Below are 55,839 nucleotides of genomic sequence, written 5' to 3'. Positions count from 1 at the left end.
GCTGGACTGGAGCGATCTGGTCCTCGACGACGCGACCATGCGGCAGATCGACTCCGTCCAGATGTGGATGCGGCACGGCGCCACGTTGATGGAGAAATGGGGACTGAACCGGCGGCTGAAGCCCGGTTACCGCTGCCTGTTCTATGGTCCGCCGGGTACGGGCAAGACGCTGACCGCCGCGCTGCTCGGCAAGCAGCACGACCGGCCGGTCTACCGCATAGACCTGTCCCAACTGATTTCCAAATGGATCGGCGAGACGGAAAAGAACCTCGCCGCCCTGTTCGATCAGGCGGAAGGGCGCGACTGGATCCTGTTCTTCGACGAGGCCGACGTGCTGTTCGGCAAGCGGACGGAGGCCGATTCCGCCAACGACCGTGCCGCCAACCAGCAGGTCGCCTATCTGTTGCAGCGGCTGGAGGGCTATGCCGGGCTGGCCATCGTCGCGACCAACCTGCACACCCACATCGACCCGGCCTTCGCCCGGCGTTTCCAGGCGGCGATCCGCTTTCCGTTGCCCGATGCCGACTCCCGGCTGCGGATTTGGCGTGACTGCTTCACCGGGCAGGGATTTACACTGGCTCCCGATGTCGATTTCGGCGCCCTTGCCGAACGGTTCGAACTGGCCGGCGGCGCCATCATCAACGTGCTGCGCCATGCCTGCCTGAAGGCGGTGCGCCGACAGCCGCCGGTGATCGAGCAATTCGATCTGCTGGAGGGCATAAAACTCGAACTGTACAAGGATGGCCGCTCCTTCGGCGGCTGACGGCGGATCGGGAAGGAGAAAAGACGACCATGTCCACGCCTCAGGTAACGTCGGGCGCCACGCTGAAATGCAGTTTCGGCGCCGCGCCCTCGTCCTTCGTCGTGTTGCCGACCAACCGCGTGACCGCCGGCGCCCTGCCGGCCGCGACCATCATGGACCACACGCCGCTGCTGAACGTGCTGCCGTTCGGCCTTTGCACCAGCGACGCCAATCCGGAGGTGATCGCCGCGACGGCGGCGGCGTTCGGCACGCCGACCCCCGCCCCCTGCATCCCCGCCACCGCCACGCCCTGGACTCCCGGCGCGAAGACCGTCACCGTGGGCGGCCTGCTGGCGCTGGACTGCGGTTGCAAGCTTCTGTGCAACTGGCTGGGCGAGATCACCGTGGTGGAACCGGCCCAGATGACGGTGACGGTGCCCTGAGGTGATGTGGCGGACGGCCCTTCCACCTTGCGGGATCGGTGGCAAGCCGATGCCGCCGAAGCGGTACGGCACCTTTGATCTTGCCCCGGTTGGGTGGACTGAGAAGGTCCCCGTTTCGCGGATAGTTCGCTAAGCTTGGTTCGCCCAGGAAGAAGGACGGACCCGATGACGGGAAAACGGAAGCGGTATTCGGCGGAGTTCAAGGCGAAGGTGGCGCTGGAGGCGATCGGAGGCGGCAGCTGATCCAGCCGGAGCATCCGCGCCTGTCGGTCGCCCGGCAATGCGAGCTGTCTGGCCGTACCTGCTGCGCGACGTGACCATCGACCGACCCAACCAGGTCTGGTGCGCTGACATCACCTACATTCCGATGCGGCGGGGCTTCCTGTCCTTGGTGGCGGTGATGGACTGGGCGACGCGCAAGGTCCTGAGCTGGCGGCTGTCGAACACCATGGACGTCGAGTTCTGCATCGAGGCCGTGGAGGAGGCGATGGCGCGGCGCGGCCGGTGGATCGATTACTACAACATCGACCGGCCGCATTCCGCGCTCGGCGACAGAACCCCGGAGGAGGCCTGCCAGGGTACACCGGAACCCATCAGATTGGCGGCATGACACGGACCTGAACCAAGCTTAGAAAAGCCGCAAATCTGTCCGCGAAACGGGGACCATCTCAGGCGGTCCGGCGGCTGCGACGGCATTCTCAGCGAATGCCACCGCTCTCGTGCGCCCGCGATCATCCGGCACGCGATCTGGCTCTATCTCAACCTTGAATCATCTCCGGGTCGCACATCATGCGGTCGCATTCACGAGATGGTCCGATACGGTCGAGATGAACGCACGAAGACGCTGAAGACGCCGTAGATCCCGGTGATATCCCATCCAGATGTCTCGTGCCGGCGGCGGTGTCGGCAGGTCCAGTCTGCGGATACCCGGGATCTGATTGCCGACCACGCGGGGCAGGACGGCGATTCCGACGCCTTGCCTGCACATGCGCCCCTGGACATTCCGGTTGTTCGATCTCAGGACTGGCCTCGCGTTGGGGAAACTCTCGATGAGCCATGCAATGTCAGGGAAATGGCCGGTGGACGTGTCGTGGGTGATCAGCCGGAAACCGGTCCCATCGCCATATTTCGGCTCCTGCGCCTCTTCCGCGATGTAAACGCCATACTCAAGGCGGAAGAGCCGTCGCTGAACAACGTCAGCAGTGTCGAACGGAACAATACGGAAAGCGACGTCGGCCTCCCGCTGGGCGAGATTGAACAGGCGCGTTCCGGTCAGGATCTCGACGTCGACATTGGGGTAGGCTTTCGAGAAATCCGCCAGGATGGGTGGCAGGACATAGGCCCCGAACCAGTCCGCGGATGAAATGCGCAGATTGCCCTTGAGGTTCTGCTCCTGCCCAGCAAGCCGGCGCTCCATCGCCAGCGCGCTTTCCTCCATCTGCTCCGCCAGCGCGATGATCCCGTGGCCCTCTTCGGTCAGAACAAGACCGTCCGCGGTGCGCTGGAAGAGGGTGTGACCGATCGCCTGCTCAAGTGCGCGAAGGCGCCGGCCGACGGTCGGATGGCTTGTCTGAAGCGAACGCGCGGCGCCGCCGAGCGTGCCGGATCGCGCAATCGCGAGAAAGACTCTGACGTCACTCCATTCCATCACAACCACCCACACAAAACTGAACGCGGAGAGTACAGTTATGTCACTTACCGAACAAATCTAAATGCCTAGATTGCCGTCATGGTCTGGGGCAGCGCGTCCTTCTGTGGATCCGCCAGCCCCATGCGGGCCGCCGCTTGGGCGACGCAACCGTGACCCTGGCTGGGGAGCCCAAGGGGGCGCTCGTCCGGACTGAACAGAGAGGATTTTCCTGAGGGGTCGTGGAACGCGGCGGCCCGCCTCAATGCTCGCAAATGAGGACTTCGACGATGATCACGATGCTGGTGACCTATGAGGGCGATGCGGAAACGCCGTTCGACCGCGACCATTGGATCAACGTGCACTTCCCGCTCGTGCGGGAAAGCTGGGGACGTTATGGGCTGGTAAGCGCCGGCGGGTTCTTCCCGCAAGGTGATGGTGCCGGGCTGATCGCGGTTGGGGTCGTCAACTTCCGCGACGAGGCCGCCATGGAAACGGCGCTCAATTCGCCGGAGACCGCCCAGGTCATGGCTGACGTCGACATCGTCACCGCCGTCAAACCGCAGCGCAGCATCGTGAAGCCGCTCTGAGCGGCACAGCGGTTCCTTTTCGATTGCGGGGGCCGCTGAATTCTCCAGTTCTGTGCCCCGGCCAGCGTCACCGTGACCGGCGGTGTCTTCCATGCGCTCAGCGGGGCGTGCGCCGATGCCGGCCAACTTGCCCACGCCTTCGTTGTGGCTCTCCTCCGCATCGCCACCAGCCAATCTGTCGGCGACGGTCTCGGCCTAATGATCGCCCGGCAGCCTGCGTCCGATCCCGCGCACAGCTCTCGTCCGAACAACAGGAGATGGAACATGCAGATCGGGTTTATCGGTCTCGGCAATATGGGTTCGGCAATGGCCCTGAACCTCGTCAAGGCAGGCCATGACGTGCGGGCCTGGAACCGTAGCAAGGTCGCTCAGGAAAGCGTTCCCGGGGTAACGCTGGTCAAGCTCGCGGCGGATGCATTCCAGGCTGACGCAGTCTTCACGATGCTATCCGACGACCCTGCCATTCGGGAGGTGATCCTCGATGCCGGCCTGCTGGCAAGCGCGCGACCAGGGCTGACCCATGTTGTCTCATCGACGATCTCGGTCGCCTTCGCGCGGGAACTGGAGCTGCTGCACGAAGAGGCAGGCCTTGGCTATGTGTCCGCACCGGTCCTCGGGCGACCGAACGTAGCGGCGAGCGGCCAACTCAACATCCTGGCGGCCGGGAAGGCCGATGCAGTCGCCGCGGTCGAACCGCTGCTCGCTGCTCTCAGCAAAAAGGTCTGGAAGTTGGGGGAGAACCCCGCCCGGGCGAATGCGGCGAAGCTAGCCTGCAACATGATGATCGCCATGGCTATCGAGGCGATGGCCGAGGGTGTCGTGCTGACCGAGAGCGTCGGCCTCGACCGTGCGGATTTCTTTGAACTCATCCTGGGCACCCTTTTTCGGGTCGCGCCTATGTGAGCTACAGCGCGCAGATCACGGAACGGTCATTCGAGCCGGGTTTCAAAGTCGAACTCGCGCTCAAGGACATGCGTCTCGCGACTGAGGCCGGCAACGAGATCGGACGCACGCTCCCGATGCTCGACGCTGTCCGCGAGGGGCTCAGCAAAGCTGTCTCGGCGGGCTTCGGGAAGAAGGATTGGTCGATCATGGCCGACATGACGGTTCGCGGCGGCGACAGCCTGGCGCCGTCCGAAAGCAACTCGGGGAAAAGATAATGAAGACCTGGCTCATCACCGGCTGCTCAAGCGGCTTCGGACAGCGCCTTGCGCTCGCTTCGGCACAGCGTGGCGATCAGGTCATCGCGACGGCCCGCGATGTCAAGGCGATTGAGGAAATGGCCGGGCCTTTCGGCGGCCGCATGATCGCCTTGCCGCTGGACGTGACGGATGCGGCGGCAGCCAAGGCAGCGGTCGCAAAGGCGGTCGAGACCTTCGGTGGGTTCGACGTGCTCGTGAACAACGCCGGCTATGGACTGTTCGGCGCAATCGAGGAAGGCGCGCCCGAAGAATATCGCCCGATGTTCGAGGTGAACGTCTTCGGCCTGATCGAAACCACCAGAGCCGCCCTGCCCATCCTGCGACGTTCAGGCGGAACCATCGTCAACATGTCGTCGGGCGCCGGCATCGCGGGCAGCGGCGGCGGAGGTTATTACAACGCCGCCAAGTTCGCCTTGGAAGGGATTTCCGAAGCGCTCGCCGGCGAACTGGAGCCGTTCGGCATCCGCGTGCTGATCGTCGAGCCTGGGCCGTTTCGCACTGATTTCCTCGGCCGTTCGATCAGGATGGCGGCCAACGAGATGCCGGAATATGCCGCGAGCTCGCGCAGGCACTATCGCGAAACCAACAACGGCAATCAGGCGGGCGATCCCGACAAGGCGATCACGGTGATCCTGCAGGCGGTCGACGCCGACGACGCCCCGCTTCATCTGCCACTCGGCCCCGTCGCCCACGCGATCGCCGAGCGGAAGCTGGCTGCGTTCCGCAGCGATATCGACGCTTGGCGCGATATCTCGATCGCCACCGATTTCGATCAGCCCCGGGCGCCGGCCGCAAGCTCTGTTTGAACGTCAACATCGACTGGAAAGCGATCATGATCGCAACCTTGAAGGGGTTTACCCAGCAGCTGGTGCCGGTGAATGGCATCAAGATCAACGCTGTCACAGGTGGCTCGGGCCCGCCGATCCTTCTGCTCCACGGCTGGCCGGAAACATGGTGGGAATGGCACAATGTGATGCCGCTGCTGGCCGGGCATTTCAGCGTGGTGGCCATCGATCTGCGCGGCGCGGGCTTTTCCGACTGCCCGCTCGACGGCTATGACAAGGCGACGATGGCGCGCGACGCGCACGAGGTCATGGTTGCCCTTGGGCATGACCGCTACGCCGTGTGCGGACATGACATCGGCGGAATGGTCGCCTTGCCGCAGGCCGCCATCCATCGGGAGGCTGTCACCCACCTGGCCGTCCTCGACGTTCCGCTTCCCGGCTGGACCGGATGGGAAGCGGCGACCGCGAGGCTCTGGCACTTCAGTTTCCATATGAACCGGGATCTGCCCGAGCGCCTGATCCATGGCCGTGAATATGACTATGTTTCGACCTTCATGGCGGAGCGCTTCTACGATCACGGCACCTTCAATCCGGCGGACATCGAGATCTACGCGAAGGCGATGGCCCTTCCCGGCCGCACGCGCGGCGGCATGGAATGGTATCGCACCCTCGCCGCCGATCATGCGGCGGCTCTCGAGTACAAGAAGCACCCCCTCGGGATACCGGTGCTTGGCCTGGGCGGGGACCAGCGGTTCGGCGCGCAAATGGTGCCGATGCTCAAAGAGTTTGCCAGTAACGTGACAGGCGGTCCGATCGCGCGGTGCAGCCACTATGTCGCGGATGAACGGCCCAACGAAGTCGCGGCCGCTCTGATCGATTTCCTCAAGGCCAGCTGAAACTAAGGCCAGTTGAAACTCTGCGCCCGCGCCGTCGCGGGCCGGGCGGATCGCGACGCTGCGGGCGAACTGGGCCCGAAGCGGGCGCGATGGATCGACAAAATCAAGGAGACTGTCATGACCACACCCGTCATTCGCGGCGTCAATCATATCGGCATCACGGTGCCCGACATCGAAGCGGCAAAATCGTTCCTGGTGGAAGCCTTTGGCGGCCAGGTGATCTACCAATCCTTCGGACCGCAGGATCCGCCGCGGCAGGGACCCGAATTCGAGCGGGCCGTCGGCGCTTTCCCCGGAACGGTCGTGCGTGCGCAGGCGATGGTCAAGATCGGAACCGGTCCCGATATCGAACTCTTCGAAATGCACGGCCCCGAGCAAGCCCAGCCGATCCGGGCGAGCGACTTCGGCATCACACACTTCGCTCTCTACACCGACGACATCGACGCATCGGTCGAGCGCTTCGAGAAGGCTGGAGGCACTCCCCTCACCGCGCCGCGCGCAATTCCCTATGCAACCGAGAAAGGTCCCGGAAACAAGGTCTGCTACTGCCGCATGCCCTGGGGCACGACGATGGAATTCATCACCACGCCGGACCGTATGCCCTATCATGACCAGACTGATCTGCGCAGGTGGCAGGACGAGGACTGAGCAGGGCAGGATCGGCCAGTACAGCTTCGTGCGGCATCAGGGAATTCGGCGCCGAGTTGCCTGACCCGCGCGCCGCCCCGTCCCGTCATCGCAACAACCTCTGCAGGACATTACGTCGGCCTCCTACTTCGCGGCCGCCCTACCCTGCCTTGCCAAGTGGAGGAGCTGGACGGTCAGGCCGACCACCAGGATAACCGCCAAGCCACCCTGGGCGCCAAGGAGCAGCGGGGACTTCAGGTCGGTCACCAAAGGGTGGCCGTCCGGAACACGGCGCAGGATTTCGCTGACGGTCGGCACCATCAGAAGAAACGCGCTCACGCTCAGACAAACGATCTCGATGTATCCGGCCGAGCGCCCCGCCCCAAGAACTCCCTTGACCCCATAACCCGCAAGAAGGAGGAGGATCGTCACGGCGCCGATGACGTTGCTGACCGGCTGATGTGCCACGAGGAAGACCGTCGAAGCGCCGATCAGCATGGATACGAGATAGACGGCGCCCGCCTTTGACCGGGGAACGATCCGGCCGTGGCGGGCAAACATATAGAAGGCCACGGGAATGGCCGGCAGGCTGCCAAGCGTATGGACCCAGCCAAGCGGAGAGATTCCGAACATGAGGGATTTCCTTCCTTATCCAGTGGGGCAGAGCGGCAAAGCAGGCAATGCCGTCGTGAGCCGCCACATCTACCTATTAGTCGATAGGCAACACGGGCATGCGTTCATTCTGCCGGCGAAGTGCCGGCTTCAAGCGACGATTCGTTGCAGCAAAGGACGGGCTATCGCTCCGAAGGTCGTGGCGTCGCCATAGGCGCGGGCGGATAGCATCGCGCCATGCACGCCGGCCATGAACAGTTCGGCATCGCTCCTGGCCGTTCCGACCAGCCGGAGACGGCCTTGTGCGGCGCCTCGCTCAAAGACGGAGGTGAGCCAGTCTGCAAGCTTGCGGAAATGCGCCCGCACTTCGAGAGCGACCGCTTCGGGAAGCACCGGACTCTCGCCTGCCAGCAGCGCGCAGACGCAGAACGGATCGGTCTTGTCGGCGAAGCACCCCTCCCAGTAGCCGAGATAGGCGCGAAGCTGTTCGAGCGGATCGGCGACGTTCCGCTCCAGCTCGGCAAGCCCGGTCTCAACCTCCTGCCGGTATTGCGCAACCAGCACGCGGACCAGATCCGCCTTGCCGGGGAAATGGTGGTGGATGCTCGCGGTGCGGATGCCCACGACCTTGGAGATATCGGCGTAGCTGAAGCTGTTGTAGCCGCCCCTAGCGATCAGGGAGCGCGCACAGCTTAGGATGTCGTCGGCTCTGGTCGATGTGTTACTCATGCTTCTACCTACCAACTAGTAGGGAGCCAGTCAAGCCCTTCTCGATGACCGGCAGCCCGGCTCCCAGCGTGCCTACCATCTGACGGGTCCGGCGGCGGTGAGCATGCCGGAGATCGCCGGCATGCTGTCCCGGCTCGCCGGGCATGCCGTGACCTACCGGCACCGTCCCCCCGCCGAGCATCGCAAGCGGCTCATCGCGTCCGGGCTCAGCGAGATGGTCGCCGATCTGCTGCTCGGTCTCGACCGCATCTTCCGGGAGCCGGTGCTTGCCGAGACGACGAACACGGTCAGGAACCTGACCGGCCGCGAACCGCGGTCGGTCGAAGACTGGTTGGGCGACAACATCGCAGCCTTCCGCAAGCGGCCCGGCACCGCTACGGCGTGAAGAACGCCTGCCGGCTTTCCCCGGCTGTCCTCCGGAAACGCGCAACTCCGCAATCCCGAATTCAAAGGACGTGATCATGACCGACTCGCTCCAGGCTCCGAGCCTCCGTTGGGAACTCTTCATCAGGAAGCGTGCCAGCGCGACACAAGGCGTCCCGCCGGGCAAGGAAAGCCTCAGTTGGGTGGCGAACACCGTGACGCTGTTTTGGGGGCAGCGCGACGCCGTTCTCGTCGATACCTTTCTCAGCGACGCGCACAGCGCCGAACTCGCCGACTGGATCGAGACGAAGGGCCGGACGCTGCGGACCATTTACCTGACGCATGCCCATCCCGACCTTTTCTTCGGGCTGACCCTGCTGCTGAAGCGCTTTCCCGAGGCACGGGCGGTCGCCATGCCGAACGTCGTCGAGGCGATGCGGGTCCAGTCGTCGGACGAGGTGCTCGAGCCCAACTGGAAGCGGCGTTTCCCCGGACAGGTGCCGGAGCAACTCACCGTCGCCGGGTCCCTCGAAGCCGGACGGTTCGAATTGGAAGGGCATGAATTCCGCGTGATCGACCTGGGCCATACGGACACCGACGATACAACGGGCCCCTATGTTCCCTCGCTCGACCTCGTGATCGCAGGGGACGCGGTCTACAACGGAACGCATCCGTTCCTGGTGGAAACCGACCGCACCGGGCGCCGGGCATTGCTCGCGGCTCTCGACCGGATCCAGGCGCTCGAACCGGACAGCGTGATCGTCGGCTCCGAGATCATGGCGATGGTTCGCAAAGGGCAGGTCGCCGCCATTCCCGCCAACGACATGACTGTCCAGGCGACCTTCAACGCAAAGCTCGATGGCCGCCTATGCGACGATCAAGGGCTTTGTGGTGAAGTGGACGCTCCGCAAATGCCAAGCCTCCAGCTTCAACATCACCCGCGACATTCGGGGCGAGGCGCACCTCGTCGAGCGCGCCTTCAACGTCGGTCTTGGCGTGCTCGCCGAGGTCGTGCAGGTCATCACCCAGCAGTTCGAACTTCAGGCCACATGGCATCGGCAGTGATGCCGGTTACCATCATCACACGCCTAGAGGAAGAGTTTGCAACAGAGCCCCAAATGTTCAGATCCGGAACCGGAGCTCAACCGCCGCAGGCCTTTGTCAATTCATCCCCGGCCGCTTTCAGGTCCGACCGGATTTTTCCGGCATAGTCCGCGGTCAACCGGGTGATCGGGCCGGACAGCGCGAGGGCGCCAAGGAGGCCGCCTCCCGGCCCGAACACCGGCGTGGCCAGTGACGCGGCATGTGGATCGGTAACGCCACTGGTATAGATCGGTACATCGATCTTCGGCGCGACGCGACCGACGTCAAAATGGCGGAGCACCTGGGCGATGGCGGACTTGTCCATCGGACGGAGGTCGCCGGACTGCACATGCATGCGGATTGGGCTGGCGCTCTCGACGCGGAACAGGCAGAGCCGCTGTTCGCCGCGCCGCGTGTAGAAGGACGCGGTCTCTCCGGTCGAGCGCGCCAGCCGCTCCAGCACCGGCGTCACATGATCGGCCAGACCGAAGGCATGCTGATAGCAGGCGGCGAGCCGCATCACCTCCGCATCGAGACGGTAGCCGCCATCGTCTACGCGCTTGATCAACCCGAAGCTCTCCAGCGACAGGGCCATGCGCATGACCGTCGTCTTGACCAGGCCGGTGCGCTTGGTGAGTTCAGCCAAGCTCACCACACCATCGCCGCGTTGAAAGGCGGTCAGCACGGTCAGGGCGCGCTCGACGGCTGAAACGCCCTGCAATCCGCCCTTCAATTCGGACGATGCTTCGGTCTTGGCGGATTTCTTGGGCTTGGTCTGGTCGGTCGTCACATGCGGCTTCCTGAAGAGGCCGCCCATTGAGCGGCCAATTCAGAAGGATATACAGGCAACCGGCAGGAATTTCACCCGCCGGATCGCTCATCCTCAGCCCATATACTCGACGCCGCGCTTCGTCAGTTCGGCATCGACCCAGGAGCGATCGTTGCGTCCCGCCCGGATCGCGTCCATCTGGGCGGTTTCGGCGTCATGCTTCTTCTTGGTCGCGGCGTAGATCGCCTCGGCATCCGCGAGCGGGACGCAGACGAGGCCGTCATCGTCGCCAAGCATCAGGTCGCCGGGAGTGATGATCATGCCGTCGATGGAAATGGGCACGTTGATCTCGCCGGGGCCGTCCTTGTAGGGGCCGCGATGGGTGACGCCGGCGGCGAAGATCGGGAAGCGGCCCTCCCGCAACGTCGCCGCATCGCGGATCGCGCCGTTGATGACGATGCCGCCGACGCCACGCTGCTCGGCATGCGCCACCATCAACTCGCCGATCAGCGCATTGGTCAGATCGCCGCCGGCATCGAGGACGATGACGTCGCCCGGCTCCGCCATGTCGATAGCCTTGTGCAGCATGAGATTGTCGCCGGGACGCGTCTTCACGGTGATGGCCGGACCGGCCAGCACGCCGCCGCCATGCATCGGGCGCAGCCGCGGGCCGGCCGCCGCCATGCGGGACATGCTGTCGCTGACATTGGCGACCGGGAGCTTGCGGAAGCGCTCCACGAGGTCCGGCGAAGCCTTCTGTTTCGGGTTCGGATAGATGCGGAAACCGACGGTCATCTGAGCGCTCCTGCCTGTTTGATGTTGGTTTTGCGGCCGGATCATCCGACGCACGGTTGACAATCCGAGCAGCCGATGCAATAGCTACCAAAAAATGAAACGCCGTTGCAATTTCAAAATTCAACGGTTGGGATAGACCACCGACCCGCCATGGCCCTGGCCGGCAGCGTGCACCGTCACGCGCCGGCAGCGGCAGGCGCTTGCTTGAAATCAGAAAGGGACGGGCATGTCCTATACGATCCTGGTCACCGGCCCGGCACTGACGCCGGAAGCCGTCGAACTTGCGGAACGGCGCGGCGCGCGCCTCGTTTCGATCGGCGCCGCCTATGCGAGCCCCGAGGAACTCGCCGCGGTCGCCGCGAAGGAAGAGATCGACGGCATCATCGTGCGGCAGGGCAAGGTCACGGAACCGGTGATCGCCGCGTCTCCCAGGCTCCGGGCGATCGCCAAGCACGGCGTCGGCTACGACAACATCGATACCGAGGCCGCAGCCCGCTACGGCATTCCGGTCCTCGTCGCCCGTGGCGCCAACTCGCAGTCGGTGGCCGAGCTTGCCTTCGCACTGATGTTCGGCGTCGCGCGCGATCTCGCCCATCTCGATGCGCGGATGAAGGCCGGTTTCTGGGACAAGGCGACCACGTCCGGCCTGCAGCTTCGCGGACGCAGCCTCGGAATCGTCGGTTTCGGGGAGATCGGCCGCATTCTCGTCGGGCTGGTGCAGCCCCTGCACATGACCGTGCGTGTCTTCGATCCCTACATGCCCACCGACGTCCGGATCGAGGGGGCGGAGCGTGTGGCGAGCCTGGACGAGCTGCTCGCCACCAGCGACGTCATCAGCCTGCACTGTCCCCTGACCCCGCAGACCCGCAACATGATCGGCCGCGAGCAGATCGCCGCCATGCGGCCGGGCAGCATCCTGATCAACACGGCGCGCGGCGGGCTGATCGACGAGGACGCCCTGTTCGAGGCCTTGCGCGGCGGCCGGATCGGCGGCGCCGGTCTCGACACCTTCGCGGTGGAACCGGTGAACCCGGCCAATCCGCTGCTGACGCTCCCCAACCTGATCGCCACCCCGCATGTGGGCGCCAGCACCCAGACCGCCCGCGACGCCATGGGCGTCATCGCCCTCGACCACGTCATGAACGTGCTCGAAGGCAAGGGAGCCGATCCGCGCGCCATGGTCAACGCGCCGCAGCTCCGCGTCGCCTGAACGCCCCACCAGCCGATACAGCTCCGGGAGGAAACGATGTCACCAAGCAACGAAGCGTCCAACACGCTCGAACAGAGGACCATGCGCCGCGTGACGTGGCGCATCATGCCGTTCATGATGATCTGCTACCTGTTCGCGATCCTCGATCGCGGCAACGTCGGCATGGCCTCGTTGCAGATGGTGCAGGATCTCGGCATGTCGAAGGCGGTGTTCGGCTTCGGCGCCAGCCTGTTCTTCTTCTCCTACTTCCTGATGGAGGTGCCGAGCAACCTGGCTCTCCAGCGCTTCGGCGCGCGGCGCTGGATCGCCCGCATCATGATCACCTGGGGCCTGATTTCGGCCGGCATGGCGTTCGTCCAGGGGCAGAACTCCTTTTACGTCATGCGGTTCATCCTCGGCGCCGCCGAAGCCGGCTTCTTCCCCGGGGTCCTGCTCTACCTGACCTACTGGCTGCCGGCCGGCTATCGCGGCCGCCTGATCGCCCTGTTCGGCATCTCGATCCCGGCGGCGACCTTCATCGGCTCCCCGCTGGGCGGCATCCTGCTCGGCCTCGACGGCATGCTCGGCCTGCGCGGATGGCAATGGCTGTTCATTCTGGAAGGCGTCCCGACCGTCCTGCTCGGCATCGTCTGCTTCTTCTTCCTGACCGACCGGCCCGAACAGGCGCACTGGCTGCGCGACGACGAGCGTGCCTGGCTCTGCGCCGAACTCGACCGTGAGAAAGCCAGTCGGCCGGCTGCCGCGCAGAAGACCGGCTGGGGATCCTTCGCGGAGTTGCTGCGCAACCCTTATGTCTGGGCGATGGCGCTGGCCTGCTCCGGCGCGTCGGCTGCGGGTTCGGTGCTCGGCGTCTGGCAGCCGCAGCTCTTGAAATCCTTCGGCCTGACGAATTTCGAGACCGGCCTGATCAATTCGGTTCCCTATGGCGTCGCCTGCGTGCTGATGGTGCTGTGGGGCCGTCATTCCGACAAGACGAAGGAGCGGCGCTGGCACACCGCGCTGACGCTGCTGCTGATCTCCACCGGCTTCCTGGGCGCCTTCGTCGTACAGTCGCTGGCGGGAACCGTGGTCCTGCTCAGCATGGTGCTCGTCGGCGCCTACGCCTTCAAGGGGCCGTTCTGGGCGCTGTCGTCCGGGTGGCTCGGCGCCGGATCGGTCGCGGCCGGCTTGGCCATGATCAACGCCGTGTCGAACCTGATCGGCGGCGGTCTGATGGTCAATGTCTATGGCAGCATTCTGCAGGCGACCGGCAACTACGCGCTGGCGCTTCTGCCGATCGCCCTGGTCGCCGCGACCGGCGCCGGGCTGGTCCTGGCGATCAGCCGGCAGAAGCGCGACGCGGCGGTGACCACAGCCGCTGCGAAGGGGCGTGACATGCCGCGACAGGATGCGATGACGCGCCGCGCCCTGCTGGCGGGAGCGGCGGCTGCCGCTGCGCTCCCGCCATTGGCAACGGCTTGGGCGGAAGGGCGCGGTGAAGAGGCGGTCCGCTGGTCCGCCGGCACCGCAAGGCCGGCGGCGAAGGCGCCGGCCAACGCGACCGACTGCCATTTCCACACCTACGACTCCCGCTATCCCACCGCTCCCGGCGCAACGCTCATCCCGCCCGATGCGTTGCCGGAGGATTACCGGGCGCTGCAACGGCGCCTCGGCACGACGCGCGGCGTTCTGGTGACGCCGTCGACCTACGGGACCGACAACAGCCTGCAACTTGCGTCGATGCAGGCACTCGGACCCGATAGTTTCCGCATGGTGGCGGTTGTCCCGGAGGATGTTGCGGATGCGGAGCTGAAACGGCTCGACGCGCTGGGGGTGTGCGGCGTGCGGTTCAACCTGCCCTTCCCCGGCCCGCTGTCGGTGTCCTCGCTCGAAAAGCTCTCGCCCCGGCTCGCCGCGCTGGGGTGGCACTGCGAGATCAACATGCGACCGCAACAATTGGCCGAGACGCAGGATCTGCTGATGGCCCTGCCCTCGCGCATCGTGATCGACCATCTGGGCGCGCTGCCGGCGGAGGGGCTTGAAAGCGGTTCCTATGCGATCATTCGCAGGCTGCTCGATAAGGGCAAAACCTGGGTCAAGCTCTCCGGCGCCTATCTCACCGGCAGGCCACCCTACAGCCAAAGCGGGGCGATCACCGCGGCCTATGTCCGGGCCGCGCCGGAACGGATGGTCTGGGGCAGCGACTGGCCCCACCCGACTCGCAAGCCCGACGACAAGCCCGACGATGCCGAGCTGTTCGATCTGATGGCGAAGGCGATGCCGGATGAGGCTACACTGCACCGGGTTCTGGTCGACAATCCCGCGGACCTCTATGGATTTCCGAAATGAGCTGGTTTGCCCCTCCCCGCCGGATCGAGACCAGTGTCTTCACCCGGCTTCCGGATCGCTTCCGCAAGGCGCGGCGCACCGCCTGGGCCGATGGCAACCAGGGCGGCCGGCAGATCGACAGCTTTCTCGAAGGGCCGTCCTTCGATCGCGCCGGCCGCCTCTACGTCACCGACATTCCCTACGGACGGGTGTTCCGCATCGACCCGGACGGTGAATGGACGCAGGTGACCGAATATGACGGCTGGCCGAACGGCCTGAAGATTCATGCCGACGGCCGGATCTTCATCACCGATTACAAGCGCGGGCTGATGCTGCTGGACCCGGACAGCGGGCGGGTGACGCCGATGCTGGAAACGGCGGCGACCGAGAGCTTCAAGGGCGTCAACGACCTCGTCTTCGCAGGGTCGGGCACGATCTACTTCACCGACCAGGGCCAGACCGGCATGCACGACCCGACCGGCCGGGTCTGGCGGCTGGGAACCGACGGGCGGCTGACCTGCCTCGTCGATACCATCCCCAGCCCGAACGGCATCGTCGTCGATGCCGACGAAACCTTCCTGCTGGTCGCGGTGACGCGGGCCAATCAGGTCTGGCGCATTCCGTTGCCCGAAAGCGGCCTCGTCACCAAGGTGGGCGTGTTCGTGAACCTGCATGGCGGGCCGGGCGGACCGGATGGTCTGGCGCTGGACCGCGACGGCAACCTGCTGATCTGCCACACGGGGTTTGGTTCGGTCTGGCGCGTATCGCCGGTTGCCGAGCCGCTCGACCGCATCGTTTCCTGTGCCGGGGTGGGAACCACCAACCTCGCCTTCGGCGGCGACGGAAACCGCAGCCTGTTCATCACCGAAAGCCGGACCGGCTCGATCCTGCGCGCCGACCTCGAAACGCCGGGCCTGCCGATGTACTCCCACGCCTGAGCCGCTGCATACGTCATGAAAAAGGAGTGACCATAACGGTCACTCCTTTTTCATTGCCGGCATGACGTTGGCGTCACGCCCGAAACGTCGCCCGGCGATCAGGAGAACCCGAAGAGGGCGGCCGGATTCGTGACCAGGATTTTCTCGCGCGTCGCGGCATCCGGCGCCCAGCCCGTCAGCAGGTCGAACAGCACGGCGTCGTCCGGCTTTTCCTTTTCGGTCGGGTGGGGCCAGTCGCTTCCCCAGATGACCCGCTCCGGGGCCGCCTGTACATAGGCGCGGGCAAGCGCGCCGGTATCGGCATAGGCCGGCGGACCGAGCTTGGTGTCGGCATAGGGTTCGGACAGCTTGATCCAGCCGCGGGCCTTGTCGACGATGCGCAGAATGGCCTGTGCACCCGGATGCGACAAGCCGTCGGGCTGCGGGATGCGTCCGAGATGGTCGAACACCACCGGAACCGGCAAGCCTGTCAGCACCTCTTCGAAGCGGGCAATCTGGTCGCCCGACATCAGAACCTGCGCGTGCCAACCCAAAGGGGCGATGCGGGCGGTCGTCTGGATCAGACGCTCCGGCGTCGTGACGCCCCAGCTCTGCGGGGTGAGGAAATTCACCCGCACGCCACGCACGCCGAGATCGTTCATCCGCCGCAGGTCCGCGTCCGTCGTGTTCTCGTCGATTACGACGATGCCGCGGGCTTCGCTTCCGAACTGTTCGAGCGCGTCGAGCAGGCAGCGGTTGTCGACGCCGTAGGTCGACGGCTGCACGACCACATGCCGGGTGATCGCCAGCTTCTTCTGCAATAAACGGTAATCGGCGACGGTCGCCCCGTCGGGCCGGCCGCCGCGCCAATGCGGCGACACCGGGAAACGGGCGTCGTAGACGTGATGGTGGCTGTCGCAGGCGCTCACCGGGGCCTTCAGGGCCGGCGGTTCGGTGCCTGCGGAATTCGGAACGGCCTGGGCCAGGGCTGACCGGGCGCCGACGAGCGCGCAGGCCCCGCCCGCCAGGAGGGTGCGACGGGTGATCATGCCACCCCCTTGGGCGCGGACCTGTCGCTGGCGGGATCGCCGAGAGCGGCCATGACCGCTGCCCCGGTGAGAAGGATGCCCGACAGCACATAGAGCGGCGTCGAGAAGCTCATGGTCGTCTCCCGCAGATAACCGATCATGAAGGGGCCGACGAAACCGCCGAGATTGCCGATGGACACGATGAGCGCCAGACCGGCCGCGGCGGCACGCCCGGTCAGAAAGCCGGACGGGATCGCCCAATAGGTCGCCTGGAAGGACAGGATGCAGACCACGGTCACGGTCAATGCCAGCATGGCCGGCAGGGGGGCCGTGAAGGTCGCGCTGACCGAAAGCGCCAGACCGGCCACAGCCAGGGCACCGCAGACGAACCACAGCCGGTGGTTCGAGCGGTTGGCGAGACGCGCCCAGAGGAGCATGCAAACGGCGCCAAGCGCGTAGGGCGCCGCGGAGATGAACCCGACCGCGACGTAGCTGACGCCGAAGCCGCGCACGATCTGAGGCATCCAGAGCCCGACTCCGAGCGAACCGCAGATGCCGCAGAAATTGACGAGAGCGAGCACGAAGACCTTCGGGTTGGCAAAGGCGTCGCGCAGCTTGTTTCCGTGGCGGGCCGCGAGGAGCGACTGTTCGGCCGCGAGTTGCTCACCGAGCGCACGCCGTTCCTTGTCTTCCAGCCACTTGGCTTTGGCGGGGTTGTCGGAAAGGACGAAGAGACAGGCAATCCCCAGCAGAACCGCAGGCAGTCCTTCGATGATGAGCAGCCATTGCCAGCCGGCAAGACCGCCGAAGCCATCCATGGTCAGCAAGGCGCCGGAGATCGGCGAGCCGATCATGTTGGCGACAGGAATGCCGACGAGGAAGGCCGCGGTCGCCTTCCCGCGCCAGGCGCCGGGAAACCAGTAGGTGAAATACAGATAGACCCCCGGCGTGAAGCCGGCTTCCGCCATGCCGAGCAGCAGACGCATCACCGAGAAGCTCACTGGTCCGGTGACGAAGCATGTCAGCGTCGACAGCAGGCCCCAGGTGATCATGATGCGCGCGATCCACAGGCGCGCGCCAACCCGCTGCATCATCAGGTTGCTGGGAATCTCGCAGAGAAAATAGCCGAGAAAGAAAAGCCCTGCTCCCCAGCCGAACTGCGACGGCGTAAGGCCGAGATCGCGGTTCATCTGCAGAGCGGCGAAGCCGACATTGATGCGATCGAGATAGCTGACGACGTAGCAGACGAAAATGAACGGAATGATGCGCCGCATCACCCTCGTCATTGTCGGCTCGATATCGACTGCCTGTGCCGTTAAGGCAGCGGACACGCTTCCCATGCGCCTTCTCCCATCCTTGTTTTGTGCCATGACGCGACATTCGTTGGGGCGAACCATAGATGCAGGCTGCATATAATGCAACGCCGTTTCATTTTCTGTTGGCGGCTTGTGAATGGGACAGGCGAAAGGAATGGGCAATCCGGAGTCCGGAAGCGGCGATAGCCGTGGGCCGTCCGGTCCGAACGCTCTGTCGTCGCGGTCCAAAAGCAGTGTGGGCAGCACATCGGTCACCTCCAAAGGAGAGGTGATCCTCTGATACCGCCGAGCGTAAGTTCCGACTTACGCTCGGCGTTAAGGGCCGCGACTGCGGCCCCGCAGGCCCATGCCTGCGAAGGCAAGCGGCCGGACGGCCGCGCCCGCCGTTTGAGGGCGAGCATAAAGCCTGATGTGTCAGGCTTTACGCTCGATGATATAAGTCAGCCCTGCGTCGTCGAACAAGCTGGCGCGAAGGCTTACAGAACCGTTTCGGCAGCTCAACAGCTCAACATCGCGGCGACTTGGTCAAATCCGGAGCATCCTCTGCGCTTTATTATGGCACCGCCTATATCTCCAAAAAGAATGTGGGTTTTGATCTTCTGATTGTTGCGTTTTTTGGATAGTGGCGGACCGCGCATGCGCCCTGCGGATAGTGCGATGCACCGGTCATCTGCCAAGCTTTTCCGGTCTGGAGGGTTGGTTGACCCCATGGCCATCCATGGCCAGAGGCGGAACGCAATCCATGGTCAAAGGAAAAGCTCGATGACTGGACCAAGCGCCGAAAGCCGGCTTGCCGTATTCCCGAATCCCGACGGGTCGCGTGTGCCCTACACGGTGTTCAGTTCCGAAGAGATCTATGCACTGGAACAGGAGCGCATCTATCGCGGCCCGACCTGGAACTTCCTGGGTCTGGAAGCGGAGATCCCCAAGCCCGGCGATTACAAGAGCACCTTCGTCGGCGACACGCCGGTGGTGATGACGCGGACCGAGGACGGCACGCTGGCCGCCTGGGTCAACCGCTGCGCCCACCGCGGCGCCATGGTCTGCCGCAAGGCCCGCGGCAACGCGCTGTCGCACAGCTGCGTCTATCACCAGTGGAGCTTCGGTGCGGCGGGCAACCTCCAGGGCGTTCCCTTCCGGCGCGGCCAGAAGGGCGCCACCGGGATGCCGAAGGATTTCGATCCGGCAAAGCACAACCTGCATCAGCTGCGGGTCGAAAGCTATCGCGGGCTGGTCTTCGCCACCTTCAGCGATACGGTCGGCCCGCTGGCCGATTACATCGGTCCGGAGATGCGGCCCTTCGTCGACCGCATCTTCGCCAAGCCGGTGGTCTATCTCGGCTGCACCCGGCAATATTCGGACAGCAACTGGAAGCTTTATCTGGAGAACGTCAAGGATCCCTACCACGCCAGCCTGCTGCACCTGTTCCACACCACCTTCAACATCTTCCGCGTCGGTATGAAAGCCCGCTGCATCCCCGACGCTACGCACGGGCTGCACAGCATCATCTATGTGTCGAAGAGCGAGGAGGACGTAAACTCGGCCGACTACAAGGCGCAGAAGATCCGTTCCTACGACGAGGGCTTCCATCTGGAGGACGACTCGCTGCTGGCGCTGGAGCCGGAATTCGAGGAGATCACCACCAACCACATCCAGCCGATCTTCCCGCAGCTGGTGATCCAGCAGATCCACAACACGCTGGTCGCCCGCCAGCTGCTGCCCAAGGGGCCGGACCATTTCGAGCTGGTCTTCCACTTCTTCGGCTATGAGGACGACACGCCGGAGCTGCGGGCGCTGCGCATCAAGCAGGCCAATCTGGTCGGCCCGGCCGGCTACATCTCGATGGAGGACACCGAGGCGACCGAGTTGGTGCAGCGCGGCACCGTGCGCGACGGCGACAAGACCTCGGTCATCGAGATGGCCCGCTCGGCCCCGGACGAGCAGAACACCCTGATCACCGAAAACCTGATCCGCCGCTTCTGGGTCGGCTATCAGAACCTGATGGGCTTCCAGACGCCCGGCGTCGCGGCGGAGTGACCGGCATGAACGACCTGATGACCCGCGACCTGATGATCCGCCTGGAGCTGAGCGCGCTCCAGGACCGCTACGTCTCCATCATCGACAACGACCGGATGGAGGAATGGCCGGCGCTGTTCACCGAGGATTGCCTGTACCAGATCATCTCGAAGGAGAACGAGGATCTGGGGCTGCCGGCGCCGATCATGCATTGCGACAACGCCCGCATGCTGCGCGACCGCGTGGTGGCGATGCGCAACGCCAACATCTTCGAACAGCCGATCTACCGCCATTGCCTGTCCGGCCTGGAATGGAAGAGCGATGGGGCGGACGGTTACCTCTGCCAGACCAGCTATGTGGTGATCAACACCTCGGCGGCCGGGGAATCGACGGTCTACCAGGCCGGGCGCTATCTCGACCATGTGGTGCGCACGGCCGAAGGGCTGCGCTTCAAGTCCAAGCGCTGCATCTACGACACCAGCCGGGTGCAGACCCTGCTGGCCTACCCGATCTGACCGCGGAGAGGAAACCGACCATGACCGAATGGTACGACGCCGCCGCCACCGACGCGCTGGGCGACGACGAGGTGCTGGGGCTCAGCATCGCCGGCGTGCCGGTCGCCCTGTTCCGGCAGGAGGGCGCCTTCTTCGCCCTGCACGACCTCTGCTCCCACGGGGCGGCCCGGCTGTCCGACGGCTTCGTCGAGAATGGCTGCGTCGAATGCCCGCTGCACCAGGGGTTGGTGGATATCCGCAGCGGCGCCCCCTGCTCCGCCCCGATCACCGAACCGGTGCGCAGCTATCCCGTGCGGGTGGTCGGCGACCGGGTCGAGATCGCCCTCAAGCCCTGAAGCAACCGCTGAGGAGGAGGCCCCCGTGACCGCGATGCCGGAAAGCAAAACGACCTATGTGGTGGTCGGCGGCGGTCAGGCCGCCGCCTGGATCGCCCGTACCCTGCGGACCGAGGGGTTCGCCGGACGGCTGGTGCTGATCGGCGAGGAACCGCACTGGCCCTATGAACGGCCGGCCCTGTCGAAGGAGTTCCTGCGGGGAACCGGCAGCGTCGAGGCGATCACCTTGCTGAACGCGACGCTGGCCGAGGAGGCCGGCATCGAGTGCTGGCTTGGTCAGCGCGTGGTGTCGGTGGACCGGGAGGCGCAGGTCGTCGTCACTGCCGACGGCCGGAGCGTCGCCTACGACACGCTGTTCCTGGCGACCGGCGGGCGGGCGCGGCGGTTGCCCGGTCTGGATTCGGTGCCGGCGGAGCGGGTCCACACCCTGCGCACGCTGACGGAGTCCAAACGGCTGCGCGGTGCGCTGGCCGGGGTGAAGCATCTGCTGGTGCTGGGCGGCGGCTGGATCGGACTGGAGGTGGCGGCGACCGCCCGCGCCCTCGGGGTCGCGGTGACGGTGGTGGAGGCGGCCTCCCGGCTGTGCGCCCGCACCATGCCGCCGGTGGTCTCCGACTGGCTGCATGCCCTGCATGAAGCCAACGGCGTGCGCGTGCTGACCGGGGCCGGCGTTGCCGACGTCACCGGCACGGCCGACGGCGTTACCGTCACCCTGGCCGACGGCGGCAGGCTGCAGGCCGACCATCTGCTGCTCGGCATCGGCATCGAGCCGGAGGTCGGGCTGGCGGCGGCGATGGGGCTGGCGCTCGACGATGGCATCGTCGTGGACGTCCAGGGGCGGACCTCCGATCCACGCATCTTCGCCGCCGGCGACGTCACCCGGCATCCCAACGCCTTCGCCGGGGTGACGCTGCGGCTGGAATCCTGGGCCAATGCCCAGAATCAGGCCATCGCCGCCGCGCGGGCGGCCCTGGGCGGGACCGGAATCCATGCCGACATCCCGTGGTTCTGGTCCGATCAGTATGGCGTGAACGTGCAGATGCTGGGGCTGCCCGGCCTCGGCACCCGCGCGGTGACGCGCGGCACGCCGGAAGCCGGCAGCGGCTGCTGGCTGATGCTGGACGACTCATGCGTCACCGTCGGCGCGGTGGCGGTCAATGCCGCCCGCGATCTGCGGGTTCTGCGCAAGCTGCTGGAGGATGGCCGCGCCCCGCTGCCGGACGCCTGGGCCGACACGGCCACGCCGGTCCAGCGCCTGCCCAGCCGCCCGAACGTCGGAATGGACTGACGCGTCCTTCAAGACCTTCCGATCCGGTTTTCAAGAACCGAAATTCGGATCTGGACAGTTCGACCCCCGCCACGGACAACCGGTGCACCGCAGAGACACGGATGCCAAAAGCCGGACTGCGAGGGTATGCTTCCAACACATCAAGAACAGGGAATTTCACTAATGAACCGTCGCAGCTTTCTCACCACGACCGCCGCAACGGCAACCCTCGCCGCCACCGGGGGATTCGCGTTCGCGCCCTCCATCGCGCGGGCGCAGAACCAGGCGGTGAAGGTCGCCTTCGTCGGCACGCTGTCCGGTCCGGGAGCGGCGCTGGGCACGCATCTGCGCGACGGCTGGCTGGCCGGGGTAAAGCGCCTCGACAACCAGCTCGGCGGCCGGGCGGTCGAAACGCTGGTGATCGACGACGAGCTGAAGCCGGACGTGGCGGTGTCCAAGGTCCGCGCCGCGCTGGAGCGCGACAAGGTCGATTTCGTGGTCGGCGTCGTCTTCAGCAACATGCTGCAGGCCATCGTCCGCCCGGTGACGGAGAGCAACACCTTCCTGATCACCGCCAACGCCGGCCCTTCCACCCTCGCCGGCAAGGGATGCAGCCCCTTCCTGTTCAGCAGCGCCTACCAGAACGACCAGCCACACGCGACCATGGGGCAGGCGGCGCAGGATCTGGGCTACAAGCGCGTGTTCATCCTGGTGCCGAACTATCAGGCCGGCAAGGACGCGGTGGCCGGCTTCCGCAGCCGCTACAAGGGCGAGGTCGTCGACGAGATCTATGTGCCGCTGAGCCAGCTCGACTTCTCGACCGAGGTCACCAAGATCGCCGCCGCCAAGCCGGACGCCATCTTCACCTTCATGCCGGGCGCGCTCGGCGTCAATCTGGTGCGGCAGTACCGTCAGGCCGGGCTGGCCAACATCCCCTTCCTGTCCACCTTCACCGTCGACGAATCGACCCTGCCGGCCCAGGGCGAGGCGGCGCTCGACTTCTACACCGCCGCCACCTGGGCGCCCAATTTCGACAACCCGCAGAGCCGCCGTTTCGTGCAGGAGTTCGAGACGGCCTACGGCTATGTCCCGTCGAACTTCGCCGCCCACGCCTATGACGCCGCCCACATGCTGGACGCGGCGATCCGCCGGACCAAGGGCGACGTCGCCGACAAGGCGGCGCTGCGCACGGCGATGGAGGCCGGCGACTTCCCGTCGGTGCGCGGGGCGCTGCGGCTGGGAGCCAACCATTTCCCGATCCAGGATTTCTGGCTGTGCAAGGTGGCCAAGCGCGCCGACGGCAAGTTCCAGACGGAAACCGTGCGCAAGGTGCTGACCGCCGACGCCGACAGCTACGCCGCCTCCTGCAAGATGGGATGACGGGCGGGACGGGTTGACAGGGGGCTTTCACGATGTCCATGCTTCTGGTGCAGGCCCTGAACGGCCTGCAATTCGGGGTGCTGTTGTTCCTGGTGGCGGCCGGGCTGAGCCTAGTGTTCGGCGTCATGGATCTGATCAATCTGGCCCATGGCGTCCAGTACATGCTGGGCGCCTATGTCGCCGCCACGTTGGGGGTGTGGACCGGCAGCTTCTGGCTGGGGGCGCTGCTGGCGCTGCCGGTGGCGCTGCTGGTCGGGCTGGCGCTGGAATGGCTGGTGTTCCGCCATCTCTACCGCCGCGACCATCTGAGCCAGGTGCTCGCCACCTTCGGGGTGATCCTGACGGTGGAAGAGGCGACGCGGGCGCTGTGGGGCAGCGCGCCGCAGACCGTGCTGGAGCCGTCGGGGCTGACCGGCGGCCCGCTGGGCGGGGTGGAGATCGTGCCTGGGCTGATCTACCCGACCTACCGGCTGGTCATCATCGGCGTCGGCATCGTGGTGCCGCTGCTGCTGTGGTTCCTGGTGGAGCGGACGCGGGCCGGGATGCTGGTGCGGGCAGGGGCGACCCATCCCGCCATGGTGTCGGCGCTGGGCGTGGACATCCGCCGCCTGTTCACCGTGGTCTTCGCCTTCGGCGCGATGCTGGCGGGCTTCGCCGGGGCGCTGGCCAGCCCGATCTTTCCGGTGGCGCCGGGCATGGGCGACACCGTGCTGATCCTGTGCTTCGTGGTCATCGTCATCGGCGGCGTCGGCTCCATCCGCGGCGCCTTCATCGCCGCCTTGCTGGTCGGGCTGCTCGACAGCGTGGGGCGGGCGATGCTGCCCGACCTGCTGCGCCTGCTGCTCGACCCATCGTCGGCCCGTCAGACCGGGGCGGCGCTGGCCTCCATGCTGGTCTACATCGTGATGGCCGCCATCCTGTTCTTCCGCCCGGCCGGTCTTTTCCCGGGAGGACGCGCGGCATGACCGCACCGTTCCGCAAACATGCCCTCGCCCTGGTCACGCTGCTGGCCCTGGCGGCGGCCCCCTTCCTTGGCTTCGGCGACGGCTTCGCGCTCGGCCTGCTGGCCCGCGCGATGATCCTCGGCATGGCGGCGGTCAGCCTGTCGCTGCTGGTCGGCGGCGCCGGGCTGGTCAGCCTGGGCCACGCCGCGACGATGGGGATCGGCGCCTACACGGTGGTCGCATTTGACGCCGCCGGGATCAGCGAGGGGCTGATCGTCTTTCCCGCCGCCATCGCCGCGGCGGCGGCCTACGCGCTTCTGACGGGAGCGGTGTCGCTGCGCACCAGCGGCGTGCATTTCATCATGATCACGCTGGCCTTCGGGCAGATGGCCTTCTTCACCACCTCCTCCTTCTCCAGCCTGGGCGGCGACGACGGCTACACGTTCTATGCCCGCACCGAATGGCTGGGGACCCGCATTCTGGACAACCGCCTGACCTTCCATTTCCTGTGCCTGAGCCTGCTGGCCCTGGTGTGGGTCGGCGGCACCCTGCTGCTGGGCAGCCGGTTCGGCCGGGTGCTGCGGGCGGCGCGGGAGAATCCGCAGCGGGCGCTGGCGGTCGGCTTCCAGCCCTATCCCTACCGCTTGGTCGCCTACGTGATGGCGGGGGCGGTCGGTGGGCTGGCCGGCGCCCTGCTGGCCAACGCGACGGAGTTCGTGTCCCCTGCCCTGCTGTCCTGGACCCGGTCGGGGGAGCTGCTGTTCATGGTCATCCTCGGCGGCGTCGGCCAGATCGGCGGCGCGATCCTGGGGGCGCTCGCCATCGTGCTGCTGGAGGAATCGCTGTCGCACCTGATGGTGTACTGGCGGCTGGTGTTCGGACCGCTGCTGGTGCTGTCGGTGCTGTTCCTGCCGGACGGGCTGGTCGGTGCGCCGCTGCGCCTACGTGCCGCCTTCCGGTTCGCCTCGCCCAAGCGGAGGAACGCCGATGCCTGATCCGTTGCTGGAGCTGCGCGGCCTGAGCAAGAATTTCGGCGCGCTGACCGTGACCTCCGACGTGTCGCTGACCGTCCTGCCGGGGGAGATCCACGCGGTCATCGGCCCGAACGGGGCGGGCAAGACCACGCTGATCCACCAGATCAGCGGCACCCTGCGCCCGGATCGCGGAACCATCCGCTTCGCCGGCCAGGACGTGACCGCCCTGCCCTTCGAACGCCGCGCCCGGCTGGGGCTGGCCCGCAGCTTCCAGATCACCAGCATCGTGCCGGGCTTCACCGCGCTGGAGAATGTGGCGCTGGCGGTGCAGGCGCGCAGCGGCTCCTCCTTCCGCTTCCTGCGGCCGGTCGCGAACGAGAAGGCACTGAACGACGAGGCCCGCGCCGCGCTCGACACCGTCGGGCTGGGCCGCGTCGCCGACCGCAGCGCCGCCGCTCTGTCGCATGGCGAGAAGCGCCAGCTCGAACTCGCCATCGCCATCGCGATGAAGCCCCGCCTGCTGCTGCTCGACGAGCCGCTGGCGGGCGCCGGTCCGGAGGAGACCGAACGGCTGATCGGCATCCTGCGCGAGCTGCGCAGCCGCTACGGCATCCTGCTGGTCGAGCATGACATGCAGGCGGTGTTCGCCCTGGCCGACCGCATCTCCGTCCTGGTCTATGGCCGGGTCATCGTCACCGGCACGGTGGACGAGATCCGCGGCCATCCCGAAGTCCGCACCGCCTATCTTGGAGAGGACGCGTTGGCGTGATGCTGAAGATCGACAATCTCACGGCGGGCTACGGCCAGAGCCAGGTGCTGTTCGACGTGTCGCTCTCCATCGAGGCCGGGCAGGTGCTGGCGCTGATGGGGCGCAACGGCATGGGCAAGACGACGACCATCTCCGCCGTCATGGGGCTGATCCCGTGCTGGGGCGGCGGTGTCAGCTTCGACGGCCGGGGCATCGACCGGATGCCGCCGCACCGGGTGGCGCGGCTGGGGGTCGGGCTGGTGCCGGAAGGCCGCCAGATCTTCCCGACCCTGACGGTGGAGGAAAATCTCGTCGCCACCGCCGCCGCCCGTGGTGACGGAACCGCGCGCTGGACGCTGGAGGCGGTGTGGGAGCTATTCCCCCGCCTGCGCGAACGCCGCCGCAACCTGGGCAATCGCCTGTCGGGCGGCGAACAGCAGATGCTGGCGATCGGCCGGGCGCTGATGACCAACCCGCGCCTGCTGATCCTGGACGAGGCGACCGAAGGGCTGGCCCCGGTGATCCGCGCCGAGATCTGGGCGGTGCTGGAGACGCTGAAGCGCGAGGGCCAGTCGATCCTTCTGGTCGACAAGAACCTGTCGGCGGTGCTGCGCCTCGCCGACGCCTGCGCGGTGATCGAGAAGGGCCGCACGGTGTGGAGCGGCACCAGCGCGGAGCTGGGCCGGGCGGCCGACATCCAGGAAACCTACCTGCACATCTGAAATGTCCACGGGGAGCGGGGGCGACCGCCGTCAGGCGCCCCCGCGCCTCAGTGTGTCGGACGGCCGCTCGCCGAAGCGTTCGGCATAATCCTGGGCGAAGCGGCTCAGATGGGTGAAGCCGGCATTCAGCGCGATGGCCGTCACGCTGGCATCCTCGCCACCCCCGGCCCGCAGCCGGCCATGAACATCGTCGAGCCGCAGATTCCGCAGATAGCGCAGCGGGCTGACGCCCTCGAACCTCTTGAAGGCATCGTGCAACGTGCGTTCCGGCACGCCGGCCGCCCGGGCGATGTCGGCCAGCGTGATCGCGGCGGCGGAGTTTTCCCGCAGATAGGCGATAGCCCGATGAACCGACACCGGCCGCGGACCCTGTGGCCGGTCGTCCGCCTCAACGCATTCCTGCCCGGCCAGCAGCAGCCGCAGGAAAAGCTGCTCATACTCCGCGGCCACCAGGGCGTCGTCCCGGATCAGCCGCACGGTGGCCGGATCGCCGATCACGCCACGCAGCGCCACCAGCAGCGGCGTCAGCCGGGGGCTGCGCAAATCCAGCCTTGACGCCAACCGCACCGGACGCGGCCCGTTGAAGGCCGCCAGCCGGGTGCGCGCAATCTTGAGCACCAGCTGCTCGCAATCGGGCGAGAACTGCCCAGCGATTGGGCTTCCCGGCGAACAGAGCACGCCGTTGAAACGGTCCACGGTGAAGGTGTCGCGCTCGATGCGGATTTCGGCGCCGCCGCTGACGCAGAGGATGGCGAGATAATAGTCATCCAGCGGCGGAACGGCGATCGACGCCTGACCGAACTTGATCGTGCCGATTCCCATGCCCTTCATCGCCATGAAATCCATGTGCGACGGCTGGCCTCCCTGCGGCCGGCCGCAGGCCATCAGGCTGTGCGGCTGCATCACCTTGGAAATCCGCTCGCGGGCGTCGTCCAGATCCGACGTCTCGAAAACGCGGCACAGCCGAAGCGCCGATGCATCGAAGGACGGCCCGTTCAGGGCAGACAAGGCGGCAGTCATGTCCATGGCGACGCATCCTCCTGGCTGTGGACAATCCTCGCAACGATACGGACTCTAAGCAAATCTCATACCGGATGCCGGCTTCCGAAGCGGGAACGCCCCCGCCAATCCTGGCGGGGGTCGCTCCTCGACCGGACAGACCGGAACCCGGGGCGCCGGGACCGCTCAGGCGGACACGCGCGCGTTCGACCAGATCGGCCGGCAGGCCGTCACGGGTGGCGAAGGGGAAATCGCCGTCGATCAGCGGATCACTCTTGAGACCGTCTCAAACCTGGGGTGCCATCAAGCCGCCCGCCGGAAAGGTCGACGGTCGTATGGCTCGGCGGCGGTGTGGTCCGCGGCGAGTCCAAGCTGCGCAGCAGCGTTGCCACTTTCCGGGCCGGCGGGCTGACGGCGGTTTTTGAGGCTGGAGTCGAGGCCAACCAGGAGGTCGGCGCCCAGGAGGCGATCAACCGCATCCGCGAGGCGACGTCGGGCCGGCTTGACATCAAGCTGTTCCCGGCCAACCAGCTGGGCAGCGACACCGATCTGCTGGGGCAGGTGCGCAACGGCGGCGTCGAGATCTTCAACCTGTCCTCGCTGATCCTCGCCACCTTCGTGCCGCTGTCAACCCCCAGCGCCACCTGGTCTCCCACCGCACACTGCGCACCGTCCGGGCGCAGACCGTAGCCGGCCGGCAGGCCGCGACCGCCGCGGCGTGAACCAGTTGCGAAGTTCGCAAGTTCTACTTGCCGACGCAGTTGCTGTGACAAAGCCAATTATGTCGATAGCCGCAGATAGAAGGTCGGCAGCACCTCCGGCAGCTTTTCGGCGCGGTCGATTACCATGACGTTACGCGCCCCGAACATTCGGGTCAGATAATCTCGGCCCTGCGGATCCAGCCCGATCACGAAGCAGTCGATCCCCCGCGACACCAGCCCCAGCACGGCACGGCGGGCGTCGTCCAGGAGATAGCGGCGGTCGGCGACGTCGATGTCCGACGGCTCGCCGTCGGTAACCACCAGCAGCAGGCGGCGATGGGTCGCCTGCTGCTCCAGCAGCCGTCCGGCATGGCGCAACGCGGTGCCGAGCCGGGTGGACAGGCCGGCCTTCAATCCGGCCAGCCGCCCCCTGGCCGCGGCGTCGTAGGGTTGGCGGAAGGCCTTGATCCGGTAATAGCTGACGTCCTGCCGCCCGTTGGAGCGGAAGGCATGGATGGCGAAGGGATCGCCCAGCTCGTCCAGCGCCTGGGCGAACAGCGTTGCGGCCTCACGCTCGACCGACAGCACGCTGCGCCCGCCTCTGGCGATCGGGTCGCCGGTCGAGGCGGAAACGTCGAGCAGCAGCAGGACCGACAGGTCGCGGTTGCGGCGGACCAGCACCTCATGCACCCGCGGATCGGGAGCCTCGCCGCGGCGATGGCTGACCATCGCGTCGATACAGGCATCCAAATCCATGCGGTCGCCCTCCGGCTGGCGGCGCAGCCGCACCGGACGGCTGACCTTGGCCGAGCGGACCAGAGCGGTCAGCCGGTCGGCGGTCGCCTGATGATGCTCGACGATGCGGGAGATGGCGGTGGGATCGCCAGGCTCGGTCCGACGTTCGTTCAGCACGACCCAGTCGGGACGGTCGATGCCGACCCGGTAGTCCCATTCCGGGTAGCGCACCGGCGGGGCGGTAATTTCCTCCTCCCCCACCGCGCGGGCGGGGACATCGGTGGCGGACAGCCTCGCCGGGGTGGCGCCCTCCCCCACCTGATCGTCGGGGCGGCCGTGATCGCGCTCCTCCTGCTCGGTGCGGAAGGCCTCGAACACCGTCTCGGCGTCGCTGGGCGGGGTCGGCGGCGCCTCGCCATGGTCCCACAGGCCGAGATTGTCGTCGCGGTAGGCCGGCTCGACGACATATTCCTTGGAATTGAACTGCACCCGCATCTGGCCGAGGTCGTTGCCCAGCAGCCCGCCGATCCGGCGGCTGAGCGCCGGACTGTCCCACTCGGACTCCGCCTCGAAGAACAGGCGCCTGCCCTTGGCGACCCAGGCATCGTCGTCGCGGTAGTCGGGGTCGATCAGCGCGCGGGCCAGCCGCGCCATTAGGGCGGGTGCGGTGCCGGCGCCGTCCGGCCCGGCAACGTGGAAGGGCCGCCAAACCCGCAGCAGTCCGGGATGCTCGCGCATCGCCAGCTGCTCGACCCGGGCGTCCTCGATCAGCGAGACGAGCGCCAGTTGCAGCGGCTTCAGCCCGGCGGCCGGGAAGCGTGGACCGGTGAAGCGCAGATGCGCCCCGGCATGGACCAGGGCCGCACGGAACAGCGCGCCGGAGCGGTTGCCTTCGACGCCGCGGAAAGTTCCGGGCATCCAGATCAGCCCATCCGACAGGCTGACCCGCCGCGGCGGGTTGCCGGCGGCATCCGGCTTGGCGTGGCGGATCGGCACCCGCAGCCGCCACAGCGCGACCAGATAGGCGACCAGCCGGCGCTCGACGGAGGAAAAGGCTGTGTCTGCGGGACATTGACGCGATTGGTCGTCGGGCATCTGGTCTCCGGTCCTCTCCCCGAACAGGGACGGGTCAGGCAATCGCCGCCGACACGGCGGCGGAGAAGGCGTCCCGCACGTCGGCGTCGTCGGTGATCGGCAGCACCAGCGCGATCCGGCAGGCGGTCTCCAGTGGAATCCCCTGCGCCACCAGCCGGGCGGCATGGATCAGCATGCGGGTGGAAACCCCCTCCTGCAGTCCATGGCCCTTCAGGTTGCGCGAGCTTGCGGCGATGCGGACCAGCAAGGCCGCGGTGCCGGCGGCGACGCCGGATTCATGGGCGACGATCTCCGCCTCCACTGTGGCGGCGGGATAGCCGAACTCGATGGCGGCGAAGCGCTGCTTGGTCGATTCCTTCAGATCCTTCAGGACGCTCTGGTAGCCGGGGTTGTAGGAGATCACCAGCTGGAAGTCCGCATGCGCTTGGACCAGTTCGTTGCGCTTCTCCAGCGGCAGGATGCGGCGGGCGTCGGTCAGCGGGTGGATGACGACGGTGGTGTCCTGGCGGGCTTCGACGATCTCGTCGAGATAACAGATGGCGCCGTGCCGCACCGCCTGGGTCAGCGGCCCGTCGTGCCAGACGGTGCCGCCGGGGTCGAGCAGGAAGCGCCCGACCAGATCCGATGCGGTCATGTCCTCGTGGCAGGCCACCGTCACCAGCGGCCGGCGGAGCCGCCACGCCATATGCTCGATGAAACGGGTCTTGCCGCACCCGGTGGGACCCTTCAGCATCATCGGCATGCGCGCCGCATAGGCGGCCTCGAACAGGGCCACCTCCCCGGCGACCGGCCGGTAATAGGGCTCCTCCGGAATCCGGTGTGCATCCAGCGCCATCGGCGCGTCTCCTTATCGTTGGTCTCGCTCCGGAGGGATGCGGCGGGCATCTCCCGACCCCCGCCGCGCCTTCATCCCGGCCCCTCAGCGATGCAGGGCGGTTTCCGGGTTGGGGATGCCGTCGATGGGGCATTCCTCGGTGCCGACGGTGCCGCGGGTCATCGCCTCGACCCGCGCGCGGGTGCCTTCCGGATCGTTGACCCAGTCATGGTAGAAGCTGTAGGCGCAGGCCGCCTCGCCCTTCGAATCCTCGCCGGAGTTGATCTTGCCGGTGTAGCCGCGGTGGACCAGCTTGAAGAGGTGGTTCTGCGACTGCATGTTCTTGCGTGCGTCACGGATCAGCGAGGTGGAGAGTTGGGCGTACTGGATGCCGTTCTCCTCGGTGCCGCACTCGCCCAGCGTCCGGCCGTCGAAGCCGATGATGGCGGAATGGCCGAAATAGGAATAGACCCCGTCGAAGCCGGCGGCGTTCGCCACCGCGACATAGGTGTTGTTGGCCCAGGCCATCGCCTTGGACATGATGACCTGCTGTTCCTTGGCCGGATACATGTAGCCCTGGCAGCGGATGATCAGTTCGGCACCCTTCATGGCGCAGTCGCGCCAGATCTCCGGATAGTTGCCGTCGTCGCAGATGATCAGGCTGATCTTCAACCCCTTCGGCCCGTCGGTGACGAAGGTGCAGTTGCCGGGATACCAGCCTTCGATCGGCACCCAGGGCATGATCTTGCGGTATTTCTGAACGATCTCACCCTTGTCGTTCATCAGGATCAGCGTGTTGTAGGGCGCCTTGTGCGGATGCTCCTCATGCCGCTCGCCGGTCAGGGAGAAGACGCCCCAGACCTTGGCCTTGCGGCAGGCGTCGGCGAAAATCTCGGTCTCGTCGCCGGGGATCGACGAGGCGGTCTCGTACATTTCCTTGGAGTCGTACATGATTCCGTGAGTCGAATATTCCGGGAAGATCACCAGATCCATGCCCGGCAGGCCGACCTTCATGCCCTGGACCATCTCAGCGATCCTGCGGGCGTTGTCGAGGACTTCGGCCTTGTTGTGCAGGCGCGGCATCTTGTAGTTCACGACCGCGACGCCGACGGTGTCCTTGCTGCTGGAAATATCGCCGTGCAACATGGTGCGTTTCCTTCTTGGTCTGTGGATGGCTTGGTCTGTAGAGGGACAAGGAGAGGGCGTCCCGTCCCGGTGCGAGGCGGGACGGCGAACCCGTGCTTCGGGGTTGAGAGGAATGGGACCGGAACAGTGGCCTAGACGGCCATGTGCCGGTGCACCAGATCGTCGGTCAGGCTCTCCGTCGGCCCATGGGCGGCGACCCGCCCCTTGTCGAGCATCAGGAAGAGGTCGGAGGCCTGCCGGGCGAACGTCACATTCTGTTCGACCAGCAGGACGGTGATGCCGTATTGGCGGTTCAGGGTCATGATCACGCCCTGGATCTGTTCGACGATGTTGGGCTGGATGCCCTCGGTCGGCTCGTCGAGCAGCAGGACCTGCGGATTTGCCGCCAGCGCCCGCGCGATCGCCAGCTGCTGCTGCTGGCCGCCGGACAGGTCCCCGCCCTTCCGGTTCAGATTGTCCCGCAGATAGGGGAACATCTCGAACACCAGGGGCGGGATCTCGCGCCTGCCATCCGGACGGGCAAAGGTGCCCATCAGGATGTTCTCACGGATGGTGAATTTGCCGATGATGCCGCGTCCCTGCGGGACATAGCCGATGCCGAGGCCGGCGCGGCGGTGGGTCGGCTCGCTCCGGATGTCGCTGCCGCCCAGCCCGATCCAGCCGGTGACCCGATCGGTGAGACCCATGATGGTCCGCATCAGTGTGGTCTTCCCCACCCCGTTGCGGCCCAGCACGCTGAGCAGACTGCCCCTGGGCACCGCGAAGCTGACATTCTGCAACACCGGGCTGCTGCCGTAGAAGGAGTAGACGTCGGTCATGTCAAGCATGGGAGATGCCCCCGCTTCCAAGATAGGCCTCGCGCACCTTGGGATCGTTCTCCACATGGTGGATCGATCCTTCCGAAAGGCGCTTGCCCTGGTGCAGCACGGTGATGGTCTCGGCGATCTCGCGGACGAAGCCCATGTCGTGCTCGACCACGATCAGCGTGTGCCTGCCGCGCAGCCGCTGGAAGATGCGCGAGGTCTTGCCGGTCTCCTGGATGGTCATGCCGGCGGTCGGCTCGTCCATCAGGATCAGGGCGCTGTCCTGGACCAGCAGCATGGCGATCTCCAGCCATTGCGTCTGGCCATGCGACAGGAAGGCGGCCCTGGTGTCCAGTTCGTCGGCCAGTTCGACGAGTTCCAGCACCTCGGCGATGCGCCGGTTGAGGCGGAGGCCGGGGAACAGGCGGATGGTCCGGGCCGGGCCGGGATGCCGGGAATGCGCCACCTCCAGATTTTCGCGCACCGTCAGCTCCTTGAACACGCTGGGCACCTGGAACTTGCGGCCCACCCCGTGGCGGGCGCGCCGGTATTCCGGCGCATGGGTGATGTCCTGCCCATCGAGCAGGATGCGCCCGCCGGTCGGCTGGGTGCGGCCGCAGATCAGGTCCAGGGTGGTAGACTTGCCAGCGCCGTTGGCACCCAGCAGGCAGCGCAACTCGCCGCGCTCGACCGCCAGATCCAGGCCGTTGACCGCCTTGAAGCCATCGAAGCTGACTTCCAGGCCATGGAGTTCGAGATAAGGCATGCCGGTCGTCTCCTTCAGCTCAGCGTGCGGCCGGCATGCGGCGCATCGGCAAGGCCGGCGTTCGGCTTGGGCTCGGCCGGACGGGTCAGGCGGTCCGACAGGATGCCGATCAGGCTCGACAACCCGTTGGGCAGGAAGACCACGACTAGGATGAACATGCCGCCGAGGATGAGCTGCCAAGTGTCGAGGAAGCTCTCGGACAGGCTGCCCTGCATGAAGTTGACCAGGATGGCGCCGATGGCGGCGCCTATCAGCGAGCCGCGCCCGCCGACCGCCGCCCAGATCACCATCGACAGGCTGAGCGACACCCCCATGAAGGTGGGCGAGGCGAATTCCAGCACCATGGCGTAGAGCATGCCCGCCAGCCCGGCCATGCCGGCCGACACCGCGAAGGCAAGCGACTGATAAGCGGCGACGTCGTAGCCGAAGAAGCGCACCCGGTCGGCGTCGTTGCGGATGGCCTGGAGGATCAGCCCGGCCTTGCTGCGGGTGAAGGCGAGGCCGAGCAGCAGGCACAGCGACAGCGCCCCGGCGGACAGATAGTAGAAGGCCGGGCTGTAGGGATCGAAGGTGATGCTGCCGACCTCCAGCCACGCCAGATCGGTGATGCCGTTGAAGCCGCCGGTGTAGGCCTGCTGGTCGATGAACAGCAGATTGACCACCGCCAGCATGGCGAGCGTGATGATGGCGACATAGACCCCGGCGATCCGCGCCCGGAACATGAAGGATCCCAGCAGCAGCGCCACCACCACCGGAACCAGGATGCCGGCCAGCACCGCGAACAGGCTGGAATGGAAGGGCTGCCAGAACCAGGGCAGGTGATCGAGGTTGTTCCACACCATGAAGTCCGGCAGGCCGGCCGACCCGGTGTGGACCGGGCTGGTCTTCAGCTTCAGATGCATGGCGACGGCATAGGCGCCGATGCCGAAGCTGACCCCCTGCCCCAGATTGAGGATGCCGGCATAGCCCCAGCTCAAGGCCAGCGCGGCAGCGGCGAGGCCGAGCGCCAGATAGCGGGCGAACTTGTTCAAGAGGAAGGCGTCGGTGACGAAACTGGGAACCGCCAGGATGACGGCGCAGAACAGCAGATAGACTGCAAGCTGGGCATAGGGCTTGCTGCGCGACAGGGTCGATTTCGACATAAGCGGGCTCCGGGCGACGGGACCGACCGGGGAACTGGCCCGGTTTTGGAGATCGGGTTGGCTGAAATCAGGTTGGCCTAGGTTGGCGGGCCGGTCGTCGGGGAACTGGACACTGGTCATCGCCTTGTCCCCCTCACCGTCGCCGCTGGTCGACGAACAGGCCCTGCGGACGGAAGCGGACCAGGACCACCACCGCCAGGAAGACCAGCGCCTTGGCCAGCGTGTCGTTCAGCAGGAAGGCGATGCCCGCGGTGCCGCTGCCGAGCAGCCCCGAACTGACCACCGTGCCGATCAGACTGCCGACGCCGCCGACCACCACCACCATGAAGGCATCGACCACGAAGTTGGTGCCCATGTCCGGTGCCACGCTCTTGATCGGCGCCACCAGCGCGCCGGCCAGCCCGGCAAGGCCGGAGCCGAAGGCGAAGGTCAGGCTGTAGACCCTGGCGCTGTTGATGCCGTAGCAGCTGGCCATCTCGCGGTTCTGGGTGACGGCGCGCAGCTTCATGCCGAACTCGGTCCGCTGGATGACGAACCAGGTCAGCGCCAGCAGGGCGGCGGTCAGCGCCAGGATGAACAGGCGGTAGCTGGGGACGCCGACCCCGGCGATGTCGATGCTGCCGGACAGGAACTCCGGCGTCTGGACATAGCGCAGCTCGGCCCCGGCGGACAGGCGCACCGCCTGCTGCAGCATGATGCCGATGCCCCAGGTCGCCAGGATGGTGTCGAGCGGCCGGTGGTAGAGGAAGCGGACAACCGTGCTCTCGACCACCCAGCCGGCCGCCGCCACCATGAAGAACACCAGCAGCAGGCACGGAATCAGCGGCAGGCCGAACTGCGACTGGAGGAACCAGGTTCCGTAGGCGCCCAGCATGACGAACTCGCCATGGGCGAGGTTGATGACCCCCATCGCGCCGTAGATGATCGCAAGCCCTAGCGCCACCAGCAGCAGGATCGAAGCGATGCTGAGCCCGGTGAAGAGTTGACCGAAGAAGATATCCATAAGCCCCTCCGACGGGGACGGCGTCAGGCGACGCCCTCCCCTGCCCGTTCCATTGCTCACGCACCCTTCAGGCCGTCCTTGGTGCAGCTCTGGCCCGGATAGGCCCAATAGGGTTCCGGCTTCACCCAATCCGACGATTGCTGGATGACCTTGAACTGGCCATCAGCCTGGGCCTGGCCGATCTTCGGCCACAGGTAGCAGTGCAGGTTGTCGCCATCGACCTTCACCCTGCCCTGCGGCGCCATGATCTCCAGCCCCGCCGTGGCATCGCGGACGGCGATGGGGGTGATGTCGCCCTTGCCGATCTTCTCGACCGCTTTGCGGAACAGGTGCATCTGGAAATACGCCGCCTCGGACACGAAGTGCGTCACCGAATCCTTGCCGAAGCGCTTCCGGTAGTTCTCGACGAAGACCTCGTTCTCCTTGGACTGGTGGCCCATGAAGTACGGGGCGGAGGTGAAGTGGCCGGCGGCATACTCGCCGCCCATCGCCGCGATCTCCACCTCCGAGGTGGTCAGGCTGGCCATCGGCATCCTGTCCGGACTGAACCCAGCCGCCTTGTACTGCTTGTGCAGCGCGATCACGCTGTCGCCGACCACGGTGGAGAAGATCACGTCCGGCTTGGTCTCGCGGAACTTGTTCAGCACCGAGCCGAACTCCGAATGGCCGAGGGGCACGTACTCCTCGCCGACCACCTCGCCGCCCAGCTCCTTCAGCAGGATCTTGCAGACGTTGTTCTCTTCCTTGGGATAGATGTAGTTGGAGCCGATCAGATAGAACTTCTTGCCGAAGGTCTTGACCAGCCAGGGAATGAACTCCTTCTGCTGCTGGTTGGGCACCGCCCCGGTGTACATGACGTTCTTCGAGCACTCGCGGCCCTCATAGAGCGTCGGGTACCAGTAGAGGTTCTTGCGCTTCTCGAAGACCGGCAGCACCGCCTTGCGCGAGGCGGAGGTGTAGGAGCCGAAGACGCTGACGCACTTGTCGTTCAGCACCAGCTTGTTGGCCTTGTCGGCGAAGGTGGCGGGGTCGGAAGCCGGATCCTCGACGACGGCGGTCAGTTTCATCCCGTTGATGCCGCCGGCGGCGTTGATCTCGTCGATCGCCATCAGCGTGGCGTTGTGCATCGACTTCTCGACGACCGCGGTGGTGCCGGTCAGCGAAAAGAGGACGCCGACCCTGATCTCGCCGTTGGCGGCCCAGGCGACACCGCTGTCCTTTATCCAGATGTGCGGGAAGCCGACCGATCCGGCTACCCCGGCGACGGCCGTCGATTTCAGAAAATTACGCCGTGTGAAGGTCATGACGTGTTTCCTCCTCGTTTGCCTGTTTTTGCTGGTTCTTCGGCATGGACAGGAGAACGCACAAAAAAAGCCCCACCCAGGCCGGCGGCCTGCTGGGGCTTCATTGCCTCGGCGCAACTCCCGGCGTCATCGGCGGGGCGCACCTGGTGCGTTCTCAAGTTGTATGATCTGATTTTAAAATATTCAACGAATAGTGGTGCTGGCTATGCAGTATTGTTCTTGCCGGCCCTGAATGGATCAGGCGCCGGATAAAAGAGGTCGTTGCGCGACAAGAGGTTCGTCGCGTCGGCCCGAAGGATTGAACAGTCAGACTTATTCCTGCACAAATCTGCCCATCGGCCTCCCTCGCATTGGTGGTGCCGGAGTGCGCGTCGGTACGTTAGGTTCAAACACAAAAAAACCCCAACAAGGCTTTCACACCTTCAGGGGCTTCATCGCCTGCCCGTCGATCCGACATCATTGGCGGACGCGAGCGATTTGCTTCACTTGCTCAGTAAGATGCACACTGCGCCGCCTCATCGTCAATATCAAAAATGATCAGCGAGTCGGATTTTCCGCCATCAGCATTTCGCTTGCGTCGATGATCGCGGCGGCGACCGCCTCGATGGTCGTCCGTCGGGCCATGGCGCGTTCACGGATGAAGCGGTAGGCCTCCTCCTCGGTGATGCGCCGCTGCTCGATCAGGATCGCCTTGGCCTTGCTCACCTTCTTGATGCCGTCCAGGCGCTGCTCGACCTTCTGGAGGCGCTTGCGCATGCCGCGCTCCCCCTCCGCGGCACGGTGGGCCATGAACATGGTGGTCAGCAGGCCGAAGGCGCGGATCGGCTTACTGACGAAGCCCCGCACCCCGTAATCGACCAGGGCCTTCAGCACGGTCGGGCTCTCGTAATCGAGCACGGCGACGATGGGCGGCCCGTCGTCGGAGGTGGACCAGGACAGCCGTCCCTGTCCCGACAGCAGTTGGGTCATGTCGAGGAAGATCAGGTCGACGCCGCTGGGGCGGTCCTTGGGCGGCGGCCATTCGCACCGGGCCTGGCAGCCGATGCGGTGGAGCTGGCGCAGCAGCTCCTCCGCCTCGGCGTCCTGCGGGTGGATGACCACCACGCGAAAGGAACGGATGTCGCGGAGCAGGTTGATCGACATGCGGCATTTGCCCCGTTTGCTGTCAGACCGTGGCCTGCCGCCGCCAGCGGATGCCCGCCTCGTCGGCAGCGTTGTGATCCACCAGATAAGGATCGGGCTTCATCGCCACCGGCGATTCCGCGACGATCTCGAACCGGCCATCCGCATCGACCCGGCCGACGCGCGGCCACAGGTAGGTGTGGTTGTTGTCGGGATCGATCCGCACCCGCCCCTGGGGCGCATCGAACTCCTGCCCGAATATCGCCTCGCGCAGCCGGTCGGTGTCCATGCAGTTGGCGATGCGCAAGGCCTGGGCGAACAGGTGGACCTGGAAATAGGCGGCCTCGCACGACGCGTTGGTCCGCTCATGCATCCCGAACCGGTCGCGGTAGCGGGCGACGAAGCGGCGGTTCGCCTCGCTGTCGATGGAATCGAAATAGGGAGCGGCAGTGACGTGCCCGCGCGAGGCGGCGATGCCGATGTCGCTGATTTCCGCCTCGCTGGTGGTCAGGCTGGCGATCGGCATCCGCGCCGGATCGAACCCCGCCTCGGCATAGGCATGGTAGAGATGGGCTGTGGCGGCGCCGACCACCGTGGAGAAGATGAAGTCCGGCTCCTTGCGCCGGATGTCGCGGATGACCGGAGCGAACGCCTTCTGCGTCGCATTCAGCGGCAGGTACTTCTCGGCTAGGATCTTGCCCGACCGCTGGAGCACCAGCTCCCGCATGATCCGGCTGGACTCATAGGGATAGATGTAGTCCGACCCCACCATGTAGACGCGGCTGCCATACTCCCGCGTCAGATAGTCGGCCAGTTGCCGGCCGTTCTGGTTGGGGGCGGCGCCCGTGTAGATGACGTTGCGCGAGCATTCGAACCCCTCGTAGAGAGTCGAATAGAGCAGCAGCCCGTTGCGCCGCTCCACCACCGGCAGGATCGCCTTGCGCGTGCTCGACATGTAGCAGCCGAACAGGACGCTAACCCGCTCCTCGGTCATCAGCCGCTCGGCGAGAGCCGCGAACACCGCCGGATCGGATTGCGGATCCTGGACGATCGGCAGGATCTCCCGGCCGTTGACCCCGCCGCCGGCATTGATCTCCTCGATCGCCATCAGTGTGCCCTGGAGCTGGGTGCGTTCGATTCCCGCCGTGACCCCGGTCTGCGAGAACAGCACGCCGACTCTCCACGGTTCACCGGTCTTGGGGGTACAATCCATCTGCATCCACCTCTTCGTCGCACTCACGCCGTAACCCGCGCCCATACCAACCAGTGGCCAACTGGAGGCCTTCCGGTTGGAATTCAGACAAAAAAAGCCCCAATCAGGGCGGCCTGCCCGGATTGGAGCCCCATTGCTCCGGCCCGCTCCATCACGTCGGGCCCCCTGCTGATACCCAGCTGCGGCCCACCGGCGTGACGTCGGACAGATATAGACTTGCATATTATGACAAGGACGGATTGTTTGGCGACTCCTGTTTTGCACGGGTCCGCGGGTTCCGGGAGTGATGGCCGCCCTCCGTCAGGGTGACAGGCGACGGGTTGGGCGGCCACAGCAGGACGGAGTCGACACCCATCCAGCGGCAGAGCACTGGCCAAGTGCCGGCATAGCTTCCGTGCTGCCGACCAGCAGCTCCACAGCGCCGCCAGATGATACCGGCTCCGAAGGGAGGCACAGGGTCTGGGTGCGACGGCTGAGGGTGGAATGGTCGGGGACGGCAAGCTCCACGCCAACCAGACGGACGATGGAGCCGTCCAGGCCTTCGGTTCGGCGCAACGGCAGGCGGAGCACGGCGCGCAAGGTCAAGGCTGTCGTGATCGCCGGATCCGAGTAGAGGCGCTGCCCGCCGGGCGTGGTCCGCATCTCCGCCCGCCAGCGCGCGACCGCCTGCAACCTGAACCAGACCGCCGACCTGCCACGCCGGAACGACTCACGCCAACCTGACAACACCCTCTGGACGTTACCATGGGACGCAAGATTCGATAGACGATGCCAAATTTTTAATCTTAAAGTTATGCGCGATGCCAGTGTCCATCACCTCGACCGCTTTGCGCACAAGCTCATTAGGCGGTTTGTCTATGTTTGCCGTCATCCGAATAAGCGTTTGATTTTGCCTGTTTTGCGCGTTTCCACCGCACACAGAATACGCTTTTGACAAATTGGCGGACAGATCGCCTAGATCCGTTTTAGTCGTGGCGTTATGGAACAAATTGCAGTTCTTGCGCGCCTGCTGCCTCGCGGGAGGAAACGGCACCAGCAAACAGAACACGTCCAACTGGAAAGGATTCATGATGATGAATGTCATCACCACCAAGGGCGGGACGAAGATTGCGAACCGTGAATGGGGCAAAGGGCGTCCAGTTCTGTTCTCCCACGGCCGGCCGCTGTCGTTACGACCCCGGGATCAGCCTCTCAATGGGTGGGGGAGTACCATGATTGCAGCAATGGCTCGCAAGGCTTCCCCGGTGGGATCACAGGCAGTCGGCATCGGCAAATTGCTTCTGACCATCACCGCGACCGCCTTCCTGTGGCTGACCGGCGCAAATAACGAGGGTCCAAGCCCGGCCTATGCCCAGGTGGCCGGGGCTGGCGCACCGCCGGTGACGGTCAGCCGGCCATTGCGCAAGGACATTGTCGAGTGGGATGAATTCACAGGCCAGTTCCAGGCCGTGGACTCCGTAGGGATCCGCGCCCGGGTCAGCGGCTATCTCGATTCCGTCAACTTCCGTGACGGCCAGATGGTCAAGGCCGGTGACCTGCTGTTCGTCATCGACCCACGCCCCTTCGAGGCGACGCTCGCCTCGGTCCGGGCCGAATTGCAGCAGGCCGAAGCCAAGCTGGAACTGTCGAACCGCCAGTTGGCCCGTGCGGCCGAGCTGCGGCGCAGCGACAATGTTGCCGCCAGCGTCTTCGATGAGCGAAACCAGCAGGTCCGCGTCGATGCCGCCGGGGTCGAGGTCGCCAAGGCCGCCGTCCGCACGGCCGAACTGAACCTCAGCTTCACACGTATCCTGGCGCCGCTTGCGGGGCGCATCAGCCGGCGGGAGGTCAGCGTGGGCAATCTGATCGCCGGCGGCGAGGCCGGCGCGGCGACGCCGCTGACCACCATCGTCTCCCTCGACCCGATCTACTTCACCTTCGACATGAGCGAGGCCGACTTCCTCGCCTATGTCCGTGCCGCGCAGAACGGGACCTTGCGGTCGCAGCGCGACGGCGGCATCGAGGTCGAAGCCCGGCTGTTCGACGAGCGCGACTGGACGCTGAAGGGCACGCTCGATTTCGTCGACAACCGGGTGAATGCCGGGTCCGGCACCATCCGGGCGCGCGCCGTCTTCCGCAACCCCAACGGCGTCCTGACGCCCGGGCAGTTCGGGCGGCTGCGCCTGCCGGGGTCCGACCGCTACACCGCGACCCTGATCCCGGACCAGGCGGTGGTCAGCGACCAGGCCAACAAGATCGTGCTGACGGTATCCGACGACGGCACGGTGGTGCCCAAGCCGGTGCGGCTCGGGCCGATCGAAAACGGTCTGCGCATCGTTCGGTCCGGATTGGCGGACACCGACCGGGTGATCATCAACGGGCTGGTCCGCGCCCGGCCCGGCGCCAAGGTGACGCCGCAGGAGGGATCGATCGAGCCGCCAAAATCGCCGGCCGGGTGAGGGGCGACCGTCATGAACATCTCGCACTTCTTCATCAACCGGCCGATCTTCGCGGCCGTCCTGTCCATCGTCATCACCCTCATCGGCCTCTTTGCCTACCTGACCCTGCCCGTCGCGCAATATCCCGAGATCGCGCCGCCGACCATCGTGGTGAACACCACATATCCCGGCGCCTCGGCCCAGGTGGTTGCCGACACCGTCTCCGCTCCGATGGAGCAGGAGATCAACGGCGTCGAGAACATGCTCTACATGACCTCGCAGGCGACCAGCGACGGCCGTCTGCAACTGACCATCACCTTCAAGCTCGGCACCGATCTCGACACCGCCCAGGTGCTTGTGCAGAACCGCCTTGCCGTCGCCGAGCCGCGGCTGCCGGAAGAGGTGCGGCGCATCGGCGTGACCGTGCGCAAGAATTCGCCCGACATGCTGATGGTGATCCACCTGAATTCGCCGGGTGGGGAGCGCGACCAGCTCTACATGTCGAATTACGCGCTGTTGCAGATCAAGGACGTGCTGGCACGCCTGGACGGCGTCGGCGATGTGCAGGTCTTCGGTGCCCGCGATTATGCCATGCGCGTCTGGCTCGACCCCGACAAGGTGGCGGCACGCGGGCTCACCGCCGGAGACGTCGTCCGCGCCATCCAGGCGCAGAACGTCCAGGTGTCGGGCGGTGTCATCAACCAGCCGCCGGTTCCGACCCCCGGCGCGTTCCAGCTCAATGTCGAGACGCTGGGCCGCCTCACCGATGCGCGCGAATTCGGCAACATCATCGTGAAGACCGACGGCAGCGCCGTCACCCGCCTGCGCGACGTGGCCCGCGTCGAACTTGGCGCCCAGGACTATAATTTAAACGCCTATCTCGATCGCCAGTCCGCGGTGCCGCTGGTGGTCTTTCAACGGCCCGGCTCCAACGCTTTGGAGACCGCCGACCGCATCCTGACGACGATGGAAGACCTCTCCAAGGGCTTCCCCGCCGGCATGCGCTACGATGTCGTCTACAACCCCACGGAGTTCATCGCCCAGTCCGTCGAGGAGGTCTACAAGACGATCTACGAGGCCGTCATTCTCGTCGTCGTCGTCGTCATCCTGTTCCTCCAGTCCTGGCGCGCCTCCATTGTTCCTATTCTGGCCATTCCGGTGTCCCTGGTCGGCACCTTCGCCGTGCTGGCGGCACTGGGCTATTCGCTGAACACCCTGTCGCTGTTCGGTCTGGTGCTGGCGATCGGCATCGTGGTCGATGACGCCATCGTCGTGGTGGAGAATGTGGAGCGCTTCATCAGCCGCGGCATGAAGCCCAAGGATGCCGCGCACGAGACGATGAACGAGGTCGGCGGGGCGCTGATCGCCATCGCCCTGGTCCTGACCGCGGTGTTCGTTCCCGCCGCCCTGGTCAGCGGCATTTCCGGCCAGTTCTTCCGGCAGTTCGCGGTGACCATCGCGAGCGCCACGGTGATCTCCTGCCTGGTGTCGTTGACACTCAGCCCGGCGCTCTGCGCCCTGCTGTTCAAGCCCCACCAGGAAAACCCGCCCAAGCCGTCGCTGCCGATGCGGCCGGTCGCCGCCTTCTTCCGCGGTTTCAACGCCGGGTTCGAGCGGCTGTCCAACGGCTATGCCGGGCTGACGCGGCGGCTGGTGCGGCTGCCCTTCATCGTTCTGCCGGTCTATCTGCTGCTGCTCGGCGTGACCGGCTGGCAGTTCAACCGGGCGCCGACCGGCTTCATTCCCAACCAGGACCAGGGGTACCTGATCACCGTGATACAGCTGCCGCCGGGCTCTTCGCTCGCCCGGACGGACGAGGTGGTGCGCAAATCCGTGGACGTGCTGCTGAAGACCCCGGGGGTCATCCATGCCGTCCCCTTCGCCGGCTTCGACGGTGCCACCTTCACCAACGCGCCGAACGCCGGGGCGATCTTCGTGACCCTCGCCCCCTTCGAGGATCGCATCAGGGACGGCCATTCCGCCGACGCGGTTCTGGCCGATCTGAGACAGCGGCTGGCCTCCATCGAAGACGCCTTCATCATCACCATCCCGCCACCGCCGGTCCGCGGCATCGGCAATGCCGGAGGCTTCAAGATGATGGTGGAGGACAAGCGGGGCCGTGGCCTGCCGGCGCTCGACGCGGCGGTGACCGAGCTGTCCGCCGCGGCCAACAAAATCCCGGGGCTGGTCGGCGTGTTCACGCTGTTCAACACCAAGACGCCCAAGATCTACGCCGATATCGACCGCCAGAGGGCGGAGATGCTGGGGGTGACCGCCGATCAGGTGTTCGAGGCCTTGCAGATCTATGTTGGCTCGGCCTTCGTGAACGAGTTCAACCTGCTGGGTCGCACCTACCGGGTCACCGCGCAGGCCGATGGCCGTTTCCGCCAGAACCCGCATGACCTCGCCAACCTGAAGACGCGCAATGAGCGCGGCGAGATGGTTCCGATCGGTGCGGTGGCGGCATTGACCGACATCACCGGCCCCTACCGCGCCGCCCGCTACAACCTCTACCCGGCGGCGGAGCTGCAGGGCAACACGCTGCCCGGCTACTCCACCGGCTATGCCCTGGCCGCCATGGAGAAGGCCGCCGCGGAGGTGCTGCCCGACGGCTTCGGTTTCGAGTGGACGGAATTGGCCTATCAGGAAAAGGCCGCCGGAAACAGCGGCCTGATGGTCTTCGGGCTGTCGGTGCTGTTCGTCTTCCTGGTGCTGGCGGCCCAGTATGAGAGCTGGACCATGCCGCTGTCGGTCATCCTGATCGTGCCCATGTGCCTGCTGGCGGCGGTGACCGGCTTGATGATCCGCGGCATGGCGGTTGACATCCTGGCCCAGGTCGGCTTCGTCGTCCTGGTCGGTCTTGCCGCCAAGAACGCCATCCTCATCGTCGAGTTCGCCCGCCAGAACGAACTCTTCGAGGGGAAAAACCGCTTCGAGGCGGCGGTGGAGGCGGCACGCACACGGCTTCGTCCGATCCTGATGACCTCTCTCGCCTTCATTCTCGGCGTCGTGCCGCTGATGATCGCGCAGGGAGCCGGATCGGAGATGCGACAGACCCTGGGCACGGCGGTGTTCATGGGGATGCTGGGGGTGACCATCTTCGGCCTGATCTTCACCCCGGTGTTCTACACGGTCGTCCGCCGTCTCTTCAGCGGACCGCTGGCGGTCAACCAGCATCCTGGCGCAGCCGAAGAGGTCGGTCCGCAGGCGCAGCATCAGCCTGGGGAATGACGGCGTGTCTGGGCAACGCGGGGCTTGGATGCGACCTTGCTGCATCGAGGCCTTCGGTTGTGGCGTTCGGGGTATCGCGGTGGAAGGCCAGCCCTTCTCCCGGCTGACCAACCCCTCGCCCCAAAGGCGCAGCAGCGCCTCGCGCACCGACGTGCGGCCGACCCGGGTCGATGTCCTGGCCGTCGCAGTCAAGCCGCAGTTGGCCATGGCGGCGGCGCAGGACGTGCAGGCGCGACTTGGCGAACACAGTCTTGTGGTGTCGATCATGGCCGGCAAGACGCCGCCCGTGCCCGCGACCTGATAGGCCCTGCCATTCCCTCGTCCTGAGCCGGCATGCCTTCCCTTGGGACGTTGGAAAGCCCTCTTCGCCGCCCGGCGAAGGGGGCATTTTTGTCGATGCGCCGTCCGATTCCCAATGCAGTCCCAAAGCGGCCGGGCATGTCGCCGGCCATACCGGTCACCACCGGAAAAATCACGGACAATCCGGAATTCTCCTTAAAAAATAAGGATTTCTTGCAATAAATCTGGATACAAATGCGGTTTTCGCACCGTTACCCTTACATACGCGACACACATACCGGTCGCACCTGAAATCAAAAAAACAGGGGGCATCCGTGTTTTCTTCATTTATGAAGAATAGTCTTTCATTCGCCATGGCTCTTATATGCACCGTGCAGGTTTCATCGGCACGGGCCGAGACGGCTTTGATCGGTGCGGTGATTCCGCTGTCCGGCGCCAGTGCGACCATCGGTGCCGACCAACTGCGCGGCATCGAGATCGCCACCGACGAGGTGAACGCGGCCGGCGGCGTGCTCGGCCAGCCGTTCAAGGTGATCGTCGAGGATTCCGGCGGCCGTCCTCCCTCCGCACTCGACGCCGCGCGCAAGCTGGTCACGGTCAACGGCGTACCGCTGGTGATCGGCGAATATTCGTCGGGCAACACACTGCCCATCGGTCAGTATCTGGTGCAGCAGAAGCGCGTGCACCTCAACCCGGCCAGCACCAGCGGCCTGCTGCGGGATCTCGGCGAGGGGCATTTCAGCCTCGTCGGCCTCGATCACGTCACCACCAGGTTCGCCGCCGACGACATCCTGGCGCAGGGCTGGCGCAAGGCGGTGATCATCGCCCCCAACAACGCCTTCGGCCAGGGCGTGATCGAGCAGTTCACCAAGCATTTCAAGGCGTCCGGCGGTCAGGTGCTCGCCTCCATCGCCTATCCGGAGGGGCAGACCACCTACCGCCGCGAGTTACAGCAGCTGGCGCAGGCCAAGCCCGACGTCTTCGTCTACTCCGCCTACAGCCGCGAGGGCGCGGTGATCAACCGCGAGGCCTTCGAACTCGGCCTCAACGAAACGCCCTGGTATGGCTATCTGCTGTCGATGTCCACCGCCGACAGCGAGGCGAAGACGAAGCAGGGCCAATTCGGCCTCGAAGTCAACTACATCGGCCCGAACGGCGGCGCCTACCAGCAGGCTTACCGCAAGAAATACGGCGAGGATTTCCGCACCACCTGGAGCGGCTATACCTACGACGCCGTGAAGCTCGCCGCCGCCGCCATCAACCGTGCCGGCAGCACGGATCCCGCCGCCGTCGCCTCGGCCCTGAAGGAGATCGGCAAGGGCTATGAGGGTGCCACCGGTCAGATCACCTTCGACGAGAACCGGATGCGCACCAACCAGCCCTACCTGAAGATGAAGGTGGACGGCGGCAAGCTCGTGCTCCGCTGAGCGCGCCGGGACCGGCTGCCGCGGCGGCCGGTCCCCTTCAGGAATGCACGAGGGGTCATCTCACGATGGTACAATTCGTCTCCGACGTCCTGATCAGGACCGTCGACCTCGCCCTGATCGCTGTGGGGCTGAGCTGCGTCTACTCGCTGATCCGTTTCCCGAACATCGCGCTTGTGCAGTATGCGGTGGCCGGTTCCTTCCTCGCCCTGCTGCTGCAACGGGCCGGGCTGCCGCTGCCGGCCGCCGGTGCGGCGGCCTGCCTGCTGGTCGGCTGCCTCGCCGTGCTGCTGAACGTCACCGTGTTCGAGCGGCTTCTCGTCTCCGGTTCGGCCATCGCCATGGTCGGTTCGCTGGCCGTCACCATGATCCTGTCGGCCGTGTTCCTGGTCGTCTTCGGACCGGACTCGCAACGCTTCGCGCTGGACAGCCATCCGGTGGTCCGCGTGGCGGACGCGCGTCTCACGGTGCACCAGCTGTCCGCCATGGCGCTGACCGCCGGCGCCGTCGCGACGCTGGCGCTGCTGCTGTTCCGCACCACGCTCGGCCGGTCCATGCGGGCAACCGCCACCAACCGCGTGCTGGCCGCCGCAACCGGCATCGATCCGCGCCTCGTCACCAACATCGTGGTATTCCTCAGCGGCGTGCTGGCTGCTCTCGGCGGCATCGGACTGGCGCTGAAGGGCGAGATGAACATCCAGCTCGGCATGGACGTGCTGCTGCCGGTGTTCGCCGCCGCCATCCTGGGCGGCCTGGGCAACGCGCTGGGCGCCGTCGCCGGTGCAATGGTCATCGCCACCGCCGAGACGCTGGTCACCAACGTGAATTTCGGCCCGCTGGTCGGCGAGACGCTGCTGTTCCTGCCCGCCAGCTACGCCACCGCGATGTCGTTTCTGATCCTGGTGGCCACCCTGCTGGTTCGCCCGCACGGCCTGTTCGTCAGCGAGGTGAAGCGTGTTTGAGTTTTTGCTGCATGTCGCTACCATGGCCTGCCTGTTCGGCCTGCTAACGCTCAGCCTCAACCTCCAGGTCGGGTTCGCCGGGCTGGTGAATTTCGGCCACATCGTCCTGTTCGGCTGCGGCACCTATGGCGCCGCCATCGCCTTCGCCAACCAATGGGGAGCGCTGGCCGGCCTGCTGCTGGGCTGCACGGCGGCGGCGCTGCTCGGTCTGGCCTTCGCGCGGCTCGGGCGCAACCTCGGTGCCGACTATTGGGGCATCGCCACGCTGTCGATCGCCGAGATCCTGCGCACCTTCGCCACCAACGAACAGTGGCTGACCGGTGGCGCCCAGGGCATCCACGGCCTGCCGATGTTGTTCGGCTCCTGGCCGCAGCCCTGGAGTCAGATCGGTGCGCTGGCGCTCTGTGCCGGCCTGCTGCTGGCCTTCCGCGCGCTGTGCCAGCGCCTGATCGACGGACGCTACGGACTGGCGCTGAAGCTGCTGCGCGAGGAACCGCAGCTGGCCTCCTCGCTCGGCTACGACCTCGCGGCGCTGCGGCGCACGCCCCTGGTGATCGGCGGCGTGATCGCTGCGGTCGCCGGATTCCTGTTCGCCCACTACGCCACCTTCGTTGGGCCTGACCAGCTGGTCAGCTCGGAAACCTTCCTGATCTGGGCCATGCTGATCGTCGGCGGCCTGGGCAACACCCTGGGGGCGGTGGCCGGCGCCTTCCTGATGCAGTTCCTGCTGGCCTATGTCCCCTTCGTGAAGGACGCGTTCGGGCTGCCGTCGGAGTTCGTCGCGGCGATGCGCCTCACGCTGGTCGGCGGCGGGCTGCTGGCCTTCCTGCTCTGGCGCACCCAGGGCCTGATTCCCGAGCGCATCGGAGGCCGCCATGCATGAGACCATCCTGTCGACCGAGCTGATCGCCAAGTCCTTCGGTGCGCACCGCGTGCTCGACGGCGTATCGCTGTCGATTGCCAAGGGGGAGATCGTCGGTCTGCTCGGCCCCAACGGGTCGGGGAAGAGCACGCTCCTGAACATCCTGTCCGGCTTCACGCCGAGCGACGACGGCGCGGTCACCGTCGACGGACATGACGTCACCGGCCTGCCGCCGCATGCCATCGCGCGGCTTGGACTCGTGCGGACCTTCCAGCTGCCGTCCATGCCGCATCGGATGACGGTGCGCGAGGTGCTTCAGGCCGGCTGCCGGCGGGAGGCGGGCCTGGGCGGCGCCTTGCGGCGCTGGCGCCCGGACGCCGAGGTGCGGGCGCTGCTCGACCAGTTCCTGCTGACCCCAGTGCAGGACAAGCCGGCCAGCGCACTTTCCGGCGGGCAGAAGAAGCTGCTGTCCATCGCCACCGCCCTGCGCAGCCGGCCGAAGCTTCTGTGCCTGGACGAGCCGACGGCCGGCGTCCACCCGCACCTGCGGGTGCGCATGGTGGAGCTGCTGAAGGAGGTCAACGCGCAGGGCGTCACCATCCTGGTGGTGGAGCACGACATGGAGTTCATCCGCGAGCTTTGCAGCCGTTGCGTAGTGCTCGATCGCGGCGCGCTGATCGCCGACTGCGCTCCGCACGAGCTGGTCGAGAATGCACGGGTGGTCGAGGCCTATCTCGGCAAGGCGGTGGAAAAGGGGAAGCTGACGGCATGATCGAAGTCCGCAACGTGCGCGCCGGCTATGGCGATGGCGCCGACATCCTGAACGGACTCTCGCTGGACGCGGCATCCGGCGAGATCGTCACCATCCTGGGGCCGAATGGCTGCGGCAAGTCCACGCTGCTCAAATGCATCGCCGGCTTCCTGGCCCCGCGTGCCGGCAGCATCGCCATCGATGGCGCGGATGTCGGCGCCCTGCCCGTTCACCGGAAGGTGCGCGACTACGGCGTCGGCTTCGTGCCACAGACCGACAACGTCTTCGCGACGCTGAGCGTCGCCGAGAATGTGCGGCTCGGCGCCCGCCATCTGCCGCGCGCGGAGCGCGAAAGCCGCTTCGACATGCTGATGCGCCAGTATCCGACATTGGCCGCCAAGCAGAACCGAAAGGCATCGGCCCTGTCGGGAGGCGAGCGGCAGATCCTGTCGCTGGTGCGGGCGCTGATCGCCGGGCCGAAGATCCTGCTGCTGGACGAGCCGTCGGCCGGCCTGTCGCCCCTGATGATGCACGAGGTGTTCGATGCCATCGCCGCGATCCGGGACGACACCGGCGTGTGCATCGTGATGGTGGAGCAGAACGCCTTCGAGGCGCTGGGCATCGCCGACCGCGCCTATGTGCTGTCGTTGGGCACGGTGGCAATGCAGGGCCGTGCCTCCAGCCTGCTGGCCGATCCCGCCATGCGGGAGCTTTACCTGGGCGGCGGCGCCCACTGATACCGCCGAGCGTAAGTTCCGACTTACGCTCGGCGGTAAGGGCCGCGACTGCGGCCCCGCAGGCCCATGCCTGCGAAGGCAAGCGGCCGGACGGCCGCGCCCGCCGTTTGAGGGCGAGCGTAAAGCCTGATGTGTCAGGCTTTACGCTCGATGATATGACACGGAACGGCGCGCCGCAGCCCTCAGAGCGGCAGCGGCGCGTCGTTCTTGATCTCTTCCATGACGGCATAGGTGCGGGTCTCGCGCACGCCGGGCAGCGGCAGCAGAACCTCGCCGAGAAAGCCGCGGTATGCGGCCATGTCGGCCACACGGGTCTTCACCAGATAGTCGAAACCACCTGCCACCATGTGGCATTCCAGCACCTCCGGCGCACGGCGGACAGCGGCTGTAAAGCGGTCGAACACGTCGTGGGTGGTCTTGTCCAGCAGCACCTCGACAAAAACAAGCAGACCGAAACCAAGACGCTGCGGCACCAGACGAGCGCCGAACCCCTGTATGTATCCCTCCTTCTGCAAGCGCTTCAATCGCTCGCCGGTGGAGGTGGGCGACAGTCCGACACGCTCGGCCAGTTCGACGGCTGCGATGCGGCCTTCCACCTGAAGGATGGACAGGATACGGCGGTCGATTTTGTCGATGTCGGACACGGTCTCGCCCCTAAAGCTGCGCCGACGTATATTATGACGTATATTTTCTCGTATAAAGTCATAAAGCGGCCGGGTGCGTTCAATGGCGAGGCAGCGCCCGGCGCATCTCGGCAAGGGTTCCGCGCCGGATCGCCATCCGGCAGGGATGGATCGCCTTCCATGCGCTCCGCTTGAAAGCAGGGCGGCGACATCCGCGGCTTGGGCATAGGAGCGCGCTTCGGCATCGGCAGAAGGAATGTTGCCGATGGGTTCGAGGAGGCTCTGGAAGGAGCCATAAATTGGTTCAGTGAAAATCCAATTGCTACAATGTTTTAGCGTGAATTCTGCGCGTGTTTTTGTTCACGCGTGACGGGAAGTCAGCTTCGCGGCGTTTGCGATTGTGACTCTGTGTCTTGCCAAGGCGCCTGAAATCGCCACCATCAGGCGCATCGGCAGCCCTCAGATGCGTGGTCGGCGCGGGCGGAGCTCCGCTTGACCTTCGGTTACGCCGCTCGTCACCGTGCCGACCGCCCTTCCCCGTTCGGCAGGCGTTGCCAGCGTCGCGGCGAAGGCGACCAGAACCTGCACCACGACGGCGAGTATGCCCATCGCGGCAAGGCCGGTGAATAGAACCCCCTGGGTTTTCGCTGACGCAACAGCGACCAACGCGGCGATCGACAAATGGCCTTGGTCAGTGACAAGCCGACGGTGGTCAAGTATATCACCGAGCGGAACAATGAAAATCAACCCTAGTGCATAGACAACCTGGGTCAGCGTCACAACAAGGCCGATCGCAGCGGGCGATGTTCCAAAATCTCTCGCGATAGCGTCGAGCAATGGCTGAGCGTAATAGATGCTTGCGACACTGAGGCCGGCGGCAACAGCTAACCCCTTTTGCGACAACGCTTCGAATCGTGAGCCTACGCCGGGCACCGCCGACGGCGCGAACACATCGCAAGGCTCCGCCGACGGTTCACAGCTGTGCCCAGCGTTTTTATCCAGCGCGGGTCGTGTCGACCTCCTTTACCATGCCGAGCCGTTTACCGAGCGAAGCCGGTTCCGGGTGGCAATGCGGAGAAGCGGATGAGCCGGCTGTCGGCAACACCCGCCTGACGGTGCGCCATCGCTTCGCGATAGCGTGGGTCGCGGAGCATCGCCACGAACGCCGCCGGACTGGGATACTCGGCGATGAAGGCGATGTTCCACGCCGTATCCGGCGGACCCACCAGGGAGAGCTCGAATCCCCCGCGCCACAGGATGCGCCCACCAAGCTCGGCTAGAACTGGCGCGCTCAGCCGGCTGTAGGCTTCATAGGCTTCAAGTCCCGTGGCGTCGCGACCATCCTCGTAGGCGGCCCGCCCATGCAGGCGGATGAGGTTGAGCATATGCACCGGGCCCGGCCGATCAGCGGCCACGAACGCCTCGAACACCTGCTTCGTGAAGCTGGTATAGCCTTCCATTGCTCAGTTCCTGACGGCAGAGGACCAGATGCCCGGATAGGCCGGCGCCCGCCGGGCGATCCATGCGTCCAGCCCCTCGCGCAGGTCGGAGGTTGGCGCCATCCGGGCGAACTGCTCGGCCTCGACAGCCAAGCCTTCGGCGATGGGCAGATTGATGCCCCGCGTGACCGCGGTGAGGATGGTGGCAACGGCGAGCGGCGAATGGACGAGGATGCGCTCCAGCAGCATCCGCGCCGCCGGCAACAGTTCCTCATGAGGAACGACCGCGTTGACGAGGCCCAGTTCCAGCGCCCGATCGGGCGAAAAGGTCTCGCCGGTGAGAAGCAACTGCATGGCGCGCTTGCGCCCGGCGAGCCTGGGCAGGCGCTGGGTGCCGCCGAAGGTGGGCGGCATCCCAAGGCGGATCTCGGGCTTGGCGAAGACGGCGCGCTCGCTGGCGATGGCGAGGGGGGCGGCTTCCGTCACCTCGCAGCCGCCGCCATAGGCGAGGCCGTTGACCGCCACCAGTATGGGTTTGCGGAAGGCCTCGATGCGGGCGGTGAGCCGCTGGCCGCGCGCCACGAAGTCACGAAGTGCCGCTTCGGGACTCTCCACCACGGAGCGTGAGAACTCGGGGATGTCGCCGCCGGCGGAGAAGGCGCGCCCTGTTCCGGTGAGGATCACCCCACGGACATGGTTGTCGCCCTCGATGTCGTCGAGAACCGCGAGCAAGGCGTCGATGGTTTCGTAATTGAGGGCGTTGAGCTTTTCCGGGCGGTTCAGCGTCAGCGTCGCGACCGCTCCGTCGATCTGCTTCAGGACACACTTGATCATGATCGTCTCCTCATCGTCGGTGAGGAGGGCAGGATGGCCGCCGTGACGGCTTGAGTATACTCACTGTACGGTATACTTTGGCCGTCGTGGCAAGACATGCAGACACGCGCGGACGGATCATCCAGGCGGCCTCCAAGCTCTTCTATGCGGAGGGGATCGGCCGCGTCAGTGTCGATGCCATCGCCGAGAAGGCGGGCATCACCAAGCGCACGCTCTACTATCATTTCGAAAGCAAGGATGACCTCGTCGCCGCCTATCTTGACGCGCGCGACCAGCCCAACCTGAAGCTGATGGCGAGCTGGTTCGCCGGCGCCGAAGGCGGGGCGGCGGAGAAGGTTGCAGCCATCTTCGCCAGCCTCGCGCGCAACGCACGCCACCCGAAATGGAAGGGCTGCGGCTTCCTGCGGACCACGGCGGAACTGGCCGCCCTGCCGGGGCATCCCGCTGTGAAGATCGGCGCGCGTCACAAGAGCGCCTTCGCCTCATGGCTTGCGGACGAACTGGAGCTTGCGGGCTATAACAATCCGCAAGCCCTCGCACGCCAGATCCTGTTGCTGCTCGACGGCGCCTTCTCAGCATCGCTGGTGCACCGCGATGCCAGTTGGTTCGAAGAGGCCGGTCACGCCGCCCGTGCTTTGGTGGATGGCCATCCACGGAAACACGAGGACCAGCAGAGACAAGCCTGATCGCGCCAAGGCTCTCCCTTTCGCGATACTCCGATCCGCCTGGATCAGAGTATCCGCTTTGCCGCCCTTCCACGGATAAGTGAGATGATGTGGTGGACGGCCCTTCCACCTTCTGGGATCGGTGGCAAGCTAATGCAGTCGAAGAAACCAGCTCAGAGAGGCCGTCGATGGTAGAGGTGGTGACGATTGGTCTGGACTTGGCGAAGACTGTTTTCCAGGTCCATGGGATTGCCGCGAATGGAAAGATCCTGGTCCGTCGGCAATTGCGCCGTGCCGAGGTTCTGAAGGTCTTCCAGTGCGTGCCGCCATGCCTGGTCGGGATGGAGGCCTGTGGCACGGCGCATCACTGGGCTCGGGAGATCGCGGCGTTGGGGCCCAAGCGCTACCGAGCGCGATGAGGTGATTTGGGCGTCGATCCGCGGAATTCATCAAGGCCAGCAGCCAGCGGCTGCGACAACAGGCCGGACACATGGATGCATCCTTCTCGGCCAGTCAGCGCGGATTTCCCTCTTGCGCCGGAGGGGCCGTCCACACATGGTCCCCGTTTCCCGGACCGTCGGATAAGCTTGGTTCGCCCGATGAGCGTCGCCGGAGACGGGAGTTGATCGAGCCGACGCATCCGCGACTGTGTCGACCGCCCGGCCATACGAGCTGGGCCGTGCGAGCTGGTTTCCATCAGCCGGTCCAACGTCCAGCCGCAAATCCGTCCGGGAAGCGAGGACCATCCCAAACACCGAAACGCCCCGGCTCATGTGAACCGGGGCGTTTCTGATGGGGTGTGGGAAGATGCCAGCGTTTATGCTTCGTGTGAGCGTCTCTTGAGCCTGAGTGACCTGGCGGCGACCTACTCTCCCACGTCTTAAGACGCAGTACCATTGGCGCGGAGGCTTTTCACGGCCGAGTTCGGGATGGGATCGGGTGTTTGACACCTCGCCATGACCACCAGGTCACCGAGGCTCAAGACCGACGCTATCCGAAGCGTGTCGCTGTTCAGTGCAAGTGATGTGAGGATGTATCGAACTGCGGTGTGTGCGTCAAGCAGGCTTGCTGCTGCGCATGGCGCGGTTGTGTGGGGGTGAGATCAAGCCGATCGAGCGATTAGTAAGGCTTAGCTTCAGACATTGCTGCCCGTCCACATGCCTCCTATCGACGTGATGGTCTGTCACGGCTCTCAAGGGAGCTCTGGTTTAGAGGTGGGTTTCCCGCTTAGATGCTTTCAGCGGTTATCCCGTCCATACTTAGCTACCCGGCCATGCCACTGGCGTGACAACCGGTGCACCAGAGGTATGTCCATCCCGGTCCTCTCGTACTAGGGACAGATCCTCGCAAAACTCCGACACCCACGGCAGATAGGGACCGAACTGTCTCACGACGTTCTAAACCCAGCTCACGTACCACTTTAATCGGCGAACAGCCGAACCCTTGGGACCTGCTCCAGCCCCAGGATGTGATGAGCCGACATCGAGGTGCCAAACGACTCCGTCGATATGGACTCTTGGGAGTCATCAGCCTGTTATCCCCGGCGTACCTTTTATCCGTTGAGCGATGGCCCGTCCACGTGGAGCCACCGGATCACTATGGCCGACTTTCGTCTCTGCTCGACTTGTCAGTCTTGCAGTCAGGCGGGCTTATGCCATTGCACTCGACGAGCGATTTCCGACCGCTCTGAGCCCACCATCGCGCGCCTCCGTTACACTTTGGGAGGCGACCGCCCCAGTCAAACTACCCGCCATGCAGGGTCCCGGACCCGGATCACGGGCCACGGTTAGATGCCAGAGACTTCAAGGG

Annotated in this window: 52 protein-coding genes, 2 rRNA genes and 6 pseudogenes (2 of these 60 running past the window's edge); 34 read left to right on the top strand and 26 right to left on the bottom strand. The window is 65.7% G+C overall.

Features of this window, described 5'->3' with window-relative positions; genetic code table 11:
- From AB8P05_RS29555 to AB8P05_RS29545, 3 genes and pseudogenes are all read left to right on the top strand, one after another.
- On the top strand, positions 1-763 hold the 3' portion of the coding sequence (locus tag AB8P05_RS29555; protein ID WP_472761960.1) for an ATP-binding protein. It extends 662 nt beyond the left edge of the window; 763 of the gene's 1,425 nt are visible here — the last part of the coding sequence; its start codon lies off the left edge, out of view; its stop codon occupies positions 761-763.
- Between the two features lie 29 nt (positions 764-792).
- The gene (locus tag AB8P05_RS29550) at positions 793-1,185 is read left to right on the top strand and encodes a DUF4280 domain-containing protein (protein ID WP_455176287.1); all 393 of its coding nucleotides are present in this window, start codon (positions 793-795) and stop codon (positions 1,183-1,185) included.
- Positions 1,186-1,474: 289 nt separating this feature from the next.
- Positions 1,475-1,795, top strand: a pseudogene (locus AB8P05_RS29545) (DDE-type integrase/transposase/recombinase); the annotation flags it as partial.
- Positions 1,796-1,972: 177 nt separating this feature from the next.
- Here AB8P05_RS29545 and AB8P05_RS29540 read toward each other — a convergent pair.
- Positions 1,973-2,833: a LysR family transcriptional regulator gene (locus AB8P05_RS29540; protein WP_472761959.1), complete on the bottom strand. Its 861-nt coding sequence runs from the start codon at positions 2,831-2,833 to the stop codon at positions 1,973-1,975.
- Between the two features lie 269 nt (positions 2,834-3,102).
- Between AB8P05_RS29540 and AB8P05_RS29535 the strand changes: the two genes are divergently transcribed.
- The 5 genes and pseudogenes from AB8P05_RS29535 (at position 3,103) to AB8P05_RS29515 (ending at position 6,933) form a co-directional block, all read left to right on the top strand.
- On the top strand, positions 3,103-3,402 hold the full coding sequence (locus AB8P05_RS29535) for an EthD family reductase (RefSeq protein ID WP_472761958.1): 300 nt from the start codon (positions 3,103-3,105) through the stop codon (positions 3,400-3,402).
- 264 nt (positions 3,403-3,666) lie between these two features.
- Positions 3,667-4,562 (top strand): annotated as a pseudogene (locus AB8P05_RS29530) (NAD(P)-dependent oxidoreductase).
- On the top strand, positions 4,562-5,410 hold the full coding sequence (locus AB8P05_RS29525; protein ID WP_472761957.1) for an oxidoreductase: 849 nt from the start codon (positions 4,562-4,564) through the stop codon (positions 5,408-5,410). The pseudogene AB8P05_RS29530 and the gene AB8P05_RS29525 overlap by 1 nt, the downstream one beginning before the upstream one ends.
- Positions 5,411-5,436: 26 nt before the next feature.
- The gene (locus AB8P05_RS29520; RefSeq protein WP_455176450.1) at positions 5,437-6,285 is read left to right on the top strand and encodes an alpha/beta fold hydrolase; all 849 of its coding nucleotides are present in this window, start codon (positions 5,437-5,439) and stop codon (positions 6,283-6,285) included.
- 117 nt (positions 6,286-6,402) lie between these two features.
- Positions 6,403-6,933, top strand: a complete 531-nt coding sequence (locus tag AB8P05_RS29515; protein WP_472761956.1) for a VOC family protein — start codon at positions 6,403-6,405, stop codon at positions 6,931-6,933.
- 123 nt (positions 6,934-7,056) lie between these two features.
- Here AB8P05_RS29515 and AB8P05_RS29510 read toward each other — a convergent pair whose 3' ends face one another.
- Positions 7,057-7,545 carry a hypothetical protein gene (locus AB8P05_RS29510; RefSeq protein WP_472761955.1) on the bottom strand — a complete coding sequence of 163 codons (489 nt, stop codon included), beginning with the start codon at positions 7,543-7,545 and terminating at the stop codon, positions 7,057-7,059.
- 129 nt (positions 7,546-7,674) lie between these two features.
- Complete coding sequence (locus AB8P05_RS29505) at positions 7,675-8,253, bottom strand: TetR/AcrR family transcriptional regulator (RefSeq protein WP_455176436.1); 579 nt, start codon at positions 8,251-8,253, stop codon at positions 7,675-7,677.
- 103 nt (positions 8,254-8,356) lie between these two features.
- On the opposite strand from AB8P05_RS29505, the gene AB8P05_RS29500 reads away from it, so the two are divergent.
- Together AB8P05_RS29500 and AB8P05_RS29495 are read left to right on the top strand one after the other, a co-directional pair.
- A complete protein-coding gene (locus tag AB8P05_RS29500; protein ID WP_472761954.1) occupies positions 8,357-8,638 on the top strand; it encodes a hypothetical protein in 282 nt (93 codons plus the stop codon).
- 76 nt (positions 8,639-8,714) lie between these two features.
- On the top strand, positions 8,715-9,827 hold the full coding sequence (locus AB8P05_RS29495) for an MBL fold metallo-hydrolase (RefSeq protein WP_472761953.1): 1,113 nt from the start codon (positions 8,715-8,717) through the stop codon (positions 9,825-9,827).
- Here the strand turns inward: AB8P05_RS29495 and AB8P05_RS29490 are convergent.
- Together AB8P05_RS29490 and AB8P05_RS29485 are read right to left on the bottom strand one after the other, a co-directional pair.
- Positions 9,758-10,516 (bottom strand): IclR family transcriptional regulator, encoded by a 759-nt coding sequence (locus tag AB8P05_RS29490; RefSeq protein ID WP_472761952.1) that lies wholly within the window; start codon positions 10,514-10,516, stop codon positions 9,758-9,760. The two genes, AB8P05_RS29495 and AB8P05_RS29490, sit on opposite strands and share 70 nt — an antisense overlap.
- A gap of 66 nt (positions 10,517-10,582) precedes the next feature.
- Positions 10,583-11,263 (bottom strand): RraA family protein, encoded by a 681-nt coding sequence (locus tag AB8P05_RS29485; protein ID WP_472761951.1) that lies wholly within the window; start codon positions 11,261-11,263, stop codon positions 10,583-10,585.
- A gap of 226 nt (positions 11,264-11,489) precedes the next feature.
- On the opposite strand from AB8P05_RS29485, the gene AB8P05_RS29480 reads away from it, so the two are divergent.
- The 4 genes and pseudogenes from AB8P05_RS29480 to AB8P05_RS29465 all read left to right on the top strand — a co-directional run bounded on the left by AB8P05_RS29480 (position 11,490) and on the right by AB8P05_RS29465 (position 15,718).
- On the top strand, positions 11,490-12,473 hold the full coding sequence (locus AB8P05_RS29480; RefSeq protein ID WP_472761950.1) for a hydroxyacid dehydrogenase: 984 nt from the start codon (positions 11,490-11,492) through the stop codon (positions 12,471-12,473).
- A gap of 36 nt (positions 12,474-12,509) precedes the next feature.
- A pseudogene (locus AB8P05_RS29475) lies at positions 12,510-13,838 on the top strand (MFS transporter); the annotation flags it as partial.
- A 9-nt stretch (positions 13,839-13,847) separates the two neighbouring features.
- The gene (locus tag AB8P05_RS29470; protein ID WP_472762007.1) at positions 13,848-14,801 is read left to right on the top strand and encodes an amidohydrolase family protein; all 954 of its coding nucleotides are present in this window, start codon (positions 13,848-13,850) and stop codon (positions 14,799-14,801) included.
- Positions 14,798-15,718, top strand: a complete 921-nt coding sequence (locus AB8P05_RS29465; RefSeq protein WP_472761949.1) for an SMP-30/gluconolactonase/LRE family protein — start codon at positions 14,798-14,800, stop codon at positions 15,716-15,718. Before AB8P05_RS29470 ends, AB8P05_RS29465 begins: the two co-directional genes overlap by 4 nt.
- 98 nt (positions 15,719-15,816) lie before the next feature.
- Here AB8P05_RS29465 and AB8P05_RS29460 read toward each other — a convergent pair whose 3' ends face one another.
- Positions 15,817-16,746 (bottom strand): amidohydrolase family protein, encoded by a 930-nt coding sequence (locus tag AB8P05_RS29460; protein WP_472761948.1) that lies wholly within the window; start codon positions 16,744-16,746, stop codon positions 15,817-15,819.
- The gene (locus AB8P05_RS29455; protein WP_472761947.1) at positions 16,743-18,065 is read right to left on the bottom strand and encodes an MFS transporter; all 1,323 of its coding nucleotides are present in this window, start codon (positions 18,063-18,065) and stop codon (positions 16,743-16,745) included. Before AB8P05_RS29455 ends, AB8P05_RS29460 begins: the two co-directional genes overlap by 4 nt.
- 738 nt (positions 18,066-18,803) lie before the next feature.
- On the opposite strand from AB8P05_RS29455, the gene andAc reads away from it, so the two are divergent.
- The 9 genes from andAc to AB8P05_RS29410 all read left to right on the top strand — a co-directional run bounded on the left by andAc (position 18,804) and on the right by AB8P05_RS29410 (position 26,942).
- Positions 18,804-20,078 carry an anthranilate 1,2-dioxygenase large subunit AndAc gene (gene andAc, locus AB8P05_RS29450; protein WP_472761946.1) on the top strand — a complete coding sequence of 425 codons (1,275 nt, stop codon included), beginning with the start codon at positions 18,804-18,806 and terminating at the stop codon, positions 20,076-20,078.
- 5 nt (positions 20,079-20,083) lie between these two features.
- Positions 20,084-20,572 carry an anthranilate 1,2-dioxygenase small subunit AndAd gene (andAd, locus tag AB8P05_RS29445; protein WP_472761945.1) on the top strand — a complete coding sequence of 163 codons (489 nt, stop codon included), beginning with the start codon at positions 20,084-20,086 and terminating at the stop codon, positions 20,570-20,572.
- A 20-nt stretch (positions 20,573-20,592) separates the two neighbouring features.
- Positions 20,593-20,907: an anthranilate 1,2-dioxygenase ferredoxin subunit AndAb gene (gene andAb / locus AB8P05_RS29440; protein WP_472761944.1), complete on the top strand. Its 315-nt coding sequence runs from the start codon at positions 20,593-20,595 to the stop codon at positions 20,905-20,907.
- A gap of 34 nt (positions 20,908-20,941) precedes the next feature.
- Positions 20,942-22,195, top strand: a complete 1,254-nt coding sequence (locus tag AB8P05_RS29435; protein WP_472762006.1) for an NAD(P)/FAD-dependent oxidoreductase — start codon at positions 20,942-20,944, stop codon at positions 22,193-22,195.
- 162 nt (positions 22,196-22,357) lie between these two features.
- On the top strand, positions 22,358-23,554 hold the full coding sequence (locus AB8P05_RS29430; RefSeq protein WP_472761943.1) for an ABC transporter substrate-binding protein: 1,197 nt from the start codon (positions 22,358-22,360) through the stop codon (positions 23,552-23,554).
- Positions 23,555-23,586: 32 nt separating this feature from the next.
- A complete protein-coding gene (locus AB8P05_RS29425; protein ID WP_472761942.1) occupies positions 23,587-24,519 on the top strand; it encodes a branched-chain amino acid ABC transporter permease in 933 nt (310 codons plus the stop codon).
- On the top strand, positions 24,516-25,493 hold the full coding sequence (locus AB8P05_RS29420; protein WP_472761941.1) for a branched-chain amino acid ABC transporter permease: 978 nt from the start codon (positions 24,516-24,518) through the stop codon (positions 25,491-25,493). The genes AB8P05_RS29425 and AB8P05_RS29420 overlap by 4 nt, the downstream gene beginning before the upstream one ends.
- Positions 25,486-26,241: an ABC transporter ATP-binding protein gene (locus AB8P05_RS29415; protein ID WP_472761940.1), complete on the top strand. Its 756-nt coding sequence runs from the start codon at positions 25,486-25,488 to the stop codon at positions 26,239-26,241. Before AB8P05_RS29420 ends, AB8P05_RS29415 begins: the two co-directional genes overlap by 8 nt.
- The gene (locus AB8P05_RS29410; RefSeq protein ID WP_472761939.1) at positions 26,241-26,942 is read left to right on the top strand and encodes an ABC transporter ATP-binding protein; all 702 of its coding nucleotides are present in this window, start codon (positions 26,241-26,243) and stop codon (positions 26,940-26,942) included. The genes AB8P05_RS29415 and AB8P05_RS29410 overlap by 1 nt, the downstream gene beginning before the upstream one ends.
- Positions 26,943-26,972: 30 nt before the next feature.
- On the opposite strand, the gene AB8P05_RS29405 is transcribed toward AB8P05_RS29410, so the two are convergent.
- Entirely contained in the window at positions 26,973-27,968 is a 996-nt protein-coding gene (locus AB8P05_RS29405; RefSeq protein ID WP_472761938.1) for an AraC family transcriptional regulator, read from the bottom strand.
- Positions 27,969-28,397: 429 nt separating this feature from the next.
- Between AB8P05_RS29405 and AB8P05_RS29400 the strand changes: the two are divergent.
- Positions 28,398-28,571, top strand: a pseudogene (locus tag AB8P05_RS29400) (TRAP transporter substrate-binding protein); the annotation flags it as partial.
- Positions 28,572-28,720: 149 nt separating this feature from the next.
- Here AB8P05_RS29400 and AB8P05_RS29395 read toward each other — a convergent pair.
- The 12 genes from AB8P05_RS29395 to AB8P05_RS29340 form a co-directional block, all read right to left on the bottom strand.
- Complete coding sequence (locus AB8P05_RS29395; RefSeq protein ID WP_472761937.1) at positions 28,721-30,472, bottom strand: nitric oxide reductase activation protein NorD; 1,752 nt, start codon at positions 30,470-30,472, stop codon at positions 28,721-28,723.
- Between the two features lie 34 nt (positions 30,473-30,506).
- Complete coding sequence (locus AB8P05_RS29390; RefSeq protein ID WP_472761936.1) at positions 30,507-31,307, bottom strand: AAA family ATPase; 801 nt, start codon at positions 31,305-31,307, stop codon at positions 30,507-30,509.
- Between the two features lie 84 nt (positions 31,308-31,391).
- On the bottom strand, positions 31,392-32,432 hold the full coding sequence (locus AB8P05_RS29385; protein WP_472761935.1) for an aliphatic amidase: 1,041 nt from the start codon (positions 32,430-32,432) through the stop codon (positions 31,392-31,394).
- Positions 32,433-32,563: 131 nt separating this feature from the next.
- Positions 32,564-33,259, bottom strand: a complete 696-nt coding sequence (gene urtE / locus AB8P05_RS29380; RefSeq protein WP_472761934.1) for an urea ABC transporter ATP-binding subunit UrtE — start codon at positions 33,257-33,259, stop codon at positions 32,564-32,566.
- Complete coding sequence (urtD, locus tag AB8P05_RS29375) at positions 33,252-34,001, bottom strand: urea ABC transporter ATP-binding protein UrtD (RefSeq protein ID WP_472761933.1); 750 nt, start codon at positions 33,999-34,001, stop codon at positions 33,252-33,254. Before urtD ends, urtE begins: the two co-directional genes overlap by 8 nt.
- Positions 34,002-34,015: 14 nt before the next feature.
- Positions 34,016-35,143 (bottom strand): urea ABC transporter permease subunit UrtC, encoded by a 1,128-nt coding sequence (gene urtC, locus AB8P05_RS29370; protein WP_472761932.1) that lies wholly within the window; start codon positions 35,141-35,143, stop codon positions 34,016-34,018.
- A gap of 133 nt (positions 35,144-35,276) precedes the next feature.
- Complete coding sequence (urtB, locus tag AB8P05_RS29365) at positions 35,277-36,146, bottom strand: urea ABC transporter permease subunit UrtB (RefSeq protein WP_455176418.1); 870 nt, start codon at positions 36,144-36,146, stop codon at positions 35,277-35,279.
- A 56-nt stretch (positions 36,147-36,202) separates the two neighbouring features.
- Positions 36,203-37,450, bottom strand: a complete 1,248-nt coding sequence (locus AB8P05_RS29360) for a transporter substrate-binding protein (protein ID WP_455176417.1) — start codon at positions 37,448-37,450, stop codon at positions 36,203-36,205.
- Between the two features lie 537 nt (positions 37,451-37,987).
- A complete protein-coding gene (locus tag AB8P05_RS29355) occupies positions 37,988-38,593 on the bottom strand; it encodes an ANTAR domain-containing response regulator (protein WP_455176416.1) in 606 nt (201 codons plus the stop codon).
- A gap of 22 nt (positions 38,594-38,615) precedes the next feature.
- Entirely contained in the window at positions 38,616-39,785 is a 1,170-nt protein-coding gene (locus tag AB8P05_RS29350) for a transporter substrate-binding domain-containing protein (RefSeq protein ID WP_472762005.1), read from the bottom strand.
- Between the two features lie 300 nt (positions 39,786-40,085).
- Entirely contained in the window at positions 40,086-40,514 is a 429-nt protein-coding gene (locus tag AB8P05_RS29345; protein WP_472761931.1) for a transposase, read from the bottom strand.
- 10 nt (positions 40,515-40,524) lie between these two features.
- Complete coding sequence (locus tag AB8P05_RS29340; RefSeq protein ID WP_472761930.1) at positions 40,525-40,869, bottom strand: hypothetical protein; 345 nt, start codon at positions 40,867-40,869, stop codon at positions 40,525-40,527.
- Positions 40,870-41,029: 160 nt separating this feature from the next.
- On the opposite strand from AB8P05_RS29340, the gene AB8P05_RS29335 reads away from it, so the two are divergent.
- The 8 genes from AB8P05_RS29335 to AB8P05_RS29300 all read left to right on the top strand — a co-directional run bounded on the left by AB8P05_RS29335 (position 41,030) and on the right by AB8P05_RS29300 (position 50,469).
- Positions 41,030-42,223, top strand: coding sequence for an efflux RND transporter periplasmic adaptor subunit (locus AB8P05_RS29335; protein ID WP_472761929.1), 1,194 nt, complete (start codon positions 41,030-41,032; stop codon positions 42,221-42,223).
- Positions 42,224-42,235: 12 nt separating this feature from the next.
- Positions 42,236-45,433 carry an efflux RND transporter permease subunit gene (locus AB8P05_RS29330; RefSeq protein WP_472761928.1) on the top strand — a complete coding sequence of 1,066 codons (3,198 nt, stop codon included), beginning with the start codon at positions 42,236-42,238 and terminating at the stop codon, positions 45,431-45,433.
- Between the two features lie 4 nt (positions 45,434-45,437).
- Positions 45,438-45,734, top strand: coding sequence for a hypothetical protein (locus tag AB8P05_RS29325; protein ID WP_472761927.1), 297 nt, complete (start codon positions 45,438-45,440; stop codon positions 45,732-45,734).
- 352 nt (positions 45,735-46,086) lie between these two features.
- Positions 46,087-47,160, top strand: a complete 1,074-nt coding sequence (locus AB8P05_RS29320; protein ID WP_462620159.1) for an ABC transporter substrate-binding protein — start codon at positions 46,087-46,089, stop codon at positions 47,158-47,160.
- A gap of 65 nt (positions 47,161-47,225) precedes the next feature.
- Positions 47,226-48,119 carry a branched-chain amino acid ABC transporter permease gene (locus AB8P05_RS29315; RefSeq protein ID WP_472761926.1) on the top strand — a complete coding sequence of 298 codons (894 nt, stop codon included), beginning with the start codon at positions 47,226-47,228 and terminating at the stop codon, positions 48,117-48,119.
- Entirely contained in the window at positions 48,112-49,002 is an 891-nt protein-coding gene (locus tag AB8P05_RS29310; RefSeq protein ID WP_472761925.1) for a branched-chain amino acid ABC transporter permease, read from the top strand. Before AB8P05_RS29315 ends, AB8P05_RS29310 begins: the two co-directional genes overlap by 8 nt.
- On the top strand, positions 48,995-49,753 hold the full coding sequence (locus tag AB8P05_RS29305; protein ID WP_472761924.1) for an ABC transporter ATP-binding protein: 759 nt from the start codon (positions 48,995-48,997) through the stop codon (positions 49,751-49,753). Before AB8P05_RS29310 ends, AB8P05_RS29305 begins: the two co-directional genes overlap by 8 nt.
- On the top strand, positions 49,750-50,469 hold the full coding sequence (locus tag AB8P05_RS29300; protein ID WP_472761923.1) for an ABC transporter ATP-binding protein: 720 nt from the start codon (positions 49,750-49,752) through the stop codon (positions 50,467-50,469). The genes AB8P05_RS29305 and AB8P05_RS29300 overlap by 4 nt, the downstream gene beginning before the upstream one ends.
- 182 nt (positions 50,470-50,651) lie before the next feature.
- On the opposite strand, the gene AB8P05_RS29295 is transcribed toward AB8P05_RS29300, so the two are convergent.
- The 4 genes and pseudogenes from AB8P05_RS29295 to AB8P05_RS29280 all read right to left on the bottom strand — a co-directional run bounded on the left by AB8P05_RS29295 (position 50,652) and on the right by AB8P05_RS29280 (position 53,365).
- Positions 50,652-51,113: an Lrp/AsnC ligand binding domain-containing protein gene (locus tag AB8P05_RS29295; protein WP_455176447.1), complete on the bottom strand. Its 462-nt coding sequence runs from the start codon at positions 51,111-51,113 to the stop codon at positions 50,652-50,654.
- A 474-nt stretch (positions 51,114-51,587) separates the two neighbouring features.
- Positions 51,588-52,025, bottom strand: a pseudogene (locus AB8P05_RS29290) (MFS transporter); the annotation flags it as partial.
- A gap of 107 nt (positions 52,026-52,132) precedes the next feature.
- Positions 52,133-52,552, bottom strand: coding sequence for a DUF1330 domain-containing protein (locus AB8P05_RS29285; protein ID WP_472761922.1), 420 nt, complete (start codon positions 52,550-52,552; stop codon positions 52,133-52,135).
- A 3-nt stretch (positions 52,553-52,555) separates the two neighbouring features.
- Entirely contained in the window at positions 52,556-53,365 is an 810-nt protein-coding gene (locus tag AB8P05_RS29280) for a crotonase/enoyl-CoA hydratase family protein (protein ID WP_472761921.1), read from the bottom strand.
- Positions 53,366-53,451: 86 nt separating this feature from the next.
- On the opposite strand from AB8P05_RS29280, the gene AB8P05_RS29275 reads away from it, so the two are divergent.
- Together AB8P05_RS29275 and AB8P05_RS29270 are read left to right on the top strand one after the other, a co-directional pair.
- Complete coding sequence (locus tag AB8P05_RS29275) at positions 53,452-54,051, top strand: TetR/AcrR family transcriptional regulator (RefSeq protein ID WP_472762004.1); 600 nt, start codon at positions 53,452-53,454, stop codon at positions 54,049-54,051.
- A gap of 167 nt (positions 54,052-54,218) precedes the next feature.
- Positions 54,219-54,425: pseudogene (locus tag AB8P05_RS29270) on the top strand (IS110 family transposase); the annotation flags it as partial.
- Positions 54,426-54,882: 457 nt separating this feature from the next.
- Here AB8P05_RS29270 and rrf read toward each other — a convergent pair.
- Positions 54,883-54,998 (bottom strand): 5S ribosomal RNA (rrf, locus tag AB8P05_RS29265).
- A gap of 130 nt (positions 54,999-55,128) precedes the next feature.
- Positions 55,129-55,839: ribosomal RNA gene (locus tag AB8P05_RS29260) — 23S ribosomal RNA — on the bottom strand (it continues 2,034 nt past the right edge of the window).

The organism is Azospirillum sp. VT-I1 (genome assembly GCF_055698305.1).
The sequence above is the reverse complement of the archived record's forward strand: the minus strand, read 5'-3'. Positions and strand labels throughout refer to the sequence as shown.

Bases quoted from the DNA above. Each gene is read 5' to 3' on its own strand.
- AB8P05_RS29490 (WP_472761952.1), bottom strand. From the start codon at position 10,516: ATGGGCGGCCTCTTCAGGAAGCCGCATGTGACGACCGACCAGACCAAG.
- AB8P05_RS29395 (WP_472761937.1), bottom strand. From the start codon at position 30,472: ATGCCCGACGACCAATCGCGTCAATGTCCCGCAGACACAGCCTTTTCC.
- AB8P05_RS29480 (WP_472761950.1), top strand. From the start codon at position 11,490: ATGTCCTATACGATCCTGGTCACCGGCCCGGCACTGACGCCGGAAGCC.
- AB8P05_RS29495 (WP_472761953.1), top strand. From the start codon at position 8,715: ATGACCGACTCGCTCCAGGCTCCGAGCCTCCGTTGGGAACTCTTCATC.
- andAd (WP_472761945.1), top strand. From the start codon at position 20,084: ATGAACGACCTGATGACCCGCGACCTGATGATCCGCCTGGAGCTGAGC.
- AB8P05_RS29315 (WP_472761926.1), top strand. From the start codon at position 47,226: ATGGTACAATTCGTCTCCGACGTCCTGATCAGGACCGTCGACCTCGCC.
- AB8P05_RS29505 (WP_455176436.1), bottom strand. From the start codon at position 8,253: ATGAGTAACACATCGACCAGAGCCGACGACATCCTAAGCTGTGCGCGC.
- AB8P05_RS29550 (WP_455176287.1), top strand. From the start codon at position 793: ATGTCCACGCCTCAGGTAACGTCGGGCGCCACGCTGAAATGCAGTTTC.
- AB8P05_RS29540 (WP_472761959.1), bottom strand. From the start codon at position 2,833: ATGGAATGGAGTGACGTCAGAGTCTTTCTCGCGATTGCGCGATCCGGC.
- AB8P05_RS29340 (WP_472761930.1), bottom strand. From the start codon at position 40,869: ATGACATTCATCATCATGAATCCTTTCCAGTTGGACGTGTTCTGTTTG.
- AB8P05_RS29470 (WP_472762007.1), top strand. From the start codon at position 13,848: ATGCCGCGACAGGATGCGATGACGCGCCGCGCCCTGCTGGCGGGAGCG.
- AB8P05_RS29385 (WP_472761935.1), bottom strand. From the start codon at position 32,432: ATGTTGCACGGCGATATTTCCAGCAGCAAGGACACCGTCGGCGTCGCG.
- urtE (WP_472761934.1), bottom strand. From the start codon at position 33,259: ATGCTTGACATGACCGACGTCTACTCCTTCTACGGCAGCAGCCCGGTG.
- AB8P05_RS29515 (WP_472761956.1), top strand. From the start codon at position 6,403: ATGACCACACCCGTCATTCGCGGCGTCAATCATATCGGCATCACGGTG.
- AB8P05_RS29330 (WP_472761928.1), top strand. From the start codon at position 42,236: ATGAACATCTCGCACTTCTTCATCAACCGGCCGATCTTCGCGGCCGTC.
- AB8P05_RS29525 (WP_472761957.1), top strand. From the start codon at position 4,562: ATGAAGACCTGGCTCATCACCGGCTGCTCAAGCGGCTTCGGACAGCGC.
- AB8P05_RS29355 (WP_455176416.1), bottom strand. From the start codon at position 38,593: ATGTCGATCAACCTGCTCCGCGACATCCGTTCCTTTCGCGTGGTGGTC.
- AB8P05_RS29435 (WP_472762006.1), top strand. From the start codon at position 20,942: ATGCCGGAAAGCAAAACGACCTATGTGGTGGTCGGCGGCGGTCAGGCC.
- AB8P05_RS29390 (WP_472761936.1), bottom strand. From the start codon at position 31,307: ATGGCGCTGGATGCACACCGGATTCCGGAGGAGCCCTATTACCGGCCG.
- AB8P05_RS29420 (WP_472761941.1), top strand. From the start codon at position 24,516: ATGACCGCACCGTTCCGCAAACATGCCCTCGCCCTGGTCACGCTGCTG.
- AB8P05_RS29465 (WP_472761949.1), top strand. From the start codon at position 14,798: ATGAGCTGGTTTGCCCCTCCCCGCCGGATCGAGACCAGTGTCTTCACC.
- AB8P05_RS29285 (WP_472761922.1), bottom strand. From the start codon at position 52,552: ATGGAAGGCTATACCAGCTTCACGAAGCAGGTGTTCGAGGCGTTCGTG.
- AB8P05_RS29455 (WP_472761947.1), bottom strand. From the start codon at position 18,065: ATGGGAAGCGTGTCCGCTGCCTTAACGGCACAGGCAGTCGATATCGAG.
- AB8P05_RS29320 (WP_462620159.1), top strand. From the start codon at position 46,087: ATGGCTCTTATATGCACCGTGCAGGTTTCATCGGCACGGGCCGAGACG.
- andAc (WP_472761946.1), top strand. From the start codon at position 18,804: ATGACTGGACCAAGCGCCGAAAGCCGGCTTGCCGTATTCCCGAATCCC.
- AB8P05_RS29430 (WP_472761943.1), top strand. From the start codon at position 22,358: ATGAACCGTCGCAGCTTTCTCACCACGACCGCCGCAACGGCAACCCTC.
- AB8P05_RS29485 (WP_472761951.1), bottom strand. From the start codon at position 11,263: ATGACCGTCGGTTTCCGCATCTATCCGAACCCGAAACAGAAGGCTTCG.
- AB8P05_RS29520 (WP_455176450.1), top strand. From the start codon at position 5,437: ATGATCGCAACCTTGAAGGGGTTTACCCAGCAGCTGGTGCCGGTGAAT.
- AB8P05_RS29425 (WP_472761942.1), top strand. From the start codon at position 23,587: ATGTCCATGCTTCTGGTGCAGGCCCTGAACGGCCTGCAATTCGGGGTG.
- AB8P05_RS29460 (WP_472761948.1), bottom strand. From the start codon at position 16,746: ATGATCACCCGTCGCACCCTCCTGGCGGGCGGGGCCTGCGCGCTCGTC.
- AB8P05_RS29280 (WP_472761921.1), bottom strand. From the start codon at position 53,365: ATGATCAAGTGTGTCCTGAAGCAGATCGACGGAGCGGTCGCGACGCTG.
- AB8P05_RS29360 (WP_455176417.1), bottom strand. From the start codon at position 37,450: ATGACCTTCACACGGCGTAATTTTCTGAAATCGACGGCCGTCGCCGGG.
- AB8P05_RS29300 (WP_472761923.1), top strand. From the start codon at position 49,750: ATGATCGAAGTCCGCAACGTGCGCGCCGGCTATGGCGATGGCGCCGAC.
- AB8P05_RS29510 (WP_472761955.1), bottom strand. From the start codon at position 7,545: ATGTTCGGAATCTCTCCGCTTGGCTGGGTCCATACGCTTGGCAGCCTG.
- andAb (WP_472761944.1), top strand. From the start codon at position 20,593: ATGACCGAATGGTACGACGCCGCCGCCACCGACGCGCTGGGCGACGAC.
- urtB (WP_455176418.1), bottom strand. From the start codon at position 36,146: ATGGATATCTTCTTCGGTCAACTCTTCACCGGGCTCAGCATCGCTTCG.
- AB8P05_RS29410 (WP_472761939.1), top strand. From the start codon at position 26,241: ATGCTGAAGATCGACAATCTCACGGCGGGCTACGGCCAGAGCCAGGTG.
- AB8P05_RS29350 (WP_472762005.1), bottom strand. From the start codon at position 39,785: ATGGATTGTACCCCCAAGACCGGTGAACCGTGGAGAGTCGGCGTGCTG.
- AB8P05_RS29305 (WP_472761924.1), top strand. From the start codon at position 48,995: ATGCATGAGACCATCCTGTCGACCGAGCTGATCGCCAAGTCCTTCGGT.
- urtC (WP_472761932.1), bottom strand. From the start codon at position 35,143: ATGTCGAAATCGACCCTGTCGCGCAGCAAGCCCTATGCCCAGCTTGCA.
- urtD (WP_472761933.1), bottom strand. From the start codon at position 34,001: ATGCCTTATCTCGAACTCCATGGCCTGGAAGTCAGCTTCGATGGCTTC.
- AB8P05_RS29405 (WP_472761938.1), bottom strand. From the start codon at position 27,968: ATGGACATGACTGCCGCCTTGTCTGCCCTGAACGGGCCGTCCTTCGAT.
- AB8P05_RS29535 (WP_472761958.1), top strand. From the start codon at position 3,103: ATGATCACGATGCTGGTGACCTATGAGGGCGATGCGGAAACGCCGTTC.
- AB8P05_RS29415 (WP_472761940.1), top strand. From the start codon at position 25,486: ATGCCTGATCCGTTGCTGGAGCTGCGCGGCCTGAGCAAGAATTTCGGC.
- AB8P05_RS29500 (WP_472761954.1), top strand. From the start codon at position 8,357: ATGCCGGAGATCGCCGGCATGCTGTCCCGGCTCGCCGGGCATGCCGTG.